Source organism: Acetobacter sp. P5B1, from assembly GCF_018811985.1.
GTDB lineage: Bacteria > Pseudomonadota > Alphaproteobacteria > Acetobacterales > Acetobacteraceae > Acetobacter > Acetobacter cerevisiae.
On record NZ_JACRVS010000020.1, the window covers coordinates 1 to 57,509 of the forward strand.

The 57,509-nt window shown below is 53.6% G+C and carries 41 protein-coding genes, 1 tRNA gene, 1 rRNA gene and 5 pseudogenes; 28 read left to right on the forward strand and 20 right to left on the reverse strand.

Translation table 11 applies throughout. The features are described from left to right. Positions 1-52 precede the first annotated feature (52 nt). The 10 genes and pseudogenes from rrf (at position 53) to KP703_RS11430 (ending at position 6,967) form a co-directional block, all read left to right on the forward strand. A 5S ribosomal RNA gene (rrf, locus tag KP703_RS11380) occupies positions 53-168 on the forward strand. A 27-nt stretch (positions 169-195) separates the two neighbouring features. Further along, positions 196-272: transfer RNA gene (locus KP703_RS11385), tRNA-Met, on the forward strand. Positions 273-520: 248 nt separating this feature from the next. Then, a complete protein-coding gene (locus tag KP703_RS11390; protein WP_215755002.1) occupies positions 521-1,891 on the forward strand; it encodes a hypothetical protein in 1,371 nt (456 codons plus the stop codon). A gap of 322 nt (positions 1,892-2,213) precedes the next feature. After that, a complete protein-coding gene (locus tag KP703_RS11395) occupies positions 2,214-2,723 on the forward strand; it encodes a hypothetical protein (RefSeq protein WP_215755003.1) in 510 nt (169 codons plus the stop codon). Positions 2,724-2,923: 200 nt separating this feature from the next. Then, positions 2,924-3,726, forward strand: a pseudogene (locus KP703_RS16040) (IS3 family transposase); the annotation flags it as partial. Positions 3,727-3,733: 7 nt separating this feature from the next. Further along, positions 3,734-4,294 (forward strand): annotated as a pseudogene (locus tag KP703_RS11410) (IS3 family transposase); the annotation flags it as partial. A gap of 55 nt (positions 4,295-4,349) precedes the next feature. Then, positions 4,350-4,562: an integrase core domain-containing protein gene (locus KP703_RS11415; RefSeq protein ID WP_215755006.1), complete on the forward strand. Its 213-nt coding sequence runs from the start codon at positions 4,350-4,352 to the stop codon at positions 4,560-4,562. A gap of 40 nt (positions 4,563-4,602) precedes the next feature. Further along, a pseudogene (gene trbG, locus KP703_RS11420) lies at positions 4,603-5,493 on the forward strand (P-type conjugative transfer protein TrbG); the annotation flags it as partial. Further along, the gene (locus tag KP703_RS11425; protein WP_215755008.1) at positions 5,490-6,698 is read left to right on the forward strand and encodes a TrbI/VirB10 family protein; all 1,209 of its coding nucleotides are present in this window, start codon (positions 5,490-5,492) and stop codon (positions 6,696-6,698) included. The pseudogene trbG and the gene KP703_RS11425, both read left to right, overlap by 4 nt. Beyond that, positions 6,695-6,967, forward strand: a complete 273-nt coding sequence (locus KP703_RS11430) for a DUF2274 domain-containing protein (protein ID WP_215755009.1) — start codon at positions 6,695-6,697, stop codon at positions 6,965-6,967. The genes KP703_RS11425 and KP703_RS11430 overlap by 4 nt, the downstream gene beginning before the upstream one ends. Positions 6,968-6,996: 29 nt before the next feature. On the opposite strand, the gene KP703_RS11435 is transcribed toward KP703_RS11430, so the two are convergent. Both KP703_RS11435 and KP703_RS11440 read right to left on the reverse strand, forming a co-directional pair. Then, complete coding sequence (locus KP703_RS11435) at positions 6,997-7,323, reverse strand: type II toxin-antitoxin system RelE/ParE family toxin (protein WP_306789698.1); 327 nt, start codon at positions 7,321-7,323, stop codon at positions 6,997-6,999. Next, on the reverse strand, positions 7,283-7,537 hold the full coding sequence (locus KP703_RS11440; protein ID WP_099963191.1) for a type II toxin-antitoxin system ParD family antitoxin: 255 nt from the start codon (positions 7,535-7,537) through the stop codon (positions 7,283-7,285). The genes KP703_RS11435 and KP703_RS11440 overlap by 41 nt, the downstream gene beginning before the upstream one ends. 291 nt (positions 7,538-7,828) lie before the next feature. Between KP703_RS11440 and KP703_RS11445 the strand changes: the two genes are divergently transcribed. The 5 genes and pseudogenes from KP703_RS11445 (at position 7,829) to KP703_RS11460 (ending at position 19,279) form a co-directional block, all read left to right on the forward strand. Next, positions 7,829-8,965, forward strand: coding sequence for a helix-turn-helix domain-containing protein (locus KP703_RS11445; RefSeq protein ID WP_215755010.1), 1,137 nt, complete (start codon positions 7,829-7,831; stop codon positions 8,963-8,965). A 191-nt stretch (positions 8,966-9,156) separates the two neighbouring features. Continuing rightward, positions 9,157-9,375, forward strand: a complete 219-nt coding sequence (locus KP703_RS15925) for a transposase (protein WP_373687486.1) — start codon at positions 9,157-9,159, stop codon at positions 9,373-9,375. Then, positions 9,366-10,051, forward strand: a pseudogene (locus KP703_RS11450) (IS5 family transposase); the annotation flags it as partial. The gene KP703_RS15925 and the pseudogene KP703_RS11450, both read left to right, overlap by 10 nt. Before the next feature lie 10 nt (positions 10,052-10,061). Next, positions 10,062-10,301 (forward strand): annotated as a pseudogene (locus KP703_RS11455) (transposase); the annotation flags it as partial. A 419-nt stretch (positions 10,302-10,720) separates the two neighbouring features. Continuing rightward, positions 10,721-19,279, forward strand: coding sequence for a GH36-type glycosyl hydrolase domain-containing protein (locus tag KP703_RS11460; RefSeq protein ID WP_215755012.1), 8,559 nt, complete (start codon positions 10,721-10,723; stop codon positions 19,277-19,279). Positions 19,280-19,384: 105 nt separating this feature from the next. Here KP703_RS11460 and KP703_RS11465 read toward each other — a convergent pair whose 3' ends face one another. The 7 genes from KP703_RS11465 to araD all read right to left on the reverse strand — a co-directional run bounded on the left by KP703_RS11465 (position 19,385) and on the right by araD (position 27,387). After that, the gene (locus KP703_RS11465) at positions 19,385-19,870 is read right to left on the reverse strand and encodes a heme-binding protein (protein WP_215755013.1); all 486 of its coding nucleotides are present in this window, start codon (positions 19,868-19,870) and stop codon (positions 19,385-19,387) included. Positions 19,871-19,941: 71 nt separating this feature from the next. Next, a complete protein-coding gene (locus KP703_RS11470; protein WP_252354032.1) occupies positions 19,942-20,484 on the reverse strand; it encodes a heme-binding protein in 543 nt (180 codons plus the stop codon). A 236-nt stretch (positions 20,485-20,720) separates the two neighbouring features. Continuing rightward, a complete protein-coding gene (locus tag KP703_RS11475; RefSeq protein WP_252354033.1) occupies positions 20,721-21,623 on the reverse strand; it encodes a DoxX family protein in 903 nt (300 codons plus the stop codon). 52 nt (positions 21,624-21,675) lie between these two features. Then, a complete protein-coding gene (locus tag KP703_RS11480; protein WP_215755014.1) occupies positions 21,676-23,046 on the reverse strand; it encodes a carbohydrate porin in 1,371 nt (456 codons plus the stop codon). 153 nt (positions 23,047-23,199) lie between these two features. Continuing rightward, positions 23,200-24,693: a CoA-acylating methylmalonate-semialdehyde dehydrogenase gene (locus tag KP703_RS11485; protein ID WP_062249267.1), complete on the reverse strand. Its 1,494-nt coding sequence runs from the start codon at positions 24,691-24,693 to the stop codon at positions 23,200-23,202. A gap of 43 nt (positions 24,694-24,736) precedes the next feature. Beyond that, complete coding sequence (locus tag KP703_RS11490) at positions 24,737-25,576, reverse strand: HpcH/HpaI aldolase/citrate lyase family protein (protein ID WP_215755015.1); 840 nt, start codon at positions 25,574-25,576, stop codon at positions 24,737-24,739. A 32-nt stretch (positions 25,577-25,608) separates the two neighbouring features. Next, positions 25,609-27,387, reverse strand: a complete 1,779-nt coding sequence (gene araD, locus KP703_RS11495) for an L-arabinonate dehydratase (RefSeq protein ID WP_215755016.1) — start codon at positions 27,385-27,387, stop codon at positions 25,609-25,611. 126 nt (positions 27,388-27,513) lie between these two features. Here araD and KP703_RS11500 point away from each other — a divergent pair, with 126 nt between their 5' ends. From KP703_RS11500 to KP703_RS11530, 7 genes are all read left to right on the forward strand, one after another. Beyond that, entirely contained in the window at positions 27,514-28,431 is a 918-nt protein-coding gene (locus KP703_RS11500; protein ID WP_215755017.1) for a LysR family transcriptional regulator, read from the forward strand. A 158-nt stretch (positions 28,432-28,589) separates the two neighbouring features. Then, positions 28,590-29,963, forward strand: coding sequence for an MFS transporter (locus KP703_RS11505; RefSeq protein ID WP_373687487.1), 1,374 nt, complete (start codon positions 28,590-28,592; stop codon positions 29,961-29,963). A 50-nt stretch (positions 29,964-30,013) separates the two neighbouring features. After that, complete coding sequence (locus tag KP703_RS11510; RefSeq protein ID WP_215755018.1) at positions 30,014-31,213, forward strand: L-dopachrome tautomerase-related protein; 1,200 nt, start codon at positions 30,014-30,016, stop codon at positions 31,211-31,213. Between the two features lie 75 nt (positions 31,214-31,288). Beyond that, a complete protein-coding gene (locus tag KP703_RS11515) occupies positions 31,289-32,014 on the forward strand; it encodes a gluconate 2-dehydrogenase subunit 3 family protein (protein WP_215755019.1) in 726 nt (241 codons plus the stop codon). Between the two features lie 77 nt (positions 32,015-32,091). After that, positions 32,092-33,867, forward strand: coding sequence for a GMC family oxidoreductase (locus tag KP703_RS11520; protein ID WP_062273303.1), 1,776 nt, complete (start codon positions 32,092-32,094; stop codon positions 33,865-33,867). A gap of 2 nt (positions 33,868-33,869) precedes the next feature. Beyond that, positions 33,870-35,138 carry a cytochrome c gene (locus KP703_RS11525; RefSeq protein ID WP_252354034.1) on the forward strand — a complete coding sequence of 423 codons (1,269 nt, stop codon included), beginning with the start codon at positions 33,870-33,872 and terminating at the stop codon, positions 35,136-35,138. Between the two features lie 259 nt (positions 35,139-35,397). Further along, positions 35,398-36,249: an alpha/beta hydrolase gene (locus KP703_RS11530; RefSeq protein ID WP_252354035.1), complete on the forward strand. Its 852-nt coding sequence runs from the start codon at positions 35,398-35,400 to the stop codon at positions 36,247-36,249. Positions 36,250-36,263: 14 nt separating this feature from the next. Here KP703_RS11530 and KP703_RS11535 read toward each other — a convergent pair whose 3' ends face one another. Next, positions 36,264-37,475, reverse strand: a complete 1,212-nt coding sequence (locus tag KP703_RS11535; RefSeq protein ID WP_215755020.1) for an MFS transporter — start codon at positions 37,473-37,475, stop codon at positions 36,264-36,266. Between the two features lie 200 nt (positions 37,476-37,675). Here KP703_RS11535 and bdcA point away from each other — a divergent pair, with 200 nt between their 5' ends. The 4 genes from bdcA (at position 37,676) to KP703_RS11555 (ending at position 40,489) form a co-directional block, all read left to right on the forward strand. Further along, positions 37,676-38,389 (forward strand): SDR family oxidoreductase, encoded by a 714-nt coding sequence (gene bdcA, locus KP703_RS11540; protein ID WP_215755021.1) that lies wholly within the window; start codon positions 37,676-37,678, stop codon positions 38,387-38,389. 63 nt (positions 38,390-38,452) lie between these two features. Beyond that, positions 38,453-39,094, forward strand: a complete 642-nt coding sequence (locus KP703_RS11545; RefSeq protein ID WP_215755022.1) for a TetR/AcrR family transcriptional regulator — start codon at positions 38,453-38,455, stop codon at positions 39,092-39,094. 162 nt (positions 39,095-39,256) lie between these two features. Then, positions 39,257-40,018, forward strand: a complete 762-nt coding sequence (locus KP703_RS11550) for an SDR family NAD(P)-dependent oxidoreductase (RefSeq protein ID WP_215755023.1) — start codon at positions 39,257-39,259, stop codon at positions 40,016-40,018. 30 nt (positions 40,019-40,048) lie between these two features. After that, on the forward strand, positions 40,049-40,489 hold the full coding sequence (locus tag KP703_RS11555; RefSeq protein ID WP_215755024.1) for an SRPBCC family protein: 441 nt from the start codon (positions 40,049-40,051) through the stop codon (positions 40,487-40,489). A 17-nt stretch (positions 40,490-40,506) separates the two neighbouring features. Here the strand turns inward: KP703_RS11555 and KP703_RS11560 are convergent, their stop codons facing one another. Together KP703_RS11560 and KP703_RS11565 are read right to left on the reverse strand one after the other, a co-directional pair. Further along, a complete protein-coding gene (locus KP703_RS11560) occupies positions 40,507-41,772 on the reverse strand; it encodes an AGE family epimerase/isomerase (RefSeq protein WP_215755025.1) in 1,266 nt (421 codons plus the stop codon). Further along, positions 41,765-42,625 carry a glucose 1-dehydrogenase gene (locus KP703_RS11565; RefSeq protein WP_215755026.1) on the reverse strand — a complete coding sequence of 287 codons (861 nt, stop codon included), beginning with the start codon at positions 42,623-42,625 and terminating at the stop codon, positions 41,765-41,767. The genes KP703_RS11560 and KP703_RS11565 overlap by 8 nt, the downstream gene beginning before the upstream one ends. A 315-nt stretch (positions 42,626-42,940) precedes the next feature. On the opposite strand from KP703_RS11565, the gene KP703_RS11570 reads away from it, so the two are divergent. Continuing rightward, positions 42,941-44,029, forward strand: coding sequence for a glycosyltransferase family 2 protein (locus tag KP703_RS11570; RefSeq protein WP_215755027.1), 1,089 nt, complete (start codon positions 42,941-42,943; stop codon positions 44,027-44,029). Here KP703_RS11570 and KP703_RS11575 read toward each other — a convergent pair. The 7 genes from KP703_RS11575 to glgA all read right to left on the reverse strand — a co-directional run bounded on the left by KP703_RS11575 (position 43,938) and on the right by glgA (position 54,938). Then, entirely contained in the window at positions 43,938-44,570 is a 633-nt protein-coding gene (locus tag KP703_RS11575) for a class I SAM-dependent methyltransferase (RefSeq protein ID WP_215755028.1), read from the reverse strand. The two genes, KP703_RS11570 and KP703_RS11575, sit on opposite strands and share 92 nt — an antisense overlap. Next, entirely contained in the window at positions 44,567-45,298 is a 732-nt protein-coding gene (locus KP703_RS11580; RefSeq protein WP_215755029.1) for a PIG-L deacetylase family protein, read from the reverse strand. Before KP703_RS11580 ends, KP703_RS11575 begins: the two co-directional genes overlap by 4 nt. Then, on the reverse strand, positions 45,295-46,428 hold the full coding sequence (locus KP703_RS11585; protein ID WP_215755030.1) for an acyl-CoA dehydrogenase family protein: 1,134 nt from the start codon (positions 46,426-46,428) through the stop codon (positions 45,295-45,297). The genes KP703_RS11580 and KP703_RS11585 overlap by 4 nt, the downstream gene beginning before the upstream one ends. A gap of 228 nt (positions 46,429-46,656) precedes the next feature. Then, complete coding sequence (gene treY / locus KP703_RS11590; RefSeq protein ID WP_215755031.1) at positions 46,657-49,233, reverse strand: malto-oligosyltrehalose synthase; 2,577 nt, start codon at positions 49,231-49,233, stop codon at positions 46,657-46,659. Further along, complete coding sequence (gene treZ / locus KP703_RS11595) at positions 49,230-50,987, reverse strand: malto-oligosyltrehalose trehalohydrolase (RefSeq protein ID WP_215755032.1); 1,758 nt, start codon at positions 50,985-50,987, stop codon at positions 49,230-49,232. The genes treY and treZ overlap by 4 nt, the downstream gene beginning before the upstream one ends. 33 nt (positions 50,988-51,020) lie before the next feature. Beyond that, positions 51,021-53,249, reverse strand: coding sequence for a 1,4-alpha-glucan branching protein GlgB (gene glgB / locus KP703_RS11600; protein WP_215755033.1), 2,229 nt, complete (start codon positions 53,247-53,249; stop codon positions 51,021-51,023). Positions 53,250-53,300: 51 nt separating this feature from the next. After that, positions 53,301-54,938, reverse strand: a complete 1,638-nt coding sequence (glgA, locus tag KP703_RS11605) for a glycogen synthase GlgA (protein WP_215755034.1) — start codon at positions 54,936-54,938, stop codon at positions 53,301-53,303. 229 nt (positions 54,939-55,167) lie between these two features. Between glgA and glgX the strand changes: the two genes are divergently transcribed. Beyond that, a complete protein-coding gene (gene glgX / locus KP703_RS11610; RefSeq protein ID WP_373687488.1) occupies positions 55,168-57,288 on the forward strand; it encodes a glycogen debranching protein GlgX in 2,121 nt (706 codons plus the stop codon). A gap of 6 nt (positions 57,289-57,294) precedes the next feature. Here glgX and KP703_RS11615 read toward each other — a convergent pair. After that, a partial coding sequence (locus KP703_RS11615; RefSeq protein WP_215755036.1) for a transposase occupies positions 57,295-57,509 on the reverse strand: 215 nt, incomplete at its 5' end.

The following is a 57,509-nucleotide window of genomic DNA, read 5'->3' on the forward strand; positions in this document are numbered from 1 at the left end:
CACCACCCCACTCAGGGTGGACTCACCACCCCACTCAGGGTGGACTGGATGACCTGGTGGCCATGGCGGGGAGTGATCCACCCGATCCCATCCCGAACTCGGCCGTGAAACCCCCCAGCGCCTATGATACTGCGGCTTAAGTCGTGGGAAAGTCGGTCGCCGCCAGGTCTTCCAGTCTACCCTAATCAACACCACCGCGGGGTGGAGCAGCCCGGTAGCTCGTCAGGCTCATAACCTGAAGGCCGCAGGTTCAAATCCTGCCCCCGCAACCAAGCACAAGTCCTTGATAGGACACGATAAACCCGCCTCACTCAGGCGGGTTTTTTGTTGCCTAAAATTCTCTGCAGGAAACACATAGGAAACAGACGAAAAGGTACCGGGGCGCATTTTTGTCCACTTTCACAAATGCGTGATTGAAGAGCGGGGCACCCTGTCGCCTGTTTCGGGGTATCATTCTAGGCTTGTCGAGTCAGGACAGTCTGCCCCTCTGCTGTCCGTATCAGGAGACGCAGTAACAGCCATGGCCGCAGACGAACTCACGGGACTGATCCGTTATCTCGGTCAGGAAGACTGGCAGGAGTGTTTTGGCGAAGTGCTCGCCGATCACATCGGTCCGGCGCTGGAAGCGGGCGACATCTCCTTCGAGGATCTGGCGGAGATGATCGGTCCCGACGTCGCCATGACGCTATGGGGCTGCGCCTTCGAGGATTTTCTCGGGCAGGATTGGGATGATGGTCGGAACTTCGTCGACGTTTACCTCAAGCGTCGGGGCTGGAAGGAAGGGCCACGTAACAGCGCCTACATGCGTGCCCTCAAGGCTTCGGTCATGAGCCTGTATGAAGTCTCGGACATCAAACCCGGCCAGAGCCTGATGGCGCGTGACCTGCTGCGGGGTGGTGATCCGGTTCTGGTGCATGAAGGCACGGCCACCCGGACACTGGAGCAGTGGGACCGGATTGCAGCACGTCTCGTGCCGTCCGATGGAAAGACCATTCTGGCAGGTGGGTTGCTCGCTTATTCGCGGGGTGCCTGTGAGGATATGGCTGCGAACCTTTGCAGGGCCCTGCGGAAAAGACGGGGCAAGGCAGAGTTTCCAAAAGTCGATACGCAGACGCTGCATGAACTTGCGCCGATGTTCACGCTGACCTGGCTGTTCCGGACACTGGAGGACATGGCCCAGCAGATGGAGGGGCCAGCGCTGTTCAATGGGGACGGAGAGGATCTGGTCTTCCACGAAGTGTGTTTCCCGCTGGCAAAGGGCGTGACGCAGAAGATGGTGGCAGATTCGCTTGACCAGATCGCGGCTTTGCGGCCGGAGAGCCGGTCGTTCTGGAACTGGCTGAAAGAGCTGATGAGCGAACCCGTGCGCAAGGCTGGACGGGATAAAAACGGGCGGTTCCTGCGCACGGAGATGGATGACGGCGCGATCGTGCTGGGCACGCTGGACCTGAAGGGGCGGCAGTTGCGGCTGCAGGTGAACTCGAAAGAGCGTGCCGAACGTGGTCGTGCCATGCTGCAGGTCGGTCTGGGAGATCTCGTGCGCGCTCCGCTCACGCAAATCATGACGCCGGCGCAGGCGATGGAAGATCGGGGGACGCATGGACGGGAGGTCTCGCCAGAACTGCAGATCCGGCCCGAGGAGGAAGCCCGGATTATCGGGCAGATGCTGGAGCAGCACTATCGGCAGGTGCTTGATGAGCCAGTCCCGGCCCTGGGGGATATGACGCCGCGCCAGGCCGTCCTGACAGCTTCAGGACGTAAAAAGGTAGCCATCTGGTTGAAGGATATCGAAAATACTACGGTCCGCGCCCAGGGGAGTGGCGGTGCCATGGCTGCCTACGATTTTGGGAGGATGTGGCACGAACTCGGAATCATCAGGCTCAGGAAATAGTCCGCTATCGCCTCATGCCAGACATCCAAAAGGCTGTGGCGATAGTCCGAAAGCCGACATGGCTAGACAACCGTGATAAATTAAACTTAAAGTTTTTTTGCCGTTCTTGACTAAGTCGATGGTTGTTAACTCCCAGAAGAATCTAACTTCGACTTCGGCAGGAGCCATGCTATCCGAATGGATAGAACATCTTTGACGGCGAATAGTTAATGGTCAGAAAGGATTTTAAATGTGATGACTTCACCGGATCGGTGGTAGAAAAAATAATAAACGATTACTATAATGTTTGAAACAAAATTACAAAAATTAAGGAGCAAAATGGATGGATGAATTCCTAGATTCCTACTCTGACGACCAAATCTATTTAACATTATTAGAAAAACTTGTTGATGGTGATCCTGAAGAGGCACTTTGTCCGGAAAGAATAAAGTACTCAAGTTACTGTAGATTGTGGAGTACTATGATGATTGGATCCATAGAAATGATGATAAAAAAATGGAACACAGGGGATAACCTTTGGAGTGACATCTATTCTTATTTTAATAAAGGAACTAATGAAGAGCGTATTGATAGATTAAGGAAAGCATTTACAGTTAGAGGGATAAAATTGGATGAAGATGTATTTAAGGATTTATTAGCCATTAAATATATCAGAAATACATACGTTCATGGCGACTGGGATGCGCAGCAGAAAACGTACGTTGTCGAGCGGTGTTTCCCGGATAATTTAATGCAATTCTCCAAGCCTAATTTTGTTAGATTTCAGGAGGTTTATGCTTCAGTCATGAATGTTCTCGGAACGATAAACGCGATCAACGCCATATCGAAATAGCGAGATACGGCCTGAGTTAAAATTCAACGATAAATCTTGGATGCAGCTTAGCAATCGATGGACGGCGGCTTTTTGGAACAAGCCGCTGTTCACGACTGCGCCGTTGAATGGCATAAGGTAGGTCCGAGCCGACATACTGGACGTGTCCCGGTTTAGTTCCGGACCTTTAAGACCGAAGATGGTCATGAAGGAGATTTGGAATGGGACGAGTTTACAAGGCCGAGTTCAAACACGAGGCGGTGCGTTTGGCGCTGAGTAGCGGTCTGTCGCGTGAGCGTATTGCTCAGGATCTGGGGATTGGGTCTTCGACGTTGAAGAAATGGATCCGTGATGCGCAGCAGCACGACACTGTGGTTTCTGACGCAACGGATCATACAGCGTTATTGCGTGAGAATGAGAGATTGCGACGTGAGAACTTTCTGCTGCGGGAGGAGAGGGAACTGTTAAAAAAGGCAACACAGTTCTTCGCGAGCCAAAGGTCGTGAGGTTTGCCTTTATCGCTCGATATCATGGGCCGCTTTCACGCGACCGGGTCTGCCGCCTGTTTGGCGTCAGCGACCGGGGTTTAAGAGCCTGGCGATGCCGCCCGGTCTGTGCCCGCAGAAGACAGGATGATATCCTGATGGTGCATATCCGTACCATTCACGCGCAGAGCAGGCGAAGCTACGGACGTCCCCGCATGACAGAGAAACTCAGGGCTGCCGGTCTGTCTGTAGGGCATCGTCGCGTTGGACGTCTGATGCGCGAGCATGACAGTCGTGTTGTCAGGACACGACGCTTCAAGGTGACCACGAACAGTTCGCACAGGCACAATATTGAACCAAACCTTCTGGGACAGGATTTTTCAGCACCAGCGCTTAACCAGAAATGGACAGCGGACATAACATATATCTGGACATGTGAAGGCTGGGTTTACCTGGCTGTGGTGCTGGACCTCTTCTCACGCAGAGTCATCGGCTGGAACCTTGAGGTCCGCATGACCGCAGATCTTGCCACGACAGCAGAGTCGTGTTGTCAGGACACGACGCTTCAAGGTGACCACGAACAGTTCGCACAGGCACAATATTGAACCAAACCTTCTGGGACAGGATTTTTCAGCACCAGCGCTTAACCAGAAATGGACAGCGGACATAACATATATCTGGACATGTGAAGGCTGGGTTTACCTGGCTGTGGTGCTGGACCTCTTCTCACGCAGAGTCATCGGCTGGAACCTTGAGGTCCGCATGACCGCAGATCTTGCCACGACAGCATTACAGCGCGCTATTGCCTTGCGTCAGCCACCATCAGGCTGCGTCCATCATGCGGATCGTGGCAGTCAGTATTGTTCAGAGGCTTACCGGCGGCTCCTCTCTGCTCATGGCTTTATCGTGTCTATGAGCAGAAAAGGAAACTGCTGGGACAATGCTGTCACGGAAAGCTTCTTCAAGACCCTGAAAGCTGAACTCCTGTGGCGGCAGGCATGGAGGACGCGCCAGAACGTCGAACAGGCTATCACATGCTACATCAATGATTTCTATAATCCGCAGAGGCTGCATTCCGCACTCCGTATTGTCGGATCGTGGCAGTCAGTATTGTTCAGAGGCTTACCGGCGGCTCCTCTCTGCTCATGGCTTTATCGTGTCTATGAGCAGAAAAGGAAACTGCTGGGACAATGCTGTCACGGAAAGCTTCTTCAAGACCCTGAAAGCTGAACTCCTGTGGCGGCAGGCATGGAGGACGCGCCAGAACGTCGAACAGGCTATCACATGCTACATCAATGATTTCTATAATCCGCAGAGGCTGCATTCCGCACTCCAATGGAAAAGCCCTCTGGATTACGAGCGCAATGCCGCTTAACAGATAACCCATGGTCCGGAACTAAACCGGGACACGTCCAAGAATTCCCGATCCACCGAAACCAGTGCGGGTGGTGGAAGTCCCGAAACCGCTTCCCCTGCCGGGCCAGCTCAAGCCGTTGCCCTCACGACGTGCGGTCCATCCGGCCCCCGAAGTCGCCGATCCGACCGCGCGTGTGACACAGGCCAATCTGGCAGCGCGCATCCAGCCGACGCGAGCCGGGTTCATCAATGCGGTGCAGGTCTATCCTTATTCTCCCGGTGCCCTCTATCAGGTTTACACCTCGCCCGGCGAGATCACCGACATCATGCTCCAGCAGGGTGAAAAGCTGGTGGGCACTGGACCCGTGGCGGCAGGTGACACGGTGCGCTGGATCATCGGTGATACCGAGAGCGGGGCAGGAGCGACAAAGCGGATTCATATCCTGGTCAAACCAACGCGCCCAGATCTGACCACCAACCTGATCGTCAACACCGACCGGCGGACCTATCTCGCCGAACTGCGTTCCACCCCGGCGACGTATATGGCGTCGGTGTCGTGGGATTACCCCGAGGACAGCCTTATCGCTCTGCATCGGCAGGACAGTGCGGCTGATGATGCTAGCCCGGTGGACACGGGGCTGGACCTGAACACGCTGAATTTCCGCTATGCCATCCAACCGGTGAAAGGGGGCACGCCGCCCTGGCTGCCCGGCCGGGCCTTCGATGACGGCCACAAGGTCTATATCGCCTTTCCGGTCGGCATAGGGCAGGGGGAACTGCCCCCGCTGTTCGTGCTGGGGGCCGATGGGGGGCCGGAACTGGTCAATTACCGGGTCCGGCAGAACTGGATGATCGTCGATCGCCTGTTTGCCGCTGCGGAACTGCGTCTGGGCGACAAACACTCCGAGCAGCGGGTGCGCATCGTACGCACAGATGGACGGCGGACATGACGGACGGGCAGGAAGAACGCCGGGACGAAAGCGGGGAAGGCGGCACAGAAAACGCATCCCCTGCGGTCCCGCCATCGCCGCCCGATCTGCGTCTGCGGGCGGAACGACCGCGTGTCGTGCGGCTGTCGCGCTATGTTGTCTGGGGGCTGGCGGGCACGGGTATGATCGGGATTGGTCTGGCGCTGGGCTATGCGCTGCAGAATTCCGCCCGGCAGAGACCAGCGTCTGCCGTGCAGGATTCCGATGCGCGCCCCTCGGCCGATGGGCTGGATGCCCTGCGGAAGGATTATACCGGTGTGCCGAAACTGGGACTGCCTTTGCCTGGTGATCTGGGCAAACCAATCCTGAAAGCGCAGCAGGAAGGCAGGGCCGGACCGGTTTCCGGCATGGGCGACCGGCGCGCCGAACAGGAAGTCGAGGCGGCCATTGCCAGCAAGCTGTTCGTGCAGACGCAGAATGCCGGGCGGCAGGACAGCGCGTCCGCCCCTGCGTTGCCCTCTGCAGGGGGTACCACTCCGGTTGCCCCTACGGGCACAAACGACCGGCAGGCCGCCAACCGTGCCTTTCTGGCGGGACAACCTGATCGCGTCACGGTCAGCCCGGATCGCCTGACGCCGCCTGTTTCCCCATACGTCATTCAGGCGGGAACGGTCATCGCGGGCGCGCTTAACTCGAAAGTCAGTTCTGACCTGCCGGGGCAGCTGATCGGGCATGTGACACAGAACGTCTATGACAGTCCGACCGGACGCTATCTGCTTGTGCCCCAGGGCAGCACCCTGTTCGGCACCTATAACAGCAGCGTCTCTTTCGGGCAGCAGCGCACGCAGGTGATCTGGACCCGTCTCATCCGTCCCGATGGCGAGAGCATTGTGCTCGACAGGATCCCGGGTGCCGATGCGATCGGCCAGACCGGGCTCAAGGATCTGGTGGATCAGCACTGGGGCCAGCTTTTCAGGGCAGCACTGGTGACAACCATGCTGAGCGTCGGGTCCGAAGCCGGGACATCATGGGGTGAGAACAACCTGCTTCAGGCGATCCGCAGCGGCGCTAGCAACGGGCTTTCCATGGTGGGAAACCGCCTGATCGACCGCAGCATGGATGTGCAGCCCACGCTGACCGACCGGCCCGGCCTGCCATTCACGCTGATCGTCAATCGTGATCTGGTTTTGAAACCCTGGCATCCGCATGAAGGAGCAGCGCCATGACAAAACTCCGTATCAGCACCATTCCTGACAGCCGGCCGGTCAAACTGACGATCGAACTGCCAGCCGAGATACATCGTGACCTGCTGCTGTATGCTGAACTGGTCTCGGAAAAAGCAGGGGAGGCGGCAGATGCCATCCCCGATGCGGCCCGGCTGGTGCCGCTTATGGTCGGGCGTTTCATGGAGACCGATCGGGTCTTCCAGAAACAGCGGCGGGGCAGAAAGCCAGCACCTGCTGCGGGAACGACAGGCGTCTCCAGCGAACGGTAAAGCAGGTTTGGCGCGCGGTAGCAGCATTGTCAGTCTGTTTCCATAAGCCGCTCCCAGCGCCGTAATCGGGGCAGCACGCGGACGATCAGAACCCCGTCGTCGTCAATGAGATAGAGGATATGGTGAGCCCGATGACGGTGTAGCCGTATCGGTGGGTCGAACTCACGACGTTCCGGCGCAAGCTGCGGATGTGAGGCGATAAGGTCGAACGCGTCCGCCAGTCCTGCATGGTAGATTTCGGCCTGCCGTGGCCCAAAATCCCTCACGCCCTGTATATAGATATTGACGATATCGTCTTCGGCAAGCCTTGTCTTTCTACAGGTCGGCATCCGTCGTCCCGGCAGCCGCGCGAGCATCCTGCAGCAACTGCTTCATGCTTCTGGTCCCCACGCCGCTACGCAGACCGGCCGTGATGTGGGCCTGAACCTCATCATGCGCCGCACGGGCCTCCTGATCACGCCGGATCAGATCGCGGACATAGTCGCTCGCATTGCTGTAGCGTCCCGTCCTGGCCTGAGCCTCTACCCATTCCTTCATGGGGTCCGGCAGGGATACGTTCATTGTTGCCATCGGTGCCTCCGATCTCAAGGATGACAATCTTTGTCAATTTTTGTCAATAAAATTGAGGGTAGAGGTTAGGCTGTATCTCGATGGGGTTATTTATGTGGACGGGATTTTGCATGGCTGCCAGTCTTCTAAATAGAATGAACGGATCGGCAGAAAGTACTTTTTTCCGCACGTTTCTTGTATGTTATTAGATAGTTAGAAGGAGCATTCTCGAACGTTTGTGATAGAGACATGCAGGAGGCGCCCCGCAATGATATCTTGCAGAATCCTTTGTGCAAGGGTATATGTTGCCCTATGAATAATAGCATTATAGGCGCGCGCATAAAGGCGCTTCGTGAAGGCAAGAAATTGACGCAGGAGCGGCTTGCCGAAATTTTGCAGGTCGAAAGTCGACAATCAGTTTCTGAAATCGAGCGTGGGCGTCGTCGTCTCTCGGCCGAGGAACTTATCAAGGTTGTCAGATATTTTGACGTAACATTTGATCAATTAACGAATCCATTTCTGTTGTCTGCTAAGGATAGCTTTTCCTGGAGACAAAAAAATGTTGCGTTACAAGATTTAAATAGTTTCGAAAACGTAGCAGGAGAATGGGTCGGAGCATATCGTGAACTTGCCAGATTAAACAACATCAAAACAAAGAAGATATTGCCGCGCATTGGCTTGACGCATGCGAGTAGCTTTGAAGAAGCTGTTCAGGCAGGAGAAGATGTCGCAGAGGAAATGGGGCTCACAAACAATCCGGCGCATCATTTAATAAATTCTCTTGAAGAGAAATTCGACATTCTAGTACTAATGGTGGACCCAATAGAAGGGATTTCTGGGGCAGCTTGTCGGTTGCAGGCGCTCAACGCTATTTTGATAAACAAAAATGAGCAACTGGGGCGTCGAAATTCAGACGTTGCGCATGAATTTTTTCATATCCTTACTTGGGATCAAATGAAGCCAGAGCGGGTAGAATGTTCTGCCGAAGCTTGGGAGCGTCCATCTTCTCGTTCGCAAAATAGGAATTTGCGAATTGAACAGTTGGCGGATAATTTTGCGTCTGGCCTTTTGATGCCTTCGTGGGAACTCGATCGTATTGGCCCACCGTCAAAGACTGACCCAATAGGATGGTTGGTGGCCGCAGCTATCCAGCTTGGGGTATCCGTAAACGGACTTAAGTGGCGTCTTGTTAACAGTAAAAGATATCCAGAACTCATAAAGATAAAAAATGACGATATTGCTCTTGTCGCCCAAAACATCGAGACAGAGAAAAAACCTGAATTGTTTGGTGGTCGATTTATTAATATAATTATTAAATCGATTGAAGGGGGGCATTTATCTGCAGGACGAGCTGCCAGACTTCTTGGGGTAAGCCGAAGTGGTTTAGCAGATTTATGTAAAGCATACGGTTTTCCGTGTCCTGTAGAGTTGCAAACCGGTGTCGATTAAGTCTGGAGATATAGTATTAGTCGACACTAATTTAATTATCCAAGGGCATATGAAGCGTTGTTGGCCCGCTATTAGTGGTGCATATCGCCTGCAGACGGTTGATCAGTGTATAGTGGAGGCGATGACCGGAGGTCATAGCTGGAACAATTCTAGGGCCTGTTAGATCTTGAATTTCTTCCCATATTGTAGGGATGGAAGAAGGAGACAGAACAGGCACCTTTACGGACGAGACATGGGCGATCTGGGAACCTCTGATTGAGGCGGTTCGCCCAAGGGGCAAGACGCCGCCCCATGATCTGCAGCGTACGATAGCAGCAATTTTCTGGCGCCATGAGAATGGCGCGAAATGGCGGAGCATCCCCGCTGAACTGGGGCCGTGGTGGCGAGCGGCCCAGCTTTGCGTACGATAGCAGCRATYTTCTGGCGYCATGAGAATGGYGCGAAATGGCGRAGYATCCCCGCTGARCTGGGKCCGTGGTGGCGRGCGGCSCAGCTTTTCATCCGCTGGGCKAARCTGGGKGTGTGGGAACGCCTGCTCGMACTGGTTCAGGAMCAMCASGGAGTRGCRCTKGGCATGACTTTTCTGGATGGCACGAAYATCAGRGCTCACCACAAGGCGGCGGGAGCCCMAAAAAAGGGGSCTCTTTYGAAGAGCGAGACCATCGTGAAGCACTTGGCYGCTCTCGCGGCGGCTATGGCACAAAAGTSTGCGTGATMGCRGACGGRCAYGGAAARGCYRTTGGTTTYGCYCTGGCRCCCGGMCAGGCCCATGAACTGCCRCTGGCTCCAGATATGCTCGATAGCCTTCCTGCCATTCCTTTGTGGGTGGTGGCGGACAAGGGCTATGCCTCGGACGCCTTCCGTGAACGTATCTGGGACATGGGAGCCCGACCGGCCATTCCCGCAAAACGACGCGATGCGCCGGTTGCCTGCCCCAGATGGGTCTATCGGTGTCGGCACCTGGTCGAGAACCTCTGGGCCCGTCTCAAGGAATGGCGTGCTGTTGCAACCAGATACGAGAAAACCGCAGCATCGTTCCTGGCCGTCATACACATCGCTGCAGCCGCAGACTGGATCAAGTGCTAACAGGCCCTAGGCCTCGGACGCCTTCCGTGAACGTATCTGGGACATGGGAGCCCGACCGGCCATTCCCGCAAAACGACGCGATGCGCCGGTTGCCTGCCCCAGATGGGTCTATCGGTGTCGGCACCTGGTCGAGAACCTCTGGGCCCGTCTCAAGGAATGGCGTGCTGTTGCAACCAGATACGAGAAAACCGCAGCATCGTTCCTGGCCGTCATACACATCGCTGCAGCCGCAGACTGGATCAAGTGCTAACAGGCCCTAAACCAAGAGCAGGCTGGCTCTGTCAGGCCGAGTGCACTGGCAGCAATATTCGCGCCCTGAGGGCGGGGAACTATTCCCTACGCTCCACGTTGTTATTCGTAGTGACTCATCCCCTCCATCGCAAAAGCTGGAGATAGGTGAACACTTTTCTATATAAATCAAAGCGTTTCAATTCTTCTGTGACACCTGGTGATCAAGGAGAAAACCATGAAGATGCAGTCTCATCTACGTCGGGCTGCTTCCCTTACTGCCAGGAGCGATACGGCAGAACGACTGAAAACGATTTTCTAAACCCAACTGGCTTACAAGAAAAACTTGCATAATGTCAGCAATCCGCTCGCGCAGAAGCCTTTTCCGAAAACAAAGACAAAAACCCTTTTCTCTTCCAAGCGCTAAGACGGAGCAACAGCATGGACGGCTCTACGGATTTTCCTCAACATGCAGCGGGTCGGGCCGACCGCCCGTCTTTCTGGCTGCGTCTCTTCAAGCCCGATACATCCCTTTACTGGCAAAACGATGGAGCGCCGGTAAAAAGTGAAATTTTCGGCATTGAGCGCCTTGAGGCACATGCCCGTAGTCTGGCCGTTGCTCAGACAATTACTCACAAAAGCAAGACGAGCAGTTATCCATTAAAACACCGCCTCGCAGAAAATGGTATTTTCCTTCGCAAAACAGATGCCGCTATTACAGAAGCGCTGCAGGCCGGGAAACAGTTAACACCAGCAGCCCAGTGGCTTGCCGACAATTATGCGCTTATTGATATGCAGATCAGGGAAACAAGCCTTGACCTGTCTCCCGGTTACTATGCCCGCCTGCCCAAGCTGGCAAACGGACCGTTTGAAGGATTACCCCGGATTTTTGGCGTGATGTGGGCGCTTGTCGCCCATACTGACAGCCACCTGCATCAGGATGTCCTTTGCCGCTATCTTCTGGCCTATCAAAGTGTGACGCCCCTCACCATTGGGGAACTGTGGGCTGTTCCCATGACCCTGCGGATTGTGCTCATCGAAAATCTGCGCCGGACCGCTCACGCCATCATCGACAATAGTAACAGTCGCCGCGCGGCTGATCTTTTTGCCGATAAACTTGAAAAAACTCGTAAAGACGAAGGCCTTTCCATCCAGAAGGTTCTCTCTCTCGTTGAGCCAGAAAGCCTGACCCCGGCTTTTGTTGCCCGTCTCGTTCATCGGTCAAGAGGGCTGGATCTGGAAAAAGATCCCGCTCTGGTCTGGCTAGAGCAACGTCTGGCAGACAAGAAAAGCAGTATTGAAAAAACCATTCAGGACGATTTTCAAAATCAAGGGGCGTTCAACGCTACTGTTCGCAATATCATCACGAGCCTACGCTTGATTGCCGGTCTGGACTGGACAGAAATCTTTGAGCAGATCTGTCTGATTGATAAAGCCTTCACAAACTATCCAAGCTTTACTCAGGCCGATTTTGCAAGCCGGGACCTGTACCGCAAGGCCATTGAAGATCTGGCGCTTGGCAGCAAAGTCTCTGAGCTCGATATCGCCCATCGCGCCATTGCCTTTGCACAACAGGCGCAGGAAACGCACGCCTCGGACCCGCGCAAAAGCGACCCTGGCTATTACCTTCTTCTGGACGGTCGCCTGGCGCTCGAAGCCGAAGTGGGATTCACCCCTCCCCTTTCCAGAAAAGTTATACGGGATTTCTGTCATCGTGGAATTACCGGATATAGTCTGGCTATTTTCATCCTGTCACTCTTTTTCCTTAGCATTCCCATCTGGATTTCAGAAAAAGAATACACCCCCACCTTCTGGCTGGTCCTTGTCGTAATCTGCGCCGCAATCCCAACATCTGAGGCTGCTGTCGCCTGCATCAACAGGCTCGCCCTCCGTGCGGTTAAAGTCACCATGCTGCCAGGGCTTGAGCTGTTGCAGGGCATCCCGGACCATATGCGCACTCTTGTTGTCATTCCCGCCCTTCTAACAGATGCAAAAACTGTCAAAGAGCTTCTGACGCGACTTGAAATCCACTATCTGGCCACGCACGACAGGAGCGTCCATTTTGCCCTCCTGACCGACTGGAAAGATTGTGACACCGAAGCCAGTCCGGATGATGGCGTGCTTTTGCATCAGGCCGTTACCGGTATTGCTCTCCTGAATCAGCGCTTTGGCGCATCTCCTAATGGAGACAGGTTTCTGCTTTTGCATCGTCGCCGCATCTGGAGCGAGAGTGAGGGCGCATGGATGGGATGGGAGCGCAAGCGCGGAAAGCTCCATGAGCTAAACCGGCTGCTACGCGGCGCCACCGACACGACGTTTCTGGAAGATCAGAGCCGTCTTCTGCCGCAAAATGTTCGCTATGTTGTCACGCTGGATGCGGATACACGCCTCCCTCTGGAAACAGTGCGGCGGTTGGTTGGCAAGCTTGCTCACCCTCTTAATAGCCCGCAATTCAATCCTGAAACGCGAAGAATTGAGAAAGGCTATGCCATCCTGCAACCCCGGGTGACGCCTTCTCTCCCTGTCGGGCATCACAGTACGGTCTTTCAAAAAATCTATTCGACATCCAGCGGGATCGATGCCTATTCCGCAGCCATCTCGGACCTTTATCAGGACATGTTTGGAGAAGGGTCCTACGCGGGGAAAGGCATTTATGACATTGATGCTTTTGAAGCTGCTCTGGCCGGCCGTGTACCGGAAGGCACCCTTCTGAGCCATGATCTGTTTGAAGGCATTTTTGCACGCGCTGCGCTCGCCTCTGATATTGAAGTCGTTGAGGAATTCCCGACCGATTACATGGTCTCTGCTCAACGGCTGCATCGCTGGACGCGCGGCGACTGGCAACTCTTGCCGTGGATCATTTCCGGCACAACAAAAACACCGCTACCGCATGACCGCCTGTCCGGAATTGCCCGGTGGAAAATGCTTGATAACCTGCGCCGGACACTGTGCGCTCCGTTCACACTCATCACCTTACTGGCATGCTGGCTTCTTACGCCAGACAACGCGGCCATCTGGACGCTCTTTATCCTTTTGATAGTTGCGCTTCCTGCATTCCTGCCTGTTCTGCCGGATCTTTTCCCACGGCGAGAATGGATCACCTTCCGGAGCTACTTCACCGTCATTACGTCACACCTCATGACCGCAGCCATCATGACGGCGCTCAATCTCACGTTTCTGGCCCATCAGGCCTTTCTTATGATGGATGCAATCTGTCGCACCTTCGTGCGGGTCTTCCTAACGCGTCGCCTGCTGTTGCAGTGGGTTCCGGCGGCCCATACGGCCCACCTGCTCCAGTCGGGCATGGCGCAATATTATCAGAAAATGCTTGCAGCTCCCATTTTTGCTGGCGTGCTCACCCTTTACGTCATGTGGACAGACCCAGAGACCCTCCTCTTATGTGCACCTCTTGCCTGCCTGTGGGTTCTGTCCCCCGCTCTTGCTCTGTGGACCAGTCGCTCTCCGATCATCCCGTCTCAGTCACGTCCATCGCGCACTGATATCAGAACACTCCGCCTCACTGCGCGCAGGACGTGGCGTTTTTTTGAAACCTTCGTCACACCAGCAGATAGCATGCTGCCGCCAGACAACTTTCAGGAAGACCCCAGCCCCGTTCTGGCCCGACGCACATCGCCAACCAATATTGGTCTCTATCTTCTCTGCGCCATCAATGCGCGGGACTTTGGCTGGTCTGGCCTTCAGGACACGGTGGAACGGCTGGAATCCACCCTGAAAACAGTCCGGAAAATGGAGAAATACCGGGGCCATTTATACAACTGGTATAGTACAGAAACCCTCGAGCCTCTGAACCCTCTTTATGTTTCTACAGTGGATAGCGGCAATTTCGCCGGGCATCTCATTACCGTTTCCAGCACCTGCCGTGAATGGCTCACGCAGGAAACTGAGCCTCATGACTGGCGAGCCGGCCTTTCCGACGCCATCACAATCGCCATTATGGAAATTACTTTTAGAGACGGAATACGCCTTCAACTCACCAAACAGCAGCGCGTTCTTCTCAGGTCTCTTGGAAAACTGAAAAATGCAGTCTTATCAGCACCAGAAGACAAAACGAGCCTGACTCTGACGCATTTCCTCCAGCAGGCGAAAATTATTGCTGAGCATGCAGCCCATCTGTTTCCGTTCCCGGAGGAGTCATCCATACCTTCATCCAGAGACCCGGCCTTCTGGGCCTCAGCTCCGCTCCGCACGCTGGAAAGTCATCTTCGTGACTTCGACCAGTCCCGAAAATCCGGCCTTCTGGAACGTATTCAAACGCTGGAGTATCAGGCCCAACAGCTTGCTAACGAGATGGATTTCAGTTTTCTGCGCGATACATCCCGGAAACTGCTGTCCATTGGCTTTCTGGTGCAAGACGACACGGCGGATGCCAACTGTTACGACCTTCTCGCATCGGAAGCACGGCTGGCTGTGTATTTTGCCATTGCCAAAGGGGACATTCCCGCACGGGACTGGTTCCGCCTTGGCAGGGCCATAACGCCTTCTGGCAATGGGGCCGCGCTTGTCTCATGGTCCGGGTCGATGTTCGAATATCTCATGCCGTCTCTGGTCATGCGGGCACCCGTCGGCAGCCTGCTGCAGGAGACAAACGCCCGGATTGTCCAACGCCAGATCGCCTATGGACAAAGCCGAAACATTCCATGGGGTATTTCCGAGGCCGCTTATAACGTCCGGGATCTTGACTATACTTATCAGTATTCAAATTTTGGCGTGCCCGGACTAGGTCTCAAACGTGGCCTTGCGCAGGATATGGTTGTGGCTCCGTATGCTACCTTGCTGGCCGCGATGATTGATCCACAAAAAGCTGTCGCCAACCTCTCTGTTCTGGAAAAAACCGGCGCACAAGGGCGATACGGCTTTTTTGAAGCACTGGATTACACGCCCGAACGTATTCCAGAGAACCAGACTGTGGCGATTGTCCGCGCTTACATGGCACACCATCAGGGTATGTCCATTCTCGCCGTCGCCGATACTGTTCTGAACGGGGTCATGAGAACCCGTTTTCATAATGACCCAACCATGGCCTCTGCGGAACTGCTCCTGCAGGAGCGCGCGCCAGACAAAAGTGCTGTGGCCCGCCCTCTTCCTGCCGAACAGGCTATTCCCGCCCCGGCCCCCGAAGCAACGATACGCGCAGGCCGTTACTATAGCACGGCCTACACGCAGGAGCCGGTAACGCATCTGCTTTCAAACGGTCGTTATACTGTCATGCTCACATCTGCTGGTTCTGGTTATAGCAGTTGGCAGGGACAGATGCTTACACGGTGGCGAGAAGACCCTACGCTCGACCAGCATGGTTCTTATGTCTATCTGAAAAACGTCAAAACAGGTTTTGTCTGGTCTGCGGGTATCCAGCCCTGTGGCACTATACCCGATGACTATCTGGTTGGTTTTCACGAAGACCGTGCAGAAATTTCCCGCCGGGATGGGGCACTCACCACCACTCTGGACATCATGGTTTCCGCAGAAGATGATGCTGAAGTTCGGCACCTCACGCTCTCCAATGCAGGCCATGAGACGCAGGAAATTGATATCACCTCCTATGCTGAACTCGCACTTCTGGCCCAAGACGCAGACCTGGCACATCCAGCGTTCACCAAGCTGTTTGTTCAGACCGAATATCTTCCTGAAGCCAAAGCGCTTATTGCCACACGCAGGCGAAGAACCCCGGACGAGGCAGAAATCTGGGTTGCCCATCTTGCTGTTTCTCCGCTTCCCATCCGCATGGGAACAGACCGGGCAGACTTCATCGGTCGCAACCACACCGTGCGCTCTCCAGTCGCCATGACGAGAAAAACCGCGTTATCAGGACAAACAGGAACTGTTCTTGACGCCTCTTTCTCTCTTCGTTGCCGGGCAGCGCTCAAACCGGGCACCACAACGCGCATTTCTTTCTGGACCATGGCAGCATCGTCCCGGGAAAAACTTCTGGACCTGATTGATACGCATAAGGATGCTGCCGCTCTGGACCGCGTGCGCACTCTGGCCTGGACACAAGCACAAATCCAGTTGCGTCACCTTGATATCAATCCGACGGAAGCAGACCTGTTCCAGCGTCTGGCAAGCCATATCCTGTTTGCAGGCTCTTCTCTGCGCGCATCATCCCCTGCAATCAGGCGTGGCGCGGGCCCCCAGACGGGATTGTGGGAACTCGGCATTTCCGGCGACCTCCCTCTCGTTGTTCTGACAGTCAAGGAAAATTCAGGGACAGACATCGTACGTCAGGTTCTGCTGGCTCATGAATATTTCCGCCTCAAACAGCTCCCGATTGATCTGGTTATCCTGAACGACCACCCCTCTTCCTACCTGCAGGATCTCCAGATCTCTTTGGAAAATCTGGTGCGTTCCATTCCTAAAGCCGCAACAGGGGCAGGGTCAGTTCGTATTTTACGGACTGATCTGCTCTCTCCCGGCACTCTGGCTCTTCTCCTGTCCGTTGCGCGCGTTGTTCTGGGTGCGAAAGACAGCCTTGAGGAACAGCTTGATCTGGCAGAATCCCAGCCTGCACAGACGCCGCCTGCCTTTCAGCCTCTTCCCATTTCCGAGCCTGCCGCATTTGATACGCCACCCGTGCCAGAACTGGAGTTCTTCAATGGTTACGGTGGGTTTGCAAATAATGGCGAAACTTATGTTGTTGTGCTGTCTCCGGGCACGTCCACACCAGCTCCGTGGATCAACGTCATAGCCAACGAGACATTCGGCTTTCTGGCCTCAGCAGAAGGCAGCGGGCACACATGGGCTCTTAACAGCCGGGAACATCAGATCACGCCCTGGTCCAATGACCCGATCAGCAATCCTCCGGGTGAGATTTTCTATCTGCGAGATGAAGAAACTCATACTGTCTGGAGCCTTACCGCCGCAGTCCGACGAGACGCCGGCGCAACTTACGTCACCCATCATGGGCGGGGCTATACGCGCTACGAGCGGATAGCCCACGGCATTGCCAGCAGCCTGTTGCAATATGTGCCGCCAACAGACCCGATAAAACTCTCACGCATTCAACTGCATAATCTTTCGGGACAGTCCCGCACCCTGTCCCTCACCAGCTATGTGGAATGGGTTCTGGGAACCTCCCGAACGAAAACAGCCCCTTTCATCACCACCGAAACAGACTCAAAAACCGGCGCCCTTTTTGCCAGAAACCAATGGGATGGGACCTATGGCTCCCGTGTAGCCTTTGCCGATCTGGGCAGCTACGTCACGACCATTTCCGGAGATCGCAAGAGTTTTGTCGGGCGCAACGGGTCTCTGGATAACCCCGGTGCCTTTACCCATTCTGATGGCGTGCACAGCGCAACAGGAGCCGGGCTGGACCCCTGTGGCATCCTCCAGACCCTTATTACGCTGCCGGCCAATGGCCGTGTTGAAATTGTCTTCCTGCTTGGTGAGGCGTCGGACGAAGCTGAAGCAAGGCGGCTTATTCTCCAGTATCGCACGGCAGACCTTGATGACGTTCTGCAAGCCGTTACTGCAAAATGGAACACAGTCTGCCATGCCATTCAGGTCAAAACCCCTGATAGAAGCATGGATATCATGCTCAATGGCTGGCTTTTATATCAGACTCTCTCCAGTCGTGTTCTGGCCAGAGCGGGCTTTTATCAGGCCAGTGGCGCTTTTGGCTTCCGGGATCAGTTGCAGGATGGCATGGCGCTCGCAACGTCCTCCCCGGAGCGTGTTCGGGAGCATATTTTACGGGCGGCATCTCGCCAGTTTCCTGAAGGCGATGTGCAACACTGGTGGCTTCCGCAAACTGGCTCTGGTGTTCGCACCCATATTTCTGATGATTGCACCTGGCTGGCCTACACAGTAGCCCACTATGTCACGACAACCGGAGACAAGGCCGTCCTGGACGAAAGTATAGGATTCCTTGAGGCTCCCCCTCTGCCGATTACAGAACACGACCACTTTACGGTTCCCGCACTCTCTTCTGAAAAAGCCAGTCTGTTTGAACATTGCGCGCGGGCACTGGACCATAGTCTACCTGTGGGAGACCATGGCCTGCCTCTTATGGGAACAGGAGACTGGAATGACGGGATGAACAGGGTGGGAGAACAGGGCCGAGGAGAAAGCGTGTGGCTTGGCTGGTTCCTCTACACCACGCTGAAGATATTCATTCCTCTTGCCCTTGAGCGACATGACACGGCTCGAGCCTCAGCCTGGCAGAACCACACTGAAAAGCTGGCCAATGCTCTGGAACGCGCATGGGATGGAGACTGGTATCTGCGTGCCTATTTTGATGACGGCACGCCCCTTGGTTCTCATAAGAACACTGAATGCCAGATTGATGCCATTTCCCAGTCCTGGGCTGTTCTGTCTAATGCGGCATCTCCCGAACGCACGCATCACGCCATGTACTCGGCTGTTGAGCATCTTGTCCGCTCAGAGGATGGGCTAATCCTTGTTCTCACACCGCCTTTTGACAAAGCTCTGCCTGATCCCGGTTATATCAGAGGCTACCCGCCCGGAGTGCGGGAAAATGGAGGGCAATATACCCATGCGGCACTCTGGACAGTAATGGCCATTGCGGCACAGGGAGACGGCAATCAGGCTCATGCTTTGTTCAGCATGCTTAACCCCATCCAGCACGCCCGCACACAGGAGCAGGCAAACCGTTACAAACTGGAACCTTACGTGGTTGCTGCGGATATTTATTCAGTCGCTCCGCACATGGGGCGAGGTGGCTGGTCCTGGTACACCGGGTCGGCCGGATGGATGCAGCGCACAGGCATTGAATCCCTTCTTGGCATTCGCATTCAGGGAGACATGCTTTTGATAACCCCCTGCATTCCACGGGAATGGCCTGAATTTGAAGTCACGCTCCACTGGCGCAGCAGTCAGTATCACTGCATCATCAAGAACCCCAACCGGGTCAATCACAGCACATCACCAGACCTGACCGTCGATAATATCTCTTTGGGGAAAACAGACAGACTTCAACTCCACGATGATGGAGCAAGTCATACAGTTATTTATACGATTTAGTTAAAATTATCTGCATAACTGCGATATTAAGAGAACAACATATTCTCTTAATATCGCATTGTGAGCAGGAAAACTATTACTCGGTATTTTCCTACGCCTTAAAATTTATGGGTGAAAACCGCCAGCGGTATCCGTCGCAACCGCATCATCCAGATCATCCGTAGCACCACTCACCCCCACGGCACCAATAAGATACTGGCCGTTCATAACAGGGGCAGAACCCGGCACGGCCGTAATGCCCGGCAGAGTTGTGAGAAATGCCTGATTCTGACTGACACGTTCCGCCAGAACTTTCCCGCGAGAACTGTAGAGAGCCGCCGTTCGGGCTTTCTTGATGGCTGTTTCGTCAGTGCCTGTCTGAGAATCATCCATCCGCGTAAATGCCAGCAACCTGCCTGATGCATCCACAATGGCAATGCTCACTTTCATGCTCCGCTGCTTTGCCGCGGCTTCTGCTGCATTCAGCAAACTTTTTGCGCCAGCACTGCTGAGCACGGTGCGCGTTAACACCTTGCTGTCATCAGCCTGCGCCGCAGCCATTGTGGAGAAGCCAGCAAGAATGGCCAAAGGCCCGAGAAATTTAAGTTTCATGTGACGTCCTGACCTGAAGAAGTTCTACCAACTTTTGTTTTTGTAAAAAGCATTTCCTGTCGCATGACGCTTCAGTGAAAATGCTTTGCCGTATCGACCACAAGCGCCTGCTCAGCTTCGTTCGTATCACCACTGGTGCCAATGCTACCGACCACAGTTTCACCCTGCTTGAAGACCGCACCACCCGCTGAAGGCAGAATGCCAGGAACAAAACCGATTGGAAGATTTTGCGCGCGTGCGGCATCAAAAAACTCAATCGTATTGCGGGCAAATCGTGCCGCAGATTTTGCTTTGGCAATTGAAGCCTCTACACATCCTGCATAGGCGCCCTGCATCCGGATGAATGCGACAAGATTTCCATCAGTGTCTTCAACAGCAATGCACAGCTTAAGGTGACGGCTTTCAGCCAGACCAACCGCATAATGCGCCATATCCATCGCAGCATCTGTCGTAATGTTGAGCTGCGGCGCCGTTGAGGCCGCCTGCGCCAAAGCGGGTGAGGCACACAAAAGAGTGGACGCAAAAGCTGCAAGTATTTTTTTCATTGCAAAGGGTACCTTATTGGAGATGTTCTTATTGACCCAGTCGTGACGTTTACTCTTTCCCTCCGCCAAGATTGCAAAATCATAAACGTCACACAGTAGAAAACTCGACACCGAAACCATCGGATCAAAAAAGAACTTACAATCAATACAGTATAAATCAAATAAATATTTTATTTATCACGCTTCTGTGATAGATAATTCCAGAATTTCCCACAATTTAATATTTTTTATTTTAATCTATACCAACAGAATGACCCTCCCCGGTATCTGTCTATCCTGACATCTCCCTCAAAAACATAACCCATTCAGTCCCTGGTCATCACATAATCGGGTCGCGTTGAAACGCAGAATGGCATCAGGAATCGCGGCATGCGCCCATGCGCAATCAACCAGCCGTCAAGTGAGAATTTTCCCGCACCTGCAATAGCAAAACTGGCAAAAAATACGATCATGAGCATCGGATATTCCCAGCCGCCGACCGGTGCATTATTCCACGTAAAGCCATCCTCAAAATGGCGGCCATATTGGTTGGCAATCAGATAATAAAGTGCCGCGCCAACCCCAGCCAGGCGGGTTAGAAACCCCATCCCGACACCAATTGCGATTGCAAGCTCACACAGGCCCGCCACAATAACCGCATTACCCCCAGATGAGAGCCCAAACCCAACAAACACCTGCGCCATATGGTGGAAGGAGTCCGCGCCGGCAAAGAGCTTTTCAGCAAAATGCCCGACCATATCAAAACCAAAATAGATGCGGATTACCGCTAGCTGCCATTGCAAATGCCCATTCCATCCAGATGCCCGAAATCGCGTCCAGTCATGGATCATGCAATCCGCATAGAGGGCCAGATAAATCAGGAACGTGATGCTGGAGCTCGCCATGCCAGGAAAAGAGTCATGAATAGCCGCAACCCGCCAACTGATAACAAAAGGCAGGAGCGCCCCCAGGAAGCCAATCACAAAGCTTTTTGGCATCACAAAAACTGCAATGCTCAGGGCAAGGATATCCAGCCCTATTGTAGACCAACGTGCAAAATCTGGAATAACGGGCACGATAAAGGACGAATAGACCATTGTGCCGACAGACACAGCCAGAGCCACCCATAAGAGCCAGTAAGGCACATAACGCGGGCTTAACGCTGCAAAAGACGGAACCAACACATTTGGCTTCATGAACATTGTTTTTCTTCTTGTGAAAGATGCCAATTTTTAGCCATACAAACGCATGACCTTATCCTAAACTCTTCCTTCAGCACCGTCATAACGTTACATGGGCATTCACCCCCAGCACCGCAGCATTCCTGACACGTCCGGAGCCTCCCGGCCGCCAGAAATACTGAAAATCCGGGGCAATATCGATGCCATTGCAGACATGGACGTTATAGGTCGCATCAAATATGGACTCCCGGCTTGCCAGAAGAGGTTTGTTTGGTGAGAGAGGATCCAGCAGAATAGTCCCCTGCCCCGGCTGCCAGACCGATTTGACATTCGGGCCATAGCGCAACGCAGACCATGTCAGACCCAGTGCATCACGCGGACGGCCTGCAAACTGCCCGACATCTTCAATCCCCACATACGCCTGATCCGAGGTAACAGAGATCCCGGACGTCACATGCGTATAACCACCCAGAATGATGATGCCGCTATCTGAATATTTCCCGTTCCGCACCAGCATCTGATCAAAGGCAACGTAGCTGATCATCTGGCCGTGCCGCCACCGCGTGGGGGCGTCTGTCGTTGCATCATTGTACGCATGCGGGGAAGAATCCCACAGCATACCTGCTTTATAATGACCATTCAGCCTATGAGGCCCAAACGCAGGCTCATACCCTCCGCCAAGAGCCAGTGTTACACCTGTTATATGGTCACCACCCCAGTCCGTCCCCGCTGTGCCGCCTTTGAGGGGGCTGGTCTCATACGCTCCAAACGTAACATACGTTGGCTTGGTCGGCCGCACGCGCAGGACTGCGGACCATGCTGTTCCCGGCCAGGAAGAATACCCGTCGGTCAATGACGTTGCACGAGGCTGACTACAGGTGGCCCCGCCCATGACCAGACATTGCAACGGGCTGGAATCAAAATCCGGGCCCGGTGCATACCGTCCTGCCGTCAAAATAATCCTGCCATGCAACCATTTTTTTTGTGCATAGAAATACACCAGATGTATGAGCACGTTCCCGCCCCCACCATAAATCTGTTGTGGGTTAACCACCCCATCCTGCAGGGCATCTGTTGAAAGCCTTCTGCCATGACGCTGAACGACAGTGATTGTGGTCGTGAAATCCGGAATATTGAAGATTTTTCCCCAATCCAGATCAACCTCCATGGCAACCTGCCCAGCGAAATCCTGTGCCTTGCGTGTGCCTCCCGTAAGATTGCCTGCAAATTCCGACCAGTCATCCAGCAGAATATCGACGCCTTTTTTTGAAAGCGATGACCGCCAGCGTCCCACTTCGCCCTCCAGAAGATGTGTGACGGGCGGAGCAGGAGGATAATCGGAATCAGGCGGTATCGCGTTAAGAATTTCTGGCCGAGCGCCTGGGCCAGTCACTGTGGACTGTGCCCAGGTTTCGGCCGCAGGAACCAGCATCGCAACCACCAAGGCCACGACGAGTGAAAAACACCGCATGACGCGCGGCCACTACAGAGTTGAACGAAAGTAAAACATTCTGAAACCTCTTTTATTTTTCTTATTATGGATTTCTTTGTTGTTGTTTTTGTGAGGACGGAACGCTGCCATCTTTCTGATGGCTTACGCGCTCCTTTTTAGTCTGCTACCGATTTAGCCGTGCGTCGGCATAGAAAATTCTGCCCCGGCCCGAATACCTGTCGGCCAACGCTGGGTGACAGCCTTCATACGTGTGAAGAAACGCACCCCCTCCGGGCCATGCATATGATGGTCACCAAACAGGGAATCCTTCCATCCCCCAAAGGAATGAAACGCCATTGGCACCGGGATCGGCACGTTAATCCCGACCATTCCAGCGGTTACACGATGCGTGAAAGTGCGTGCGCTATCCCCATCCCGTGTAAAGATGGCAGTACCATTCCCGTAGGGGCTGCCATTAACCAACTCGAGAGCCGTTTCAAAATCTGGCGCACGCATCACGCATAGGACCGGGCCAAAAATTTCCTCGCGGTAGATCTCCATTTCCGCTGTCACATTATCGAAAAGCGTGCCACCGAGGAAAAATCCGTTTTCATGCCCTTTCACCACAAGCTCACGCCCGTCGACAACCAAAGTCGCGCCCTGTTCAACACCTGTATCAATCAGCTGCCGAATTTTTGCCCGGTGCTGCGCAGTGACAACCGGCCCCATCTCACTGCTTTCATCCGTGCCGACGCCAATCCGTAGCGCCTTGGCGCGGTCTGCAATCATTTCAACAAGCGGGTCCGCTACCGGCCCAACGGCCACAGCAACGGAAATGGCCATACAGCGCTCTCCGGCTGATCCATAGGCTGCGCCAATCAGGGCATCAACGGTCTTTTCAAGATCGCAATCAGGCATGACGATGGCATGGTTCTTCGCCCCACCAAGGGCCTGAACCCGCTTGCCGGCTGCCGTGCCGGTTGCGTACACATGTTTTGCAATAGGCGTTGAGCCAACAAAGCTGACCGCTGAGATGGCAGGATGCTCAAGGATTGCATTGACCATATCCTTGTCTCCATGCACCACCTGGAACACACCGTCCGGCAGCCCGGCTTCCCTGAAGAGATCCGCCAGAAGAACAGACGCTGACGGATCCCGCTCAGAAGGCTTCAGGATGAAACAGTTCCCCGTCGCAATAGCCATGGGCGCCATCCACAAAGGCACCATCACCGGGAAGTTAAACGGTGTGATGCCTGCGGTAATACCCAGAGGCTGGCGCATGGTCCATGCATCAATGCCCCGGCTGACCTGCTCGGTATATTCACCTTTGAGAAGTTCAGGCGCACCCGTGGCGAACTCCACCACTTCCAGACCGCGTGTCACTTCACCTTTGGCATCTGAGAGCACCTTACCGTGCTCAGCGGTAATAATAGCAGCCAACTCGTCACGATGCGCCTCGATCAGATCACGCGCTTTAAACAGGATACGTGCACGCGTCAGCGGGGGCGTTTCGGCCCAGTCTGGAAAAGCCTTCTGTGCAGCAGCAATCGCCGCTTCCAGGTCATCCGCATCACCCAATGCTACCTGATGCGCAACCTCACCCGTCGCCGGGTTAAAAACATCAGACCGACGCGTGCCATGCCCCTCCGTATGCTGTCCACCAATAACGTGAGGAATTGTCACCATTTTTTGCTCCTGCTGTTCAGAGATATTGAATAGAAAAGAAAGGTTAATAAGAGGCCGGGACTTCGTGCCGGATAGGCCCCTCTTTTCCCGGCGCAGACGGTGAAGCGATCAGGCGTCGCACCTCTGCAACGCTGTCCTGTGCGGCTTGCGCAAGCAGGCGCACATCATTGGAAACCGTAACCAGATCACACCCCCATGAGAGCGCTTTGGCGGCATAGGCAGCAGAACCGTTATGCAACCCCATGCGGAGACCGGCAGCGTGCGCCGTCTTCCTGATATGATGGATGGCCTCCAGCATCTCCGGCTCTTCACGATCAAAACCAGTGCGGTAGCGTCTGCCTGTCAGCCCGAGCGTGAGGTCCGCAGGGCCGACATAAACGCCATCCAGACCGGGTGTGCGGACAATCTCTTCCAGATTGCTCACCGCCTCGGCTGTTTCGATCATCGCAAAGCACAGCACTTCATCATCAGCGATAGCCGCATAATCGCTTCCAAGTGCAAAATTTGCCCGTGTAGGACCAAAACTTCGGCAGCCATGCGGCGGATACCGCACATAGGAAACCAGTCGCTCTGCATCTGCGCGAGTATTGACCATCGGGCAGATGACGCCCCACGCCCCGGCATCAAGCGCCTTCATGATAGCCCCCGGTTCAAGCCAGGGAGCACGCACCATAGGCGCTACACCTGATGCCCGCAGAGCCTGAAGCATGAGCAGCATGGTTTCATAGCCAACGGCGCCATGCTGCGTGTCAATCGTCACGGAATCATATCCGCAGGACGCCATGATCTCGGCTGAAAAAGGGCTTGCGATAGAAAGCCAGCCGTTGATGGCCCCTCTTCCCTCTGCCCAGATTTTGCGTATCGGATTTCTCTGCATGTTCATCACCCTGTGCCTGCCTGTTCGACCGGAGAGGCTTAATAAATGACCGGTTCCGGCACGGGCGTGCCAAAATCTGTCTGGAGAAAATCGAAATCACAGCCTTCATTGGCCTGTCGCATATGGTGGGCGGCCATCCAGCCATAACCACGCTCATAACGGGGTTTGGGGGGCACCCACGCGGCACGACGCCGCTCCAGTTCATCCTCTGGAACATCCATGGAAATTGAACGCTGTTCGACATCAACGGAAATGATGTCTCCCGTTTTCAAAAGCGCTAATGGACCGCCGACATAACTCTCCGGTGCCACATGCAGCACGCAGGCCCCATAGCTGGTCCCGCTCATGCGGGCGTCTGAAAGGCGCAGCATGTCCCGTACCCCCTGTTTGATAAGCTTTTTAGGGATTGGCAGCATGCCCCACTCCGGCATGCCGGGCCCACCCAACGGGCCCGCATTACGCAGCACGAGAACGTGATCGGGCGTAACATCCAGCGTTTCGTCCTCAACAGCTTTTTTCAGGCTGGGATAGTCATCAAAGACCAAAGCCGGTCCACTGTGTTTATGAAACTTCGGATCACAGCAGGCAGGCTTCATCACACAGCCATCGGGGGCGAGATTTCCGCGCAGAACCGTCAGTGCTCCCCCGTCTTTCCCGGTAAACATCGGTTTATCGAGCGGCCGGATCACATCATCGTTATAAACCTCAGCTTTCCCGATATTTTCGCCAACAGTTTTGCCCGTTACCGTCAGGCAGGTCAGTGTCAGGAAATCGGAAATCCGGTTCATCAAGGCCGCAATGCCACCGGCGTAATAAAAATCCTCCATCAGATAGGTCTGACCTGTGGGCCGCACATTTGCGATAACTGGCACAGTGCGGCTAGCGCGATCGAAATCGTCAAGACCGATATCCACCCCTGCACGTCGAGCCATAGCAAGCACATGGATAATGGCGTTTGTTGAACACCCCATGGCCATTGCCACAGCAATAGCGTTAAAAAATGCTGGTTTTGTCTGAATTTTTGATGGCTTCAGGTCTTCCCAAACCATCTCGACAATACGCCGGCCAGAACTTTTGGCCATCCGGATGTGATTGGAGTCAACCGCAGGGATCGAGCTTGCGCCGGGTAACGAGAGGCCAATCGCTTCCGCAATCGCCGTCATGGTACTGGCCGTACCCATTGTCATGCAGGTGCCTGCACTTCGGGCAATTCCTGCTTCCACACCCTGCCAGTCTTCCTGTGTGATTTTTCCGGCCCGCAGTTCATCCCAGTATTTCCAGGAATCCGCTCCGGAACCAAGGGTTTTCCCATGCCAGTTCCCCCGCAGCATCGGTCCGGCTGGCACATAAATTGCCGGAATATCCATGCTGGTTGCACCAAGCAGAAGACCGGGTGTGGTTTTATCGCACCCGCCCATCAGTACCGCCCCATCTACAGGATAAGCCCGTAGCAGTTCCTCGGCTTCCATTGCCAGCATGTTGCGGTACAACATGGTTGTGGGTTTCATGAAGTTTTCGGAAAGCGAAATGGCTGGAAGTTCCAGCGGAAACCCGCCAGCCTCCAGAATTCCACGTTTGACGTCTTCTGCCCGCTGCCGGAAATGCATGTGGCAGGGATTAATGTCGGACCAGGTATTAAGGATGGCAATAACGGGTTTTCCCGACCAGTCTTCCGGGTCATACCCCATCTGCATTGCACGGGAACGATGCCCGAAACTACGTAAATCGGCCGGGCCAAACCATCTCTCACTCCGAAGCTTGCGCTTTTCGGGAGCATTCGCAGCCGCATCTGGCTGAGCTCCGGCATCTTTCGTCATGCTCTCACTCTCCTTGCCCCCGCCTTCTCCAAAACAGGGGGCGGGTGTTTGTGCGGCAAGTTAGGACGTGACAGAGGAAGAGTGTCCAACTTAGATACAGCATTGATCGAGATAGGATTGATATCGATGCTTCAGCTCACCCAGGTGCGTTGTTTTGTCGCCGTTGCAGAAGAGCTTCATTTTGGGCGCGCTGCAGCCCGACTGAATATGACGCAACCGCCCCTCAGCCGGCAGATCCAGCTGCTTGAGCATGCGCTTGGTGTCGCACTGCTTGAACGCACCAGCCGCCATGTGCGCCTTACACCAGCCGGAATTGTCTTCCTGCCGGAAGCAAGACGCCTGCTGCGGGGGGCTGAGGATGCCGTCCTGGCGGCCCGCCGCGCCGGGCGCGGGGCACTGGGGCAGATTGCCATCGGGTTCACCCCCTCCAGCAGCTATGACTTCCTGCCGCGGCTGATTTCCGCCCTTCAGGCCGAATATCCGGACATTGAACTCATTCTGGAAGAGATGATCACGCGGGATCAGATCACCGCACTGACATCAAACCGGCTGGATCTGGCCTTTGTGCGCCCGCCCTTTGGCGCGACCGACATTACCTTTCAGCCCGTCCGGTCCGAGCGTATCGTGGCGGCCTTACCGGCCCATCATCCTCTGGCAAGCCGTGAGGCACTGACCCCCATGGATCTGGATGGGCAGGATCTCATTATGTATTCCGTGCTGGGCGGCGGCTATTTTCACGATCTTGTGCAGCGGCTCCTCGTGAGCGCAAACATCCAGCCACGGCTGATCCATCACCTCACACAGATCCACGCCCTTCTCTCCCTCGTCAGAAGCGGTGTGGGAATGGCGCTGATTCCCGAATCCGCATCACGGCTTGATATCGGAAATGTTATCTGCCGCCCGCTGGCATTTGGGGATGACATTCTGGCCGAGCTTTACATGGCCCATCGCGCGCAGGACACGAGCCCCCTGCTGCGCAGCGTGATGGCTGTTGTCAGCCAAATTACGAAAGAGACCACGCCGGTTCTTGCGCTCACGTTATAACATCCCTGACGTCCGCTTCCCCTTTTCCCCGTCAGCAATGCTGATCCTGCATCGATCCATACGAAGTTTAATTTTGACCTAATCAAATCGAATGCGTTCCCTGTTTTCTGAAAGATCGCGTGAAGTCCCGGCACAACACGCACAAAGGAGAAAACAGGGTGACCAGAACAAGAGGGCCGACAAGCTCCACCGTCACACATGCTACAGGAACGCCCGAAACAGCGCGCGTGGGGCAGCGGACCGCCGTACGCTATAGTGTTCTTGCGTTCCTGTTCACAATCACCGCCATCAACTACGGGGACCGCGCGACACTGGGGATTGCAGGCACCAGCATCTCGCAGGATCTTGGGCTCACCCCCATTTCGATGGGTTACATCTTCTCCGCCTTTGGGTGGGCCTATGTGCTGAACCAGGTGCCTGGCGGCTGGCTGCTGGACCGTTACGGCTCTATCCGCGTCTATGGCGTCAGCCTCTTTGCCTGGTCCGTCTGCACACTGGCCATCGCGGGTATTTCCCATGTTCCGCATGCCCTGATGTTCCCGACCCTATTCCTGCTATGGGCCGCTCTCGGGCTTGTAGAAGCTCCTACGTTCCCAGCCAACAGCCGTATTGTGTCAAGCTGGTTTCCAACATCAGAACGCGGTCTGGCCACGTCCATTTTCAATTCTGCGCAGTATGTGGCGGTCGCCTTCTTTGCCCCGTTAATGGGCTGGGTCACGCAGACCTTCGGCTGGAAATACATTTTTAGCCTGATGGGCGCACTGGGCATGGTGCTGGCCATTATCTGGCTGGCGAGAATGTATTCTCCTGCCCGGCATCCCGGCGTGAATGCCGCAGAGCTGGCCTATATGCGTGATGGCGGGGCGCTGGTGGATATTGATGACCGGGCCTTGCAGGTCAAACAAACACTCACCCGCAAACAGATCCGCTTCATGCTGACCAACAGAACGCTGCTTGGCGTGTATGGCGGGCAGTATTGTATTACGGCTCTGCTATATTTTTTCCTGACGTGGTTTCCCCTTTATCTGCACCAGTCTCGCGGCTTCTCACTCACGGCAACAGGGTTTGCCGCCAGCGTTCCGGCCTTGTGTGGCCTTGCCGGGGCAATCTTCGGCGGCGCACTGTCGGACAAGCTTCTCCGTGCCGGTCGTTCTGAAAACATCGCCCGTAAGACACCCTACGTGCTCGGCATGGCGGCAGCCTCCTCCATTTGTCTGTGCAACTTCATCCAGTCCGGGTGGCTGATTGTTGCTGTCATGTCCTTTGCCTTTTTTGGAAAAGGGATTGCGGCCATTGGCTGGGCTGTCATTTCCGATATTGCCCCCAAAGAAACACCCGGCCTTGCGGCTGGCATCTTTAACGGGGTTGGTAACATTGCCGGCATCGTCACTCCAATCGTCATTGGATACATTGTCGCATTGACAAAATCCTATGATGGCGCACTTATTTTCATCGCGGCACACTGCATTGTGGCGATTATCCTCTACCTCTTTGTTGTCGGCAAAATCCGGAGGCTCTCCCTTCCCACCTAAAGTGCTGCTCTCTCATAAAATTCGAAAAATAATAAAAAGAAGAGACGACCATGTTCAATAACCTCCCTCTGTTAAGTCACGCCCTGTCACGGCGTTCCGCCCTCAAGGGCCTTGCTGGTGGTGTTGCGCTGGGTGCCCTTGGCGCAACCGGCACCTCACACGCGCTAGCCGCAGACCAGCCACCGCATCTGCCCGCAACGGTTGTGGCATCGTCTCCCCGTTTCCTGTGTAACGCCATTGCCGCGACACGGAATGGCACGCTCTTTCTTGGCGCGCCCCGCTGGGAAACTATGGATGATACACCCGGTGTTTTCCGCGTTTCGGCAGACGGCACGCTTCAGCCGTTCCCCGGAGGCACATGGAACCAGTGGACACCCAGCGCAGACCCGGCCACGGCGTTTCTGATGGTCAACGGCCTGCATATTTTCAGTGATGATACCTTGTGGGTTGTGGATCAGGGCATAGACCCCACGACAAACGCCACCGTGCCCGGCGGCCAGAAGCTGGTTCAGCTTGATCCGCAAAGCGGCAAAGTGCTGCAAATTCTGCGCTGGGGAAAAGATATTCTGCCTCCGGGTGCCACAATGAATGATCTGCGCATTGCCGGTGATCTCATGTTCGTCACAGATTCCGGATTAGGCGGGATTATCGTTCATAATATGCGCACCGGAAACACGGTGCGACGGCTCTCCGAGCACCCTCTGCTCCGGGCGACATATGCCAAACCCATGATCGGGCGAGACGGACACATCTTCCGGGATAAGGATGGCAAACGCCCGCTCGTCCACTCGGACATGCTGGAAATTACGACGGACCGGAAATGGTTTTACTTCTCCACCCCTATCGGCCCGCTGCGTCGCCTCCCGACCTCGGCTCTGCTGGATAACAGCCTGACGGATGCGCAACGCGCAGAGAAAATTGAAACAGTGACCGATATGCCCACCATGATGGGAACGGCTATTGATACACTGGATAATTTCTACTTTGCCGATGCAGAACGCGGTCGGATTATGGTCCTGACGCCCGAGAAAAAGAAACTCGTTCTGTTTGAAGACCCGCGGCTGATTGATGGCGACGCGCTGTTTATTACCGCTGATCGTCACATGTTGGTGCCAATCCCGCAGACAGAACGCCTGCCGCCCAACAACGCAGGGGTAAATGCCTTAAAGCCGCCTTTCATCAGTCTTTCCTTCCCGCTGCCGGAAAGCCTGCACGGCCACCGTTTGGGCAATGCAGCCAGCAGTCTCTGAAGACACTTTTCAAAACCATCAAAACACTTGGCCTTTCTGTCTATTTTCCCACAGAAACCCGAGAGGACGACAGTTATGAGACGCCGTGACGCCTTAAAAGGGGGGCTGGTGCTGTTAGCAACAAGTACGCTGGCCTCCATTTATAAACCTGCTTATTCAAAAACGCTTGTTGGTGGGAGTGGCGCGTGGAAAGCGCAACCTCCGCCGCCGTTGTCAGTCGTTGATTCCAGCCGGCTGGTGTATTTGACACAGGATGAAGCAAAGCTGGTTGGGACAGTGTTTGACGTTCTCATCCCCCCCGATGAACTTGGCATGGGTGCGACCGAAGCCGGATGCGTGACCTTCCTTGATCATCAACTTGCCGGCCCCTTTGGCTCCGCTGCAAAAGATTACAAGATGGGGCCGGTCGTAGAAGGCACGCCGCAACAGGGACCGCAAAGCATTGCGACCCCTGCAGAAATTTACCGCAAAGGGCTGGCTGAACTGAACACGGTCACCCGGAAAAAATTTGACAAAGCCTTTCCGGATCTCACCGAAGACCAGAAAGTCGCCTTCCTTGAAGGCATGGAAGCCGGAACGATCCAGTTCGAAACAGTGAAAGCCAAGGATTTTTTCACCCTCCTTCTCCAGAACGTGCGTGAAGGATATCTGGCGGACCCAATGTATGGGGGCAACCGCGATATGGTGGGCTGGAAACTGGTTGGGTTCCCGGGTGCAGTTTATGATTACCGTGACTGGATTGTTTCCAAACGCGGGAAAAAAATTGATGTGCAACCCGTCAGCCTTCTGAGAACGACCTGAAAGAGGCCGCGTCCGTCTGATCTCTGAAAAAGATGATTTGGCGCTCTACGACACAGTAAAAAATAAGGTGCAGATTAATGCATTATAAAAGACCAAAAGCCGATGTTGTTATTGTCGGGCTGGGATGGGCTGGCTCCACAATGGCCGAAGAACTGACTCGCGCAGGCCTGAATGTTGTGGCTATTGAGCGCGGTGCGTGGCGCGATACCTCAACAAGCTTTCCGACAACGCGCAACCCGGACGAATTAAGTGGGTCTATCCGCAAGGACATCCTTCAGGCACCCGTCACCGAAACCTATACGGTGCGAAACCGACCGGGAGAGACAGCACTCCCCCTCCGCAAATACCATAACCTTACACTGGGCAATAACGTGGGCGGGGCCGGAACCCATTGGGCGGGTGCGAGCTGGCGCTGGCAGTCCTTTGACCACCAGCCTTATAGCCGCGTTATGGAGCGCTATGGCGCCAAACAACTGGTGGATGGCCTGATTCTGCAGGATTGGGGTGTGACATACAATGATCTGGAACCGTTTTATGACCGCTTTGAGAAAATTGCCGGCACATCCGGCACGGCAGGCGTCATCAATGGTGTGAAGCATCCCGGCGGTAACCCTTTTGAAGATTCCCGGACCAGCCCTTACCCAACCCCGGCCTTAGAGCGCACACGCGCCAACATTCTGTTTTCAGAAGCCACAACACGGATGGGCTATTCCCCCTTTCCGGTTCCCTCCGCCATGATCGGCGGCCCCTACACCAACGCACTTGGCATTAATCTGGCTCCGTGCACCTACTGTGGCTACTGCCAGCTTTACGGGTGTGGCAACTGGTCAAAATCCAGCCCGAACATCTGCATTCTGCCGGTCCTCATGCAGCGTCCAAATTTTACCGTTGTTACAGAATCAGAAGTCGTCCGGATCAATACAACGCCTGATAAAAAAATGGCCACAGGCGTCACTTTTGTCGATTCAGACGGCAATATTGGGGAGCAACCCGCCGATATTGTTATCACCGCCACATTCACGCTCGATAACACGCGACTGCTGCTCCTGTCCGGGATCAGCACGCCTTATGATGTCAACACCGGACAAGGTGTCGTAGGGCGTGCCTTCACGTTCCAGACCTTGTCCTGGGCCTTCATGTTTTTTGAAAATGAATATCTCAACCCCTTCATGAACACGGGTGCTCTCGCCACCCAAATTGACGATTTCAACGGCGATAACTTTGACCATACCGGACTGGGATTTATCGGCGGGGCCGGTATTCAGTCCCTGTGCAATCAGGGGCTCCCCATTGGCATGTCCGGCCTTGTGCCGGAAGGCAGCCCAAGATGGGGCAAAGGCTGGAAAAAAGCGTTCCAGAAAAGCTACCAGAACTACGCGCAAATTCAGGGCCAGGGCACCAATTTTGCACACCGTGAACAGTTCATGGATCTTGACCCGACCTACAAGGATCGGTTTGGGCAGCCGCTCCTGCGCATTACCTACGATTATAATGAAAATGATCGCCGGTCAGGCCGGTTCATTCGCGATAAATGCGTAGAAATTGCCAAGGAAATGGGAGCGCGGGAAGTCAAAGGCGTTTCGTTGGCGGACGATCCCTATTCAGGCTACACGCCGTGGGATTCCTCTCACGTGCAGGGCGGTGTCGTTATGGGAGAAGACCCCAGAACCAGTGTGCAAAACCGTTATCAGCAGAACTGGGACGTGCCCAACCTGTTCGTTATCGGCGCATCCTCTTTCCCCAACAATGCCGGATACAATCCTACGGTTGCTGTGGGCGCAACGACCCTATGGACGGCCAAGGCCATAAAAGAACTGTATCTCAAAAATCCTGGCCCACTGGTGAGATTATAATCATGACACGAAACCTGCTTCAGCGTGCTCTGCGCATCAGTTTTCGCAGTGGCGTTGTTTTTTCTCTCGCGGCGCTTCCGATATGCACGGTCCATGCTCAAAATGCGCCTGTGAATGCGCGCATGGAACATGGCCGCTACCTCGCCGTTGCGGGAGACTGTCTTGCCTGTCACACCGCAACAGATGGCAAACCTTTTGCCGGTGGCCTCGATCTGAAAACACCTTTCGGGATCATCACCACCAGCAATATTACCTCTGACAAAGAAACCGGTATTGGCAACTGGACATTCGAACAGTTTGATAACGCCGTGCGCCATGGCAAAGGCCCGAACGGGCATCTTTATCCCGCCATGCCTTACACGGCTTACAGCCAGATCACCGATCCCGACATTGCGGATCTCTGGGAGTATATCCGCACCCTTCCCCCTGTAAGCCATAAGGTAGAGAGTAATAAGCTCCCCTTCCCTTACAATATCCGCACCCTGCTCGTGTTCTGGAACTTCCTGTTCTTTAAGGATGCCACTTTTGTGCCTGATAGTTCAAAAAGTGACGAAATCAACCGAGGTGCCTATCTGGCCCAGAGTCTCGGACATTGTGGCACATGCCACACACCCAAGAATGCCCTTGGCGGCGATACGAAAGACACTTTTCAGGGCGCATCTCTTCAGGGATGGTTTGCGCCTGACCTGACCAACAATGCCCACACAGGTCTGGGCCAATGGACTGCGGACGATATCGTGACGTATCTGCGCAGCGGCACCAATCGCTATACGGCAGCATCAGGCCCGATGACGGAAGCCATCGTAAATTCCACCCAGCATCTGACGGATGCAGACCTGCACGCCATTGCAGCCTATTTCAAAGCCTTGCCGCCCCGAACTGTCTCCCCTCCCCAGCCTCTGGCTGCCTCGAATGCACAGGTCACCGCAGGCCAGCGGGACTTTATGGTGGAATGTAGTGCCTGCCATCGGAGTAGTGGCGCGGGTATCTCCAACATGATCCCGGACCTCCGGAACAACCCGGCTGTCAATGCATCAAACCCCGACACCCTGCTTAATATTGTGCTCAAAGGCACGGAAGGCCCGGCGACACACGCAAACCCCACTGGTGCTGCAATGCCCGGCTTTGGCTGGAAATTGCAGGATGAGCAAGTTGCGAACATTCTGACTTACATCCGTAATAGCTGGGGGAATGCCGCTCCGGCTCTTTCCGCTGCGGATGTCAGCAAAGCGCGCACCGCTATCAGCGCTCAGCCAGCCGTTCCACGCTGACAATTTCTGTCAACGCGCCTTAGAGTGCAGAGCACTTTCAGTCCGAACACCTTATTCGTGGCTGAAAGTGCTCTGCAAATTCATGAATACCCGGCGCACAACACCCTCTGGAGCATTTTATCATAGTCCATGCAGTCAGCGCTGCCATAAGACGTGCAGACTATACTCCATCGACCGCCTGGCTCTGCTGCCTCCCACTGAGGCCTGTTGCGTTTTGAGGAATATCTGAAGCATGCTTCAATCCTCCTGACGAAAACCCATGCCAGTAAAGCTCATGTGGAAATATTTATACAATGCGGCCGCCATACTCTTCTTTTCGGCGCTTTCGCCAATAGCGGCACATGCCCAGAGCCATCCTGCACCGGGCATGCCCATTAGCTCTATAAATTCTGGCATGAATGAAAGGGTTGTTAACATCCCCCTCCGTGATGGTGGTTCTGTAAGAGCTCTGTTGTGCACCCCAGCACACCCACGCGCGATCCTGATCATGTTTCCCGGCGGCTCTGGCGATATTGGTCTGGAGCAGAATGGCAGCATCCGTCACGGGAATAATTTTGTAGTGCGAACGCGAGGGTTATGGAACCAGCGCCACTACGCAGTTCTCATTCCAGATACGATCAACCATCTAAATCTCAGAGGACACCGCAGCTCCGCATCCTATGCGCGTGTTATCGATGATATCCTCACTTTTGTTCATAAAGAGAGAACAGCCCCTGTTTTTCTTTTCGGCACGAGTCAGGGCGCAATCGCGGCAGTCAATAGCGCGGCTCATACACCACCGGGCACTCTTTCCGGGGTTGTGGTGAGTGAGGCTGTCTCCGTCATGGGTGGCAGCAAGGAAACTGTTTTTAACGCTCCCCTTCAGGACATCCCTACACCGGCTCTCATCGTCGCTAACCAAAGCGACCGCTGCAACGTGGCTCCGCCCCATAACGCAGACCGTATTGCGGCTTCCATGACCAGCAGTCCAGATGTGCAGATATTAAGAGTGACAGGAGGTCTCACCAAATCGAAAAAGACGTGTGGTTCTCTTAGCCCTCATGGTTATTTTGGCATTGAAGACGACGTCATTGCTAAAATCAGTGCATGGATGGAGACAAAATTGAAATAAGCCTATTAAGAGAATTACGGACTTTCCGAGTATCGGGGCGCGAGGCGGTGACCTGCTGGAAACCCATGCGAGCATGCATTCCACGCAATCCCAAAGCCACAGACCAGAAGACCCAGCATCGCCCAGGGGAAAGACGCTGCCCCCCATAGATCAAGCAGAGCGCCGCCCAGAAGGCCCCCTCCGGCAATGGCGCTGTTCCAGGCCACGACATTCATGGAGAGCGCCACGTCAGTTCCCTCTCCGGCCGCATCCGCCAGAGCCGTCTGGAGCAATGTCGCCGCCCCGCCGAAAGTTAGCCCCCATACAGTGACACCTGCCCAGATCACCGCGGGTGAATTCGCTCCAATGGAAAAAGCAACGCAGACTAGTGCAAACACTGCCAGACTGACCAAAACCGCTGCACGTAACGCATGGTCCACCAGTCGTCCGATCAGACCGATCCCGCCAAGGGCCGCCATACCAAAAACCAGCAACACAAGATCGGCCTTCCCTGCCAGCCCTGAAGGCACAAGAAACGGTACGATATAGGTGTAGAGAATATTGTGCGCGAACATCCACGTCATCACCACGCCCAGCACCGATCTAACCCCGGGCGTCATCAGGACATGCCGGAAAGGAAGACGTTCCGTATGGGGCCTCCCCGGAAAATCCGGCACCGTTGCCAGCACCCAGCCAACCAGCAGCAGAGTGAAGGCCGACATCACCCCAAATGCCAGCCGCCAGCCCAGCGTAGCCCCCAACCATGTGCCTGCCGGCACACCCAGAGACAACGCAATGGGTGTTCCCACCATGGCAATGGCCAGCGCCCGCCCCTGCTGGGCCCGCGTTACCATCCGTCGCGCATACCCCGCCAGCAGTGCCCACGCCAGACCGGCTGCGGCACCCGCACAGTAACGGGCCACAAGGGTCAGCCAATAATTTGATGAGAGCGCCGTGATGCAATTAAACATCAGAAAACCGATGATCGCCAGAAGCAACACGGCGCGCCGTCGCCATCTTTGTGTGGCAAGCGTCAGCGGGATAGCTGCACTCAGGGAACCCACGGCATAAGCCGTGACCATCTGCCCTGCATAAGCGGCGGATACATGCAGGCCATTACTAATCTCTGGCAAGAGGCCAGCAGGCAGCGTTTCCGTCATGATGCACAGGAAGCCGGTCATCGCGAGAGCCAGAAGACCAGCAACCGGCAGGCGGTCGTTTGAAGAGGGGGGAAGACTTTCGGTCATCTGCAACTCACATAAATGGAACGGTTGATACAGATATAGCGATAGGAAATGGGCGGCAATGATTTTCTCTACCGCGTGGTCGGGAAGAGCGTTTATCGAGAGGCAAAAAGACTAAATTCCATACCATTCGATATAGAATTAACTTGCATAATCCCCTTTCTTATTTTGTATTGACCGATACAGAAATAGGAAAATACGACATGGAAAACTTTTCAGGCAAGAAGGCCTTCGTCATTGGCGGAAGCCGGGGGATTGGGGCCGCTATCGTCAGACGTCTGGCAAACGAAGGCGCATCAGTGCGCTTCACATGGGCCGGTTCGCGCACAAAAGCCGAAGACCTTGCCCGTCAGACCGGGGCGGAAGCCATTCAGGCGGATGCAACAGACCGTTCAGCCATTCTTGAAGCCACGCGCAATGTCGGCCCCATCGATATTTTCGTCTTCAACGCCGGAATCTGCATTGCCGGGGACCCGCTCACGCTTGCTCCTGATGACGTTGATCGCATGATCGATATCAACATTCGCGCGGCCTATCACTGCTCGGTGGAAGCCGCCCGTTCCATGCCGAACGGTGGCCGGATCATCCTGATTGGCTCCACAAACGCTAACCGTGTCCCCTTCAAGGGACTAGCAGCCTACAGCATGACAAAATCCGCGCTGCAAAGCATGGTTCGTGGTCTGGCACGAGATTTTGGCGAACGGCACATCACAGTCAACGTCATTCAGCCGGGGCCAACCGATACAGACATGAATCCCGCCAATGGTCCGGAAGCCGATCTCATGCACAGCGTTATGGCGATCAAGGAACATGGCACTGCCGAGGATGTTGCGGCTTATGTGTCATTTCTTGCAGGACATACAGCACGCGGCATTACCGGAGCGATGCAGACCATTGATGGTGGCTTCAGTGCGTAAGGCTGGCAATCCACTTTCGGACCGCTTAGTATAGAAAATTCTTTACACGAACGGAGACAACACATGGCCCGGACAGGACGGCCCCGCGAGTTTGACCGGGACAAGGCGCTCGATGCGGCGCTAACGCTGTTCTGGACACAGGGTTATGAACCAACGTCGCTCAACCAGCTCAAGGCCTGCATGGGCAATATTTCGCCGGCAAGTTTCTATGCTGCATTTGGGTCGAAGGAAGCTCTGTTCCGGGAAGTCGTGCAGCGCTATGTGGAAACTTATGGGCAGGTGATGGCGCCCTTGTGGGATGAAACACTTGCACCGCGTGACGCCATCGAACAGACACTCCGCCGCTCCGCCCGCATGCAGACGACGCGCTCCCATCCCTCCGGCTGTCTGATTGTGCTGGGGGCTTCTAACTGCTCGCCTGAAAACGAGCCGGTACAGACCCTTCTGGCTGCGCAGAGAGAGCGTAGCCGAAAGGGCTTCCAGGACTGTGTTGCACGGGCTGTAGCAGACGGTGAACTCACTGACACGCCTGTCACCAAAACTCTGCCCACCCTGTTTGCCACCTTTCTGCACGGCATGGCCTGCGAAGCCAGAGATGGCAGCAGGGCAAAGAAACTGGACGACGCCATCACTACGCTCATGCTGCTCTGGGACAGCCTCACCGTGAAGCCGCAAAACATCCCCAACACCCGCAAGGCATCCTGACAGGACCGTTGGCACATATCCTGTTGAGGTAATATCTATATCAAATGGTCCGTAATTCCTTGACGGATTACCCTTCCCTATTTATGTATCGGTTAGTCTTTAAGTGTAACCGACTCATTCCGGCAGTCTGTGCCCTACAAACTCCCTCAAAGGAAACCGGTCATGAACCAGAAATATGCAGCTCTTGTTACAGGTGCCAATCGCGGGATCGGTTATAGTATCGCAAAACATCTCATTGCAGCAGGCATTGATGTGCTTGGCACCTATCTTACCAATGAAGCCGAGGCAAAAGCTGCCGAGGCTGCACTTAGCACCGAAAATTCTAAACTGCGTATGCTGAAACTGGATATTTCAGACCACACCACTTTTGCGACCTTTACGGCGCAGGTCAGAAAACTCCTTGATGAAGACTTTTCTCAGAGCACATTGAAATACATTGTGCAAAACGCCGGGAATATCATTCACACCCGCTTTGATGCGGCGACACCCGAACAACTCGACAACCAGTACAATATTCACTTCAAGGGGCCATATCTGCTGACCGCAGCCCTTCTGCCGCTGCTCTGTGATGGCGGCCATATTCTCAATATCACCTCGGCAGCCACGCGTTTCTATCTTCCGGATCATGGCCCCTATTCAGCCATGAAAGGCGCAACCGAAGTGATCTCGCTTTACATGGCAAAAGAACTGGGCGAACGCCGCATTACCGTCAATGCCGTAGCCCCCGGCGCCATTGCATCTGACTTTGGTGGTGGGCTGGTGCGAGACAATGCTGAGGTTAACAACAGTCTGGCAGAGATCACCCCCCTCGGGCGTGTCGGGCAACCGGATGACATTGGTTCTGCCGTTGCGGCATTACTGTCCGACAACATGCGCTGGGTGAACGGTCAACGGATCGAAGTCACCGGCGGCCAGTCACTTTAAGACCATCCAGTGATGATGAGGAAAAATACGATGATAGATGTCATGGCCAGCAGTGTTCTCAATACCCCCATTGCCTCCGTCTGGCCCCTTATCCGGGATTTCGGCGCCATTGGGGCATGGTTGCCGGGTGTGAAAAGCTGCAAGATCGAAGGGAACGATCCGGGTGATCGCGTCGGTGCCATCCGGTCCCTTGAGATGGGCGATGTCGGACTTATCCGCGAACAGCTTCTTGCCCTGTCCGACACCGATCATGCGGTGACATTTTCGATCATTGAATCAGCACTGCCGATCTGGAACTATCGTTCGACAATCACGCTGTTGCCCGTAACAGATGGTGACCGCACCTTTATCCGCTGGAAAGGACAGTTTGAAGCTGATCCCGACCATGCTTCTGCAATGCAGACGCGCATGCCTGTCCAGATTTACCAGCCTGCATTTGATCGTCTGGCAAGTAAATTATCTGGCAAATAATCTGCGAGAGTTTTCCCTCAAAACAGATCACGCGCCGCTGTCGCAAAGCTGGGAGATAACGGCAAAAGAGGCGTGAGGGTAGACTGCCAGGCGTGATAGAGATCAGCCTTGCCGGGATAAACAACTTCAGAGGGCTGGTTATCGGCATCAACTTCCTGAATCCAGCCCCCCTCTTTGCGATCAATCATGCAAAGATCAATATAATCCCAGATTGTCCGATACCATGTTTCATATCGGGCATGGCCAGTGCGTTTTAAAAGGGCTGCTGCGGCGGTCAACGCTTCAGCCTGCACCCAATGGGGTCGGTTTTCGATCACGGGAACCAGATCATTATCCACGGTGTAAAGAAGGCCTCCCTTCCCGTTCGTGCTCCACCCTACAGACATCCCTTTTTCAAAAAGTGCGATGCTGTCCGTAAGCAGCCATGCCGGAGCATCCCCTTCTTCACGCAGGAACGCAGCCTCAAGCTTAAGGAGCAAATGGGCCCATTCCACAAAATGGCCAGGCGTTAACCCATAAGGACGTAAATCATCAGCGGGCTTATCCTGATGGTAGTTTGGCAAATAGTGCCACTGGCGGTCATAGTGCTCACGCACGACGTAATCCGCTTCCCGTGCCAGATCGTGAATAAAGCGTTTGACGATGCGCAAAGCGCGATGCCGCCAGATAGGATCACCGGTCACATCCGCAAGGGCCATGCAAGCCTCTACTGAGTGCATGTTGGAATTAGCACCCCGGTAATTTTCTTCATCAGACCAGCTGGCAGAAAAGCTTTCGCGAAAAACTCCTTCTTCTTCACTCCAGAAACGCTTTTCCCACACCGTTGCTGCCTGTTCCAAAAGCTGCGCAGCGCCCGGAAGCCCTGCCACGACAGCTGTCGAGCCCACGAGGCATACAAATGCGTGCAAATAGTTCTGCTTCCGGGTTTGTTCCTGTGTCGGGCTACCGTTTGTCAGGCCTCCGAACCACCCTCCGTGCTCTGCATCACGCAACGGTCCGAGAAGCGACTGCACGCCATGCTCGGCCACAGCCAGACACCCCGGCACACCACGCAGACCACCGATAGCGTAAGAATGCGTCGTTCGGGCCGTCAGCGTCGTATCTGGCTGCGCATGGGGGACAAGTAAGCCTTTGTTATCCAAAGGACCAAAGCCGACGCTCAATCGGGAGGCTTTGGAAAAATCAAGCAGCCTTAACCCCTGATGTTCCAGCCAGTAGTGATGCGGCGTAGAGCGCAACCAGCTTGATGCCGGAACCATCAGAGATGGCAGCATTTCAACCATTGACGATTCTTCCGCCATTCACATGCAAGGTCTGACCTGTCACAAAACTTGAGTCCTCCGACGCAAGATAAACATAAGCAGGTCCAAGCTCTGCAGGCTGCCCGCAGCGACCCAATGGCGTATCGGCTCCCAGATCAGCCACGGCCTCTGGATCAAGCGGGCCCCAACTGGCAGGCTGGAGAGGCGTCCAGACCGGCCCCGGTGCTACGGCATTAACACGTATGCCTTTGTCGGCAAGCTGCAGCGCAAGAGCGCGCGTAAAGCCCATCTCAGCAGCTTTAGTCGTCGTATAGGCAACCAGAGATTTATTGCCTGCAAAAGCGTTAATGGAGGATGTCGAGATAATCGCAGCGCCTTTTTTTAAATGCGGCAAAGCGGCCCGGGTTATATAAAAATAGCCGTTGATATTCACATTCATATGATGCTGCCAGACCTCATCCGTAATATCTGTCAGATCTTCACTGACATATTGTACGCCGGCATTGTTCACGATGATATCAAGGCCGCCCAGTATCTTCACCGTTTCCGCAACAGCATCATTACAAAAAGAACTGCTTGCAACATCGCCCGCAATCGCCAGCGCTTTGCGCCCTTCTGCTTCAATCAGCCGTACTGTTTCCTGCGCATCTTCATGCTCATCGAAATAAAGAATGGAAACATCGGCCCCTTCTCGCGCAAAATGAAGAGCTGCTGCGCGGCCAATACCGCTGTCACCCCCAGTAACAAGAGCCTTTTTCCCTTCAAGCTTTCCGCTTCCTTTGTAATCATGACGGATATGGACAGCCAAAGGCTTCATGAGCTTTTCAACGCCGGGCTGATGGTCCTGGCTCTGCGGTAGAATGGCGAATGTCATGAACCTGCTCCTATAACACTTTGATGTGCGCAAAACATTTAGTGTTAGCGAGAGGTTCGTTTGAAAGTTTCATAAAAAATCATCACGATATCAACAAATGGGAATTTTCCCTTTTTCTAAAACAAGAAAAATTTACTATTCTTTTTATATTCAGGCTATTTCCATGCATCACAATGCTTTATAGCCAACCAGCAGCACCCTTTGGCATTATTATAAAATAATCTTAATGCTCATTCAGAAACAAAGAATGAACTTTTTCAGGGACTGATACGTCTCAGGAAGAAAACATATCTTCTTGCGACGAGGCCGCTCATTATGTCTTTTCAATACCTTGATAATGGGATTACTGGCACGCCTTCAGTAACAGTTCGAGAAAGCCTTTTCTGGAAAAAACAAAGAATTATTGCCATTCCAGCCTGTAATGAAGAAGAGCACATTATTCCCTGCCTGATCGCTCTGGCAACGCAATCCTACGCTCTGCCAGATAAGGTTGTTCTGTGGCTTAACAACACCACAGACAAAACCTGTGACCGGGCACGCTCCCTACAAGACAAGCTCCCCTTTACCCTGGAGATTGTTCAGGTTGTCTATCAACCGCACTTAGCGAGCGCGGGAACAGCTCGCAGAGAGGCCCTGGCGCATGCCGCCAGACTTGCGCCCCTTGATGCTCTGCTCTTTACAACCGATGCCGATGCAGAAGTCTCGAAAGACTGGATATACCGCACGCTTGAAGCGTTTGCTCATTACCCGGTAGAAGCCGTCTTTGGACGAGCCCTTCTCCTGCCGTCTGAATCCGCAAAAATTCCCCTGCATTTGCATCAGGATGAACAAGCAGAGCAGGCCTATGGCGCACTTCTGGATCAGATTACTCTGGAATTGTGCCCGGAACCTCATGACCCATGGCCCCGGCATATCGAACATTCAGGCGCCAGTATCGCCGTAACACGGCAGGCCTGGACGCAGGTGGATGGAATACCAGATGTTCCGACAGGGGAAGATCGTCAGTTTTATACAATATTAAGACAGAACGGCATTCCCGTTCGTCATGCACCAGACGTTATCGTTTACGTTTCAGCCCGCCTTTCTGGCCGTGCGCAAGGCGGCATGGCGGAAACCCTTGCGCGCAGGCTACGCGCGCAGGACGAATATATTGACGAGGTTTTTGAGATGGTCTCAAGCCGATTGCGCCGTATTCGTAAAGAACTGGCCTACCGGGGCAAAAACCAGCCCGGACCGGCTCTCGCGGACTGTCCTCCCACACGTATCCGGCGAGACGATCTTGAAAAACACGTCAAGCGCGCGCGGCGCGTGCTCAGCTTTCTTCGCCAGACGCGCCCCTGCCTTTCTGAGAATTTAAGCCATACGCCAGCCGATCAATGCGATAGCTACTCCCCCGCACGCTAAGATCAGGTTCCCAATGCAGCGCCCGACACGCCTCAATAAAACAGTCAGAAGCTTCATCACCGGTGCAGGGTGTATCCGTCGGGCCTGTCCAGTTTACAATCAGAATACTCCCACTGGCGGTCAGGCTCTGTGTCACCATGCCTGCGAGGCGCTGAATATCACCGACACTCAAAAAATAAAGAATTTCAGAAATGAGAACGAGATCGCACCCTGACGCTGCCGAAGCAGGGTAGCCTTCCGGTAGGAACGCCTTGATGAACGTAACGTGCCCCACTCCCTCACAGCGCTTCTTTGCTCTCTCAAGAGCTGTTTCTGAAGCGTCCACGCTCAGTATACGTTTGCAATATTGTGCAAGCGCCAATGTGCTAACCCCTATTGCACACCCCAACTCTACAGCGAAAGACACAGGACGAATTGGGAAGCATTCCAGAACCTTTGCCAGTTTCTTTTGTTCATAAAGACTACTTTCAAAATCCCACGGATCATCACTCTTTTGAAAGAGATTTTCAAAAACGTCTGGTTTCCAGGTTTCTTTACTCATGAGGCAATAAAAATTTCATACGGTTGAAGCATTTTTTCCAGTAAGTGTTCGGGCAAAACAAAGCCACTGGGATCATCCTTTACGACGAGCCCTCGCTGACTCCTATGAGCCTCAATGGCGCGTCGTTTGGAATGCAGGAAATCTTCAACATTGAGACGCCATCCAGCGGACTGCGTCTCTTGAAGGTCTTTTTCAGGGGGCAGTGTCAGCCCCCATACGGGATAAGCCAATATTCTGAGTTCTGGCTGCAAAGCTTTTAATCTCTGCCCCATGATCCAGACCGCTTCATGATCACAATGGGGATCGTGACGCCAGGGTACGAGAATATTCTGGCAATGATACTGTTCCACCAGATCCTGCAAATGGCGAACAGTCTGCTCAAAACCGGTCCCTTCAGTGGGAACCGCTGTATCCGGAAGCCCCAGAAAAAAAAGACGATCGGAAGAAAGACCAAGCGCACTAGCCGCATTTCGGCTTTCTTCCTGCCGACACAGAGCCAGTCGTTCAGGCGGCCAGAGCTGAGAGCCGGAATGGGACGCAGCCCCATCTGACACGATCACCACAACGGGTGGACACCCATGCTTGATGGCTGTTGCTATAAATCCTGCACACCCCAGACTTTCATCATCAGGATGAGGTGACAGTATAAGAGACGTTCCCGGCGCAATTTTATCAAAAGAGGCAACCGGAAATCTGGAAAAATTCTCAAGAACTTCCCTGACCTTCATAGACTTTCTTCCGGCCAGTCATGGTCAACAAACCACGCAGCGGCATCTGTCAGCGCCTCATCGGGTGCTGGCTGCCGCAGATAGGTCATCAAATCTCTCATGACCTGCTCCACCGCTTTACCTTTCACAAAAGCAGACAAACCTAAACTTCTTTGAACAAGCGTAATCAACTCCAACGCCGCCCGTTCAACGGCAAGACGGGCAAGATTAACGATTGCCACCACGTCTTCTGGCGTCATCCGGGGCGCATAGGCGGCTTTAGCGGCTTGCTCGACCCACATGGCAGCCGTTTTCTGCAAAATAAGGGCTTCCCCGATCCGGCTGAGTTGATGCGGATTATCTGCCCGGCCTCGCTCCAGCAATTCTTGCCTGAGAAGGTCAATCAATCGATCCATTGCGCCTAAGGCAACGGCCGACCCACGCCAGGCACCTGCGGAGAATTCGGGCTGCCGCAAATAATCTCCTGCTGAGCCGAGAATATGATCTGAAGAGATAATAACATCTGTAAAATCATAGGCACCCGTCCCACTGGCCTGCATCCCGGTTAATGTCCCCGGCCCTGCCCGCCTGCGATTGGCCTCCGTTGTGGGCGCCAGAAGCATGATGGAATGCCCGTCCTGGGTAGTGGCTGTTATCAGAGCCACACTGACGTGCCTGACGCCGCTGGCAAACCCTTTAATTCCGGCCAGCCTGTACTGCCCCTTCTCTTGCCTGATCGTCACAGGCGGCACGCCGTCCGTAACCCATATACCGGCCAGTATTCCGCTTTGCAGAAGGCGTGCAAACGCGCGGCGCTGCTCATATGTCCCGTAAAGCTCCACAAGGCGCACAACATTGACGTGCCCTTCCAGGCAGCGCCCTAAAGACAGGCTCACGTAACCTGTTCGCCGCAGAAGGGTCATAAGAACCAGTCCCCCTTCCGGTGTTCGGCATAGATCCAGACCACCTTCCTCACGCGATAACAGAGCGTCTAAGGCACCAATCTCACGTAATGCCTTCAGAAATTCGGCAGGGAAAACATTTTCTTCCTGAACATAATGGGCAGCTTTCCATCCATCGAAGAGATTTTTTATGTCGGTTCGAAAACCAGAAAGATTTTTTATGGAAGTCTTCTCATCTGAAATTAACATCCTTCAGCGTCCATCCCCACTAACGTCCTTCCTGCAACGTATGGGCCTTGAGAGAGGATGCTACACTGAAGGAAAATCCTCGGTCACTTTATGTTGAAAACTCCTCTTCTTTCCCGATGAGCAGGAAAGTGAAAGTCGTCACATCTCATCCGAGCATATCATCTCGTCATGACGAGCACCCATCCATTTATCTAAAAAACCTACTTCTCTTCCTGCGCGCGCCATGACCTAACGTGACGCAATAAGCACATCGAAAGGCACAGACCCATAAAAATAATCCAGACCAAAAGCAGATGAATTTTTAAAAGAATTTCCCCATAAAATACTTTCCCACGCTTCACCCTCTTCCTCTTCGGTCAGGGAAAGGTGTGTTGTATTCCAGCCCTTCTCATGGCTTTGCAACGAATCATCCATAGAAAGAGACGACCCGAAGCGCGTTACAATGACCAGCATTTTCATGTCTTCTGCAAAGCATTGAAATGCCACAACATGATCAGCGAGTTCACCTTGAGCTGAAACAGCTTCATAGCGGGGGTTTATAAAGAGCTGCGGATAATTTTCTCTGAGCTTCAGAAGTTTAAAAAGAAGATGCTGTTTGATCCGCCCATCTCGCCAACTGGACGCTAATGTCGCCAGATTATTGTCAACTTCAAGATCTTTCCCGAGACGAGAGTAATCAACCGGCCGCCTGTTATCCGGATCAACCAAGCTAAAGTCCCACTCTTCCCTCCCCTGATACAAATCAGGCACTCCGGGAACTGTAGAACGCAGTATGATCTGCGTGAGGCTATTCAGAGCGGCTGCCGGAGAAATGTGATCTACAAATGCAGAAAGTTCTTCAACAAATGAGGTTTGCAAAAGCTGCCTTATAAAATGCTGGCAGCTTTCTTCATAATCTGCATCAGGGTCTGCCCAGCTTGTTCTTAAACCTCTCTCGCGCAGAGCCTTGGTCAGATACGTCTCTAATCTTTTTGGAAGGTCAGAAAGCTCGCCTGTATCAACAGGCCATGCAGAGATAAGTGTCTGGTAGAAAAAGAATTCATCAGCCCTACTCACAGAAGAGTCTGCGCGCGCCTGCATGTGTAAGGCTTTATTTTTTTCAAACCAGAGCGCTACAATCTCCGTCCAGTTGGCTTCAGGCTCACTAAGGACCATAAGGCGCGCTCTGCCATCCTCTCCTCTTTTATGATCGTGTGTGGCTGTACAGAGCAGCGCCTGTGGATGTGACGCAAGACGTGTCAGGTTTGTCTGATGAAACGCCTCAATGCCTTTACAGAAAATAGCAGGATCTGTTCCAACTTCATTCCGGGAGAGCAGACGATCATAGCGGTAGAAAGCCGTATCCTCGCCCGACTTGGCAACAAGCGGGGCTGTCAGATGCACAAACATATCCTGAAAACTTTTTCTGTCAGAACTCAGGGGAGAAATCTGGCTTAAAAGTTTTTTCAGGGCCATCAGTAGAGGAATGGAGTGTGCCGGCAGCCTTTTCTCCGCATGCTCACAGGCTTCAGACAAATACGAACGGCTCTGTTCACTCAGCTCCGTCTCAGAAAAATAAATACGGTACACCGGAAAAGCTAATAAAATTTCTTGTAATACACACGCAACAGCGTGCTGGGTAATATTCTGCTCTGGTGGAAAAAACTCCGTAAGAGACTGCGCCAGATCCTGAAACATCTTATAAAATGATGAGTTCAGTTTTTCATCACGTGCAGCCCTCATGACTTTGGCATAAGGATGCGGGCCCAACTGCGCCCATAAGGTATTCAGCCTTTCTTCTCCCGCCGGATGATGCAGAAGCAAAGAGACCTGTTCGAGAAAATCATAGCCGGTGGTCCCGCTTACAGGCCAGTTTTCGGGCAAACGTTCTCCAGATGAGAGGATTTTCTCTACAAAAATGATGGGCGCATCACGTAGGTTTTCTGGCCTTTCAGGCGTCAGAGCGTTCAGGGTTTGCAGCAACGTCTGACAATACCGCGCAGGCTGAAGCAATCCATCGACATGATCAACACGTATGCCATCAATCAGMCCCCGCCGATAGAGATCAAACACATAGGCATGCGTGCGCGCAAAAACCTCAGGACGTTCCATCCGCAGAGCGATAAGCGCTGTAACGTCAAAAAACCGACGCCAGTTGAGCAAATCACCCGTAGTCTGCCACCAGACCAACTGATAATGCTGCTTTTGCAAAAGTGCCAGAAGATTGGATTTTCCCTCTAGAGTCTCGGGATTAAAGAAATCCGCAAAAAGCTCTTTTTCAGTATCTGAGAGGCTTTCTGGTGCGAGAGGAAAAACTTTATCTTCGTAAGTGATGACAAAAGAATGTGTGTTCTCCTGATAAGAGACGCGGATCTTTTGATCTTCTAAAATTTCTTCCAATGATTTTTCGAGAAAAGGAAGAATGATTTTATGCGTCTCCTGCTCAGCGGAAACACTCCAGTTGATATCAAAGTAATACGCATACTGGCTCTCTCTCCCGTATTGTAAAACATCCTGCCACCATGCGTTCTGAGGGTTTGTCGTCATATGATTAGGCACAATATCAAGAATAAGGCCCATATCGTGCGCACGCAGCGTTTCAACCAGAGCCAGCAGCCCCTTCTCTCCGCCCCTTTCTGAGTCAATAAAATCCCAGCTTATCGTATCATAGCCATGAAGAGAGCCTGATGCTGACGCTAAAAGGGGAGACGCATAAATATGGCTAATACCGAGTTTTTTAAGGTATGGAACCAATGAGATTGCATCATACAAAGTATAATCTTTATGGAACTGAATCCGGTAGGTCGCACGAAGTGATAGTGTCATGCTACATCCTCCACACAGGCAACCAGCGAGAACGCAGGCAAGAGCCCAACCCGTCTATTCTCAGAAGATTCATAAATCAGATGATATGTTTCTGGGATCTCATATTTTTTTTCAGAAAGATTGATAAACAGAATAAGGATTTTTTTGTTATCTAAACGCCAGCGAGCATGCAAAGCGCCAGTGCCTAATACATGCACGCCAGCGCTCTGAACGTCATGCAAATATGGGATAATCCACTCTCTGCGCAAAGCCAGAAGCTGCCGGGTCAGGGCAAGCCACGCCCTTCCCCTCTCAGTCTCACGCGCAACTCTCTCTGGCCGGGAGGCTTCAAAAGTCGCCAGCGCATTAGGATCAGGAATACGTTCCCGGTTTTTCTCATCTTGAAAAGCCGGAAACTGAGCAAACTCTTTTCGCCGCCCTTCCCTTATTTGCTCAGCCAGTTCACCATGAAAATCACAGAAAAAATAAAAGGGGGTCAGGCTACCCCATTCTTCTCCCATAAAAATCATAGGAATCATTGGGCTTAAAAAAAGCAACGCATAAGCCGCTTTAACTGCCTCCGGTTTTGCCAGCGCCAGAAGCCGCTCTCCTAAGGCACGATTGCCTATCTGATCATGGTTTTGCAAAAAGAGGATAAATTTCGTAGCAGAGAGATCTCCACTCGCCATTCCGCGATTTTTACCGGAATAGGGGTTGAGCTGCCCTTGATATACAAAACCTTCAGCCAGGACCTGTGCGAGATCCTGCGTAGGATCTTTGGCAAACATCTTGTAATATCCGTCGCGTTCTCCGGTTAGCAAAACATGCAGAGCATTATGCCCGTCATCATTCCATTGGGCTGTAAAGCCGTCCCGGAGCAATCCTGCATCATTATTCTCGTTTTCAAGAATTAAATGGACATGCCGCCCGGGCTCAACGGTCCCCTCTACCCTCTCGCGTAAAGCGCCAAACCATGCATGATCAGAAATGGCTGACGCGGCATCAATCCGCACTCCATCAAACCGATATTCCATCAACCAGTACAGCACATTTTCTATAAAGAAATTGGCAACTTCCGGTTTGTCAAAGGCAATGCCCGTGCCCCAGGTCGAGTTCTTTGCATGGTCAAAAAATGCGGCCGCATAGACAGGCAGAAAATTTCCTTCGGGCCCAAAGTGGTTATAGACCACATCCAGAAAAACCATGAGCCCGCGAACATGAGCTGCATCGATCAGGCTTTTCAATTCATCTGGGGAACCGTAAGGCGCCGCAGGCGCGTAAGGCAACACCCCGTCATATCCCCAGTTTCTGGTTCCTCCGAAGCTATTAATGGGCATAAGTTCAATGGCCGTTATGCCAAGCGCTACCAGTTCATCAAGCAGCTGCTCTATGCCGTTATATTCTCCCAGCAAACCGGCGTGGAGTTCATAAATCACAGCTTCATTCCATGGCCGACCCTGCCATTCCGGACACTGCCACTGATAAGCCTCAGGATCAGTCACGACGCTCGCCCCCAGCACTCCATCCGGCTGACTGCAGCTTGCAGGATCAGGAACAGACTGGTCGCCGGAAACACGAAAACGATACCGTGTTCCTGCACCGCAAGTAGCTTTCAAACTGAAGAGACCCTGCCCATCAGAATTCATTCTCTGAGCAGGTTTCCCTTCAATCTCTAAAAACACCTCCTCACTGGACGGGGCCCAGAGCGTGAAAGCTGTCCGCTCTTCTGCTTCCAGTTCCGCACCAAATGTTTTTCTAAACCGAAATGTCTGCATGGTCAGAAGCCTTTTTGTGCAGGGGCAAAATGCCTAGGAAACCGCTGGACTGAAATAAAGAACCGAAAGAGGGGGCAGCGTTGCCAGGACAGAAGCAGGCACTCCATGTGCCGGCACATCCTCGGCATGCAGTCCGCCTGCATTTCCAACATTGGAGCCGCCAAAGCATGAAGCGTCAGTATTGAGAATTTCACGCCAGTATCCTGCATGCGGCACGCCAATGCGGTAATTGTGACGTGGCACGGGCGTCATGTTGCACACAATCAGAACAGGGGCGGCATCCGGCGCATACCGCATCCAGGCAAAAACACAGTTCTGCGTATCGTCGGCAATAAGCCACTGGAAGCCATGATCGCTATAATCATCTGCATACAAGGCAGGATAGGCGCGATAGAGGCGGTTTAAGGCGGCAACAATCTCGTGCATTCCCTTGCCCGTGGCATCTTCCAGCCGCTGCCAGGAAATCTGCCCGTCATGATTCCATTCTTCCCTCTGCGCCAGTTCTCCGCCCATAAAAAGTAACTGCTTGCCGGGATAGGCCCACATGAGCGCATACAGACACCTGAGATTAGCGTGCTTCTGCCAGTCATCTCCGGGCATGCGTGACAGGAGAGAACCTTTGCCGTGCACAACCTCATCATGAGAAAGAGGAAGAATAAACCGCTCTGAATAGGCGTAGATCATGCCAAAAGTCAGGTCATGCGCATGATACCCACGCCAGAGCGGGTCCAGTTGCATGTAGCGGAGCGTGTCGTGCATCCAGCCCATATTCCACTTGAAGCGAAACCCCAGCCCCCCTGTTTCCGGCGGCGCGGTCACCCCCGGCCAGGCAGTCGATTCCTCAGCAATGAGCATCACATCATCATGCAGATCCCGGATCAGTGTTGAGAGCTCATGAAAGAAGGAAACAGCCTCAAGATTTTCACGGCCGCCATAAATATTGGCTTTCCACTCGCCTTCTTTGCGGCTGTAATCGCGATACAGCATAGAGGCAACCGCATCGACCCGCAGGCCATCAATATGAAAATGCCGAAGCCAGTAAAACGCGCTCCCCAGCAGGAAACCACGCACCTCATTTCGGCCAAAATTGAAAATCAGCGTGTGCCAGTCCTGATGAAACCCTTCCTGCGAGTCTGCATGTTCATACAGATGCGTGCCATCAAAGCATGCCAGTCCATGCGGGTCAGAGGGAAAATGGGCCGGCACCCAGTCCATAATCACCCCAATCCCCACCTGATGGCATCTGTCTACAAACGCAGCAAATTCCTCAGGAGAACCATGCCGGGCTGTGGGGGCGTATAAACTGACAGGCTGATACCCCCAGGACCCCGCAAAAGGATATTCAGTGATCGGAAGCAATTCTATGTGCGTAAAACCCAGCTCCTGAATATACGGAATAAGGGCATCCGCCAGACTGCTCCACGAGATAAACCGCTCCCCACTGCGAGGAAACTTCCAGGATGGCACATGAATTTCGTAAATGGATATAGGAGCATTTACGGCCTGCCGCTTGCCTCTTTGCTGCATCCAGTCCGCATCATGCCATTCATACATTAGCGCCCCGGCAACACGCGATGCAGTCGCTGGCGGCTTTTCCGCAAAACGGGCATAGGGGTCTGCCTTTGCTGGCAAAACCTGACCGTCTGCAGAAACAATTTCATATTTATACCGCTCACCAACGGCAAGACCCGGAACAAAAAGCTCCCATACTCCTGCCCCATGCCGCACGCGCATCGGGTGACGACGCCCATCCCATATGTTGAAATCCCCAATAACAGAAACCCTACGGGCGTTAGGGGCCCAGACTGTAAAGCGAACGCCTTTCACACCGTTTATTTCCAGACAATGCGCCCCCATCATTTCATCAGGTGAATGGTGACGGCCTTCTGAAAATAAATGCAGATCCAGGTCCCCCAGTAGTTTCCCAAAACTGTAAGGATCTACAACATCCTGCCAGCCATCCGCCCACCTGACCCTTACAAAATAACTCTTACTCCGCTTGGGAATGGTGGCGCTATACACCCCATGAGGATGAATACGATACATCTTCTGCTCAAGCGGCAGACTTTTTGCCGGAGTGGAGACCACTGTGACTTCAAGAGCATCAGGGAAAAAGACACGGATAATGTCGCCTCGTCCATCAGGATGACGGCCCAGCACGGCAAAGGGGTTGGAACTCATGCCATGCGCAAGATCTTCAACCTGCTGCTGAAGCGCAATATCGGCTGCTTTTCGGTTTTTCGGTATAGAATTAGAAGGCATTGCAATACATACCGCTTTATCCTGCAAATAAGAGGAGTGCTTAGCGTGCGATCAGGCGTGGGTGCCTGTACGCTTCTGGCTTTCCGGGTCTGTGCTTCTTAAACCGCCGGGCGGCATACGGGCTGGCTGAATTCTGCGCAGCGTACGCGCCTGACGTTTCAAAACATCTCCGCGGCGTGGCGTAATATCATCGTGCGATGTCTTGTAAGAAGAAGAATGCCCTGCCAGTTCCCGGAAAAGTTTGGCATAGTCAGCAGCCTTCCCCTCCCACGAAACATCATGAAGAGCACCGTTACGCTGCAAGCGGGCCCAAACAGCCTTCTGCTGGAACAGAGCATAAGCCCGACGCACTGCACCCATCAGCGTTTCAGAATTGGTGGGAGCGAACAAAATGCCATTTGCCACACCTTCAGAAATGGCAGCAGAGTTTGCATCGACTATCGTGTCAGACAATCCCCCAACACGTGCCGCAATAGGAACAGACCCATAGCGCAGCGCATGCAGCTGCGTCAGGCCACATGGCTCAAACCGGGAGGGAATAAGAGATGCATCAACAGCAGAATGAAGTTTATGCCCGAGAATTTCACTATAATTCAGATGGCACGCCAATTGATGCGGGTATCGGCTTTGCAATTCCGCCAGAGAATGCATGATCTCCCGGTCACCCACACCGACAATAGCAAGCTGCACGTCGCACTCAAACAAGCGAGGCACAATTCCAGCCAGAATATCAACACCTTTTTGAGTTGTCAGGCGGCTGACAAGCCCAAGTAGAAAGGTATCTGCCTTTTGCGGCAAACCAAATTCTGCCTGAAAAAATCTTTTATTTGCACGCCGCCCAACAATATCACCAACAGCATAAGGAAAAGTCACGGCAGGATCTGTCAGAGGGTCCCATTCTTTGAGATCCAGGCCATTCAGAATACCTTTCAGCGCCGCAGAGCGGGTCAGTAACAAACCATCAAGACCCATCCCATACTCAGGCGTCTGAATTTCTTCTGCATAAGTCGGTGAGACAGCGGTCAGGCTATTGGCAAACAAGAGCCCCGCTTTCAAAAAGCTAATCTGCCCATGGAACTCCAGACCTTCCAGAGCAAAAGCCGTTGGCGGCAAGCCATATGCTTCAAGATTCTCCCGTGGAAAAATTCCCTGAAAAGCGAGATTATGAATCACGTGAGAAACAGGCGGAGCCTCCACGCCATCATAATGCAGGTAAGCCGCCACCAGAGCTCCCTGCCAGTCATGGGTCTGCACAACATCGGGACGCCAATGCTCAAGGCAACCCTGAGCGATAAATGCACCAACACGCGCCAGAACCGCATACCGTATGCCATTATCCGGCCAGTCCTGCCCCGTCGAGCTTCCGTAAGGGTTCCCAGGACGATCATACAGAGCAGGCACATCAACCACAAAAAGTGACCGTCCTCTGGCAACCCCTTCCCACAAAGTCACTTCATGACCGAGCACGTTTTCAAAACGCTTTATAATCCGGCGCTCGTTCAGACCTTTCATGACGGATGGATAGCCCGGCAACACGGTATATGTTCTTATTCCATAAGATATCAGAGCACCCGGCAGAGACCCAACGACGTCCCCTAGCCCACCGGTTTTTATCAGTGGATACATCTCTGAAGCGACAGAAAGGACGTTCAGAGTGGCAGGCGGCATTGCAACAGGTATCTGCGTCATGGCTCATGCCTCTTTAGAGTTTTGGTGGTATCGCTGCACACCGACGGACATGATGCGGGCTGTCTAAGACGGTTAAACAAAAAACGCGGCCTATGCCGGAATGTCCCCGGCACACGATTATGTTATCAATTTTCTCCACAGGACATGCGTTACCACCCCATGGATGCCACGGTTTCGCCATGTGGCGAAAAACCAGAAGAGCATTCTGAGCCAGGATGGACCGCTGCCGATGAGCTTTCCGCTTCGCCAAGGATTACGTGAAGGCAACCCCGTCGAGAGAGGCGCCACGTATGATGGATCAGGTGTCAATTTTGCAGTTTTTTCCGCAAACGCAACAGCAGTCGACATCTGCCTCTTTGACACGGATGGTAAAACCGAAACAGACCGCATTCGTCTTCCTGAATACACGGATCAGGTTTTTCATGGCTGGATTCCCGATCTGCATCCGGGTCAGCTTTATGGCTTGCGTGTCCATGGCCCCTATGAGCCTGATGCCGGACATCGCTTCAATCCGAACAAACTCTTGCTGGACCCTTATGCCAGAGGGCATTTTGGCAGCCTGCAATGGAACCCTGCCCTGTTTGGTTATCAACTGGGTCACCCCGATCTTGATCTGAGTTTCGATGACCGGGACAGCGCGCCATTTATCCCAAAATGTATTATTTCCGCTCCATCGCGACGCAGAAATAAACCTCTAAAAACACGTTGGTCTGATAGCATTATTTATGAGACCCATGTCAAAGGCTTTACACAAACTAACCCTCTGGTCCCTAAACGTCTGCGCGGCACCTATGCCGGTCTCTGCCATCGCTCCGTGCTCGATTACCTTAAGTCTCTGGGAATAACCTCCATTGAACTTCTCCCCATCCAAAGCTTTGTCAATGACCAGTATCTTATAGAAAAAGGCCTCACAAATTACTGGGGTTACAATACGATCGGTTTTTTCTCCCCTGATACACGCTACGCGGCTAACCATGCGGACCCGGCGACTGAGTTCAGACATATGGTGGCCGGTTGCCATGCTGCGGGCCTCGAAGTGATTATGGATGTTGTCTATAATCACACAGCCGAAGGGAATGAGCTTGGGCCGACCTTGTCCTTTAAAGGGTTAGACAATGCGTCTTACTACCGTCTGGTTCCTGATAATTTACGCTATTATATTAATGATACCGGCACGGGGAACACATTCAACCTGAGTAATTTGCGGGCTATACAGTTTGTAGCCGACAGCCTGCGTTACTGGGCAGAGGATATGGGCGTAGATGGTTTCCGCTTTGACCTGGGCACCATTTTGGCACGCGAAAAAGAAGGGTTTGATCCCGAAGCTGGTTTTTTACGCGTCTGCCGACAGGACCCAACTCTGGCGCACCTGAAGCTAATTGCAGAACCGTGGGATATCGGGCCCGGGGGCTATCAGGTCGGTAAATTCCCGCCAAGCTGGGCAGAATGGAATGACAAATTTCGTGACACAGCCAGAGATTTCTGGCGCAACGAGGCGCGCGCTTCCGCTTTAGCTACGCGTCTTCTTGGCAGCCCGGACCTGTTTAACCATAGCGGTCGTCAGGCGTGGTCCAGTGTCAATTTCATTGCTGCGCATGACGGGTTTACACTTAAAGATTGCGTCTCCTATGAGACCAAACATAATCAGGCAAACGGCGAAAATGGCGAAGACGGCTCCAATGACAACCGCTCTTGTAACTACGGAGCCGAAGGTCCCACTAATGATGACGCCATTAATGCATTGCGCTGGCGACAGTGCCGCAACATGCTGGCCACCCTTCTGCTCTCCCAAGGCACCCCCATGCTTCTGGCGGGGGACGAGTTTGGCCGCACGCAAAATGGAAATAACAATGCCTACTGCCAGGACAATACGATTTCATGGCTGAACTGGGCTATTGAAAAAGAAGGAAAAAATCTACAATCTTTTACACAGCGCATCATCAGTCTCAGAAAACGCTTCCCCATTTTAAGACGCAGCCGCTTTCTCACAGAAGCCTACAACAAGGATCTCGATGTTAAAGAACTGACATGGGTCAGCGCTAGTGGTCAGGAAATGAGGCAAGAAGAGTGGGATCATGCGCAATGTTTTGGCCTGATGCTGGATGGTCGCGCCCAGCCGAGCGGTATCATGCAACGCGGTGCAGATGCCACACTCCTCCTCATTCTCAATAGCTGGAATGACGTTGTGGAATTCACCCTTCCAGAAGCAGAAGGCGGCGCATGGAAAATGCTTCTCGACACTAACCGTCCGGATGACGGAGCCGAGATAGAAAAAAATATTTTCCAGCAGAAAACACTGTTCACCGTAACGGGACACTCCCTTTTAGTTTTTGAGCTACTCGGAACTTAGAGGGTGTTATGCACTTTGGATGAGCAGGTTAGCTGCGTTTCTAAGCATGAAACCTGCGAAGGCGATGGTATGCATTGCGGCAAGCGTTGAGGCGCAGCGCTCGTAGTCTTTCACCAGCCTCCTGCACCGCGTTGCCCACGCGAACGATCTCTCTACGATCCAGCGACGTGGCAGCAGCACGAAACCCCGTTTAGCCTGAGGTAGTCTGACGATTTCGAGAG

Coding starts and splice junctions, on each gene's coding strand:
- KP703_RS11390 (WP_215755002.1), top strand. CDS start 521: ATGGCCGCAGACGAACTCACGGGACTGATCCGTTATCTCGGTCAGGAA.
- KP703_RS11395 (WP_215755003.1), top strand. CDS start 2,214: ATGGATGAATTCCTAGATTCCTACTCTGACGACCAAATCTATTTAACA.
- KP703_RS11415 (WP_215755006.1), top strand. CDS start 4,350: ATGAGCAGAAAAGGAAACTGCTGGGACAATGCTGTCACGGAAAGCTTC.
- KP703_RS11425 (WP_215755008.1), top strand. CDS start 5,490: ATGACGGACGGGCAGGAAGAACGCCGGGACGAAAGCGGGGAAGGCGGC.
- KP703_RS11430 (WP_215755009.1), top strand. CDS start 6,695: ATGACAAAACTCCGTATCAGCACCATTCCTGACAGCCGGCCGGTCAAA.
- KP703_RS11435 (WP_306789698.1), bottom strand. CDS start 7,323: ATGCTCGCGCGGCTGCCGGGACGACGGATGCCGACCTGTAGAAAGACA.
- KP703_RS11440 (WP_099963191.1), bottom strand. CDS start 7,537: ATGGCAACAATGAACGTATCCCTGCCGGACCCCATGAAGGAATGGGTA.
- KP703_RS11445 (WP_215755010.1), top strand. CDS start 7,829: ATGAATAATAGCATTATAGGCGCGCGCATAAAGGCGCTTCGTGAAGGC.
- KP703_RS15925 (WP_373687486.1), top strand. CDS start 9,157: ATGGAAGAAGGAGACAGAACAGGCACCTTTACGGACGAGACATGGGCG.
- KP703_RS11460 (WP_215755012.1), top strand. CDS start 10,721: ATGGACGGCTCTACGGATTTTCCTCAACATGCAGCGGGTCGGGCCGAC.
- KP703_RS11465 (WP_215755013.1), bottom strand. CDS start 19,870: ATGAAACTTAAATTTCTCGGGCCTTTGGCCATTCTTGCTGGCTTCTCC.
- KP703_RS11480 (WP_215755014.1), bottom strand. CDS start 23,046: ATGCGGTGTTTTTCACTCGTCGTGGCCTTGGTGGTTGCGATGCTGGTT.
- KP703_RS11485 (WP_062249267.1), bottom strand. CDS start 24,693: ATGGTGACAATTCCTCACGTTATTGGTGGACAGCATACGGAGGGGCAT.
- KP703_RS11490 (WP_215755015.1), bottom strand. CDS start 25,576: ATGAACATGCAGAGAAATCCGATACGCAAAATCTGGGCAGAGGGAAGA.
- araD (WP_215755016.1), bottom strand. CDS start 27,387: ATGACGAAAGATGCCGGAGCTCAGCCAGATGCGGCTGCGAATGCTCCC.
- KP703_RS11500 (WP_215755017.1), top strand. CDS start 27,514: ATGCTTCAGCTCACCCAGGTGCGTTGTTTTGTCGCCGTTGCAGAAGAG.
- KP703_RS11510 (WP_215755018.1), top strand. CDS start 30,014: ATGTTCAATAACCTCCCTCTGTTAAGTCACGCCCTGTCACGGCGTTCC.
- KP703_RS11515 (WP_215755019.1), top strand. CDS start 31,289: ATGAGACGCCGTGACGCCTTAAAAGGGGGGCTGGTGCTGTTAGCAACA.
- KP703_RS11520 (WP_062273303.1), top strand. CDS start 32,092: ATGCATTATAAAAGACCAAAAGCCGATGTTGTTATTGTCGGGCTGGGA.
- KP703_RS11525 (WP_252354034.1), top strand. CDS start 33,870: ATGACACGAAACCTGCTTCAGCGTGCTCTGCGCATCAGTTTTCGCAGT.
- KP703_RS11530 (WP_252354035.1), top strand. CDS start 35,398: ATGCCAGTAAAGCTCATGTGGAAATATTTATACAATGCGGCCGCCATA.
- KP703_RS11535 (WP_215755020.1), bottom strand. CDS start 37,475: ATGACCGAAAGTCTTCCCCCCTCTTCAAACGACCGCCTGCCGGTTGCT.
- bdcA (WP_215755021.1), top strand. CDS start 37,676: ATGGAAAACTTTTCAGGCAAGAAGGCCTTCGTCATTGGCGGAAGCCGG.
- KP703_RS11545 (WP_215755022.1), top strand. CDS start 38,453: ATGGCCCGGACAGGACGGCCCCGCGAGTTTGACCGGGACAAGGCGCTC.
- KP703_RS11550 (WP_215755023.1), top strand. CDS start 39,257: ATGAACCAGAAATATGCAGCTCTTGTTACAGGTGCCAATCGCGGGATC.
- KP703_RS11555 (WP_215755024.1), top strand. CDS start 40,049: ATGATAGATGTCATGGCCAGCAGTGTTCTCAATACCCCCATTGCCTCC.
- KP703_RS11560 (WP_215755025.1), bottom strand. CDS start 41,772: ATGGTTGAAATGCTGCCATCTCTGATGGTTCCGGCATCAAGCTGGTTG.
- KP703_RS11565 (WP_215755026.1), bottom strand. CDS start 42,625: ATGACATTCGCCATTCTACCGCAGAGCCAGGACCATCAGCCCGGCGTT.
- KP703_RS11570 (WP_215755027.1), top strand. CDS start 42,941: ATGTCTTTTCAATACCTTGATAATGGGATTACTGGCACGCCTTCAGTA.
- KP703_RS11575 (WP_215755028.1), bottom strand. CDS start 44,570: ATGAGTAAAGAAACCTGGAAACCAGACGTTTTTGAAAATCTCTTTCAA.
- KP703_RS11580 (WP_215755029.1), bottom strand. CDS start 45,298: ATGAAGGTCAGGGAAGTTCTTGAGAATTTTTCCAGATTTCCGGTTGCC.
- KP703_RS11585 (WP_215755030.1), bottom strand. CDS start 46,428: ATGTTAATTTCAGATGAGAAGACTTCCATAAAAAATCTTTCTGGTTTT.
- treZ (WP_215755032.1), bottom strand. CDS start 50,987: ATGCAGACATTTCGGTTTAGAAAAACATTTGGTGCGGAACTGGAAGCA.
- glgB (WP_215755033.1), bottom strand. CDS start 53,249: ATGCCTTCTAATTCTATACCGAAAAACCGAAAAGCAGCCGATATTGCG.
- glgA (WP_215755034.1), bottom strand. CDS start 54,938: ATGACGCAGATACCTGTTGCAATGCCGCCTGCCACTCTGAACGTCCTT.
- glgX (WP_373687488.1), top strand. CDS start 55,168: ATGAGCTTTCCGCTTCGCCAAGGATTACGTGAAGGCAACCCCGTCGAG.